This is a genomic window from uncultured Phyllobacterium sp. (assembly GCF_902479695.1).
In the GTDB taxonomy this organism is placed as follows: Bacteria; Pseudomonadota; Alphaproteobacteria; order Rhizobiales; family Rhizobiaceae; genus Phyllobacterium; species Phyllobacterium calauticae.
Genome location: NZ_CABSQF010000023.1, coordinates 1 through 56,042, shown reverse-complemented (window position 1 = coordinate 56,042; position 56,042 = coordinate 1). Strand labels below are relative to the sequence as shown.

Here is a 56,042-nt window from a genome sequence, read left to right as displayed (position 1 = left end):
ATCATGTTCTACGACACCAGCAAGAATCACACGCGCCGCTGGTGCAGCATGGAAACGTGCGGCAACCGGGCCAAAGCCGCCGGTCGCCGCGCGCGTGTTGTTCAATAGTCTCTACTGCTCGAGGCGCAGAAGCCTTGCGGCTTAATGCGCGATGGCGGGTTCGCCGACGCGGTCGTCCTTGCTGCTCTTGCGGATGGTCAGCGCCAGCAGCGCGGCGATCAGGCACAGGATACCGGCGGTGAAGAAGGCGGGGAGGTAGCTAGCATATTCCGTACGGGCAAAACCGCCGCCATAGGCCGCCGATGCGGCGCCGAGCTGATGACCGGCAAAGACCCAGCCGAACACCATGCCGGCCTTCTCCCGGCCGAAACGGTCCGTTGCCAGCTTGACCGTCGGCGGCACGGTGGCGATCCAGTCGAGACCGTAGAACATGGCGAACAGCGACAGGCCATAGATCGAAAAATTGCTGTAGGGCAGGAACAGCAGCGAGGCGCCGCGCAGGCCATAGTACCAGAACAGCAGCCAGCGGTTGTCGACCCGGTCGGACAACCAGCCGGAGCCGATCGTGCCGAAGAAATCGAAGAAACCCATCATGGCCAGCACGCTGGCGGCGGTGACTGCCGCAAGCCCGTAATCACCGCAGAGCGCGACGAAGTGGGTCTGGATGAGGCCGTTGGTGCTGGCGCCGCAGATGTAGAAGGTAGCAAACAGCACCCAGAACGTGCTGGTGCGCGATATTTCCTTGAGGGTGGCCAGCGGCAGGATGATGAGCGACAGCAGGCCGCCGGTAATCGGTGCGGTCTTGGCCACGTCCTTCTCGCCATAGGCGGGCAGGCCGACATCGGACGGGCGGTCCCGCATCAGCAGGAAGACGGCGGCCGCTGCGACGGCGAGCAGGGCGCAGACCATCATGGTCGCCGCGCGCCAGCCGTAGTTTTCACTGATGGAGGCCATGAGTGGCATGAAAGCCAGCTGCCCGGTGGCCGAACTTGCCGTGAGCATGCCCAGCACCAGCCCGCGCCGGTCGGTGAACCAGCGGGTGGCAACTGTCGCACCGAGCACCATGGCGGTCAGGCCGGTGCCGAAGCCGATCACCACGCCCCACAGCAGGATGAGCTGCCAGATCTGCGTCATGCCGAGGGACAGGAAGGAGCCGCCGGCGATCAGCGCAAGCGCCACGCACACGACCTTCCGCACGCCGAAATAGTTCATGAACGCCGCGGCGAACGGGCCCATCAGCCCGAACAGCAGCAGCCGGATGGAAAAGGCGGTGGCAATCTGTTCCGTCGTCCAGCCGAATTCCTTTTCCAGCGGCACGATGAGCACGCCGGGGGCGCCGACGGCCGCTGCCGTCACAAGCATGGTGAGGAAGGTGACGGATACGACGACCCAGCCATAGTGGATATTGCGCCGGGCAAGCGCGGCAGCGAGAGGCGATGAAATCATGTTCGTGTTCCCTGGAGGGTAATCGGCTTTTAGATGACGATCATCATATTGACTATTGATGACGGTCATCATATAAATTGTCAATGCAGTTTTTTTGAAGGGATGTTTCATGCGCGTCAGCAGGGACCAGGCAGCACAGAACCGCGCCCGCATCATCGAGATCGCCGGACAGCAGTTCCGCGAAAAGGGTTTTGACGGCATCGGCGTCGCCGATGTGATGAAAAGCGCGGGGCTCACCCATGGCGGTTTCTATGGTCATTTCAATTCGAAGGATGACCTGATCGCCGAGGCCTGCGCGGCGGCCATGGCTTTGTCGGTCCGGCGGTGGACCAGCCTGTCCGAGGCCTCGCCCGATGATGCGCTCGGCGCGATCACCCAATCCTATCTGGCGGGTGACGCCCATGGTGAAGGGCAGATGAGCGGCTGCATGATGGCAGCATTGGCGCCGGATATCGCGCGGCGTGGCGGTCCTGTCCGTTCGCGTTTCACCGAGGGCACCAAGGCACTTCTCGATATTCTCGTCAACGCCGTGACCGGCCGCAGCAAAGCCCGGCAGCGCGAAAAGGCCATCGCCATCATGGCGGGGCTGGTGGGCACCGTGGTGCTGGCGCGCGCCGTGGATGATCCTGATTTTGCCCGGGAGATCAAGCGGGTCGGCGCGGCTGTGTTCGGGAGGGACGCGGAGTAGGGATGGGATTTACACCCTCCCTCTGTCCTGCCGGACAGAGGGAGGGTGAGTATTCTGATCTACCGCCCCGGACGTCCCGTCTTGCCCGGGCGGCGCTTCTTGCGCGCATCGTTTGCGTCCTCATAGGAGCCGATGCCGCTGCGCTCGCGGCGAATGATGGTATCGTCGTTCCGGTTCGTACCGCCGGGACCGGCCGGTTTTTCCGGCACGGCGCCGCGCACGGGCTTTTCGGTCCGGCCGACAGTCATCTCATCCAGCGTGTTCTTGCGGAACAGCGGCGAGTTCGGATCGCTGTTCTCGTCGGTGACCACGCGGTGCATGGCGCGGCCGGCATTGTGCCGGCCCTTGGTGCGGCCGCTGACCGGGCTTTCCAGTTCCACTTCGCGCGCCATCGGGTCGTCCGATATGGCCAGCTCCGTCTCGCGCAGCCGTTTGATCTCGTCGCGCAGCCGTGCCGCCACTTCGAAGTCGAGATCGTCGGCGGCATCGCGCATCTGCTTTTCCAGATGTTCGAGGTGCGATTTGAGGTTGTTGCCCATCATCGCGCCAGACTCGGCAAAGCCGGAAATATCCGCCCGGACGTGGTCGCGCTCGTACACGCTGTTGAGGATATCGCCGATATTCTTCTTGATGCTGGCGGGCGTGATCCCGTTGGCCGGGTTGTAGGCTTCCTGCTTTTCGCGGCGGCGGCTGGTTTCCGCCATGGCCCGTTCCATCGAACCCGTCACGTGGTCGGCATAGAGGATGACCTTGCCGTCGACGTTGCGGGCGGCGCGGCCGATGGTCTGGATCAGCGATGTTTCCGAGCGCAGGAACCCTTCCTTGTCCGCATCGAGAATGGCGACGAACCCGCATTCGGGAATGTCCAGGCCCTCGCGCAGCAGGTTGATGCCGACGAGCACATCGAAGGCGCCGAGCCGCAGGTCACGCAGGATTTCGATGCGCTCGAGCGTATCGATGTCCGAGTGCATGTAGCGCACGCGGATACTCTGCTCGTGCAGATATTCCGTCAGGTCTTCGGCCATGCGCTTGGTCAGGACGGTGACCAGCGTGCGGTAGCCCTTTGCCGATGTCTCGCGGATTTCACCGAGAACGTCGTCGACCTGTGATTTGGCCGGACGCACCTCGACCGGCGGATCGATCAGGCCGGTCGGCCGGATGACCTGCTCGGCGAACACGCCGCCGGCTTCTTCCATTTCCCAATTGCTCGGGGTCGCCGAAACCGCAACGGTTTGCGGGCGCATGGCGTCCCATTCCTCGAAACGCAGCGGACGGTTGTCCATGCACGAGGGCAGGCGGAAGCCGTACTCGGCCAGCGTTGCCTTGCGCCTGAAGTCGCCCTTGTACATCGCGCCGATCTGCGGAACGGTCACATGGCTTTCGTCGATGAAAACCAGCGCATTGTCGGGGATATATTCGAACAGCGTGGGTGGCGGCTCGCCCGGCTTGCGGCCGGTGAGATAACGCGAATAGTTCTCGATGCCGGCGCAGGAACCGGTGGCTTCGAGCATTTCCAGGTCGAAGGTGCAGCGCTGCTCCAGCCGTTGCGCTTCGAGCAGGCGTCCCGCCTGGTTGAGTTCCACCAGCCGGTGCTTCAGCTCTTCCTTGATCGACTTGATCGCCTGGTTCAGTGTCGGGCGCGGCGTCACATAGTGCGAGTTGGCATAAATCTTCACCTGGCTGAGATCGCCGGTCTTCTGCCCCGTCAGCGGGTCGAATTCCGTGATCGTCTCGATCTCGTCACCGAACATGGAAATGCGCCAGGCCCGGTCCTCAAGGTGGGCCGGGAACAGTTCGATCGTGTCGCCGCGCACCCGGAACGAACCGCGGGTGAAATCCATCTCGCGCCGCTTGTACTGCTGCGCCACCAGATCGGCGAGCAGCGCCCGCTGGTCGAGCCGGTCGCCGATCTTCATCTCGAAGGTCATGGCCGTATAGGTCTCGACCGATCCGATACCGTAGATGCAGGAGACGGAGGCGACGATGATCACGTCATCGCGTTCCAACAGCGAACGGGTGGCCGAGTGGCGCATCCGGTCGATCTGCTCGTTGATCGACGATTCCTTCTCGATGAACGTATCCGAGCGCGGCACATAGGCTTCCGGCTGGTAGTAATCGTAATAGGAAACGAAATACTCGACCGCATTGTTGGGGAAGAAGGATTTGAACTCCCCGTAAAGCTGCGCCGCCAGCGTCTTGTTGGGCGCGAGGATCAGGGCCGGGCGCTGGGTCTCCTCGATGACCTTGGCCATGGTGAAGGTCTTGCCCGAACCGGTGACACCCAAAAGCACCTGCGTCTTGTCATCGTCGGCAATGCCGGAGACGAGATCGCGGATGGCCGTCGGCTGGTCGCCGGAGGGCTGGAAATCCGTTTCCATGCGGATGGCGATGCCGCCTTCGGATTTCGAAGGGCGGGCAGGGCGGTGCGGCTGCCAGGCCGTGCCGTTCTTGAACAGCGGATTGCCGCTTTCGATCAGGGCGGAGAGCGCGGCAACGGTGGCAGTAGCGCCGCCTGCGGGGAGGTTGGCGGTGTCTTCCAGCGCGATATCCAGGCCGGCGACCGGGTTCAGTCCGGCCGCGGCACGCGTCTTCGGATCGCTCGATCCGCCGATGGAGGTGCCGCGCGAGGTCCTGGAACTGCTGGTTGGCTTGGCCGCTGTCTTCTTCGGCTTCGTCACCTTGGGCTGCGGCTTGGCCGTTTCCTCGGAAATCTGCTTGGCCCAATCGCTGATCGAGCCGGAGAGCGGTGTGCCTTCCAGTTCCGATTGCGGCGCTTCGCCGAAACCATCCGCGTTATATTTGTCAGGAGATTTAACCATGGGTTGAATATGGTGGGAGTCCGGCAAAATGGAAAGAGCCAAGTCCGCAAAAGTCGCCGGAAGCGGCAGGCTCCTGACATAAGGTTGTCAGGAGGATTGTCAGGGTCCGTCCTGTTCCGGGGTATCAGCCGTAGCGCAGCTTGAGGCCGAGAATGGTCAGGATCAGCAGCAGCGTGGTGGCGTTTGCCGCGATGACCGGCCAGGAACTGATCATGATACCGTAGAACAGCCAGAGCAACACGCCAAGTGCCAGCGAAGCATTGCTGATGAGCGAAATGCTGCCGGTTTCCCGGTGCCGAACGATCTTGATGATCTGCGGAACCCAGCACAGGGTGGTGATCAAGGCAGCAAGACTGCCAACGAGCTCGATATGGAGAGGCACGGACCGATCTTTCAGAAAAGAGAGAATTGATATATGAGCGAATTCTTCAAAAAAATACAGCGGAATCATGACTTAACCAACAATCCGCGATAAAAATTTATGTCGCGGATTGTTGGTTTCGTGTCTCCCGCCGGCGGCCTACTGAACGGCGCCGAGAAGCCGGGCGGGTAGATAGATCACAAGCGACGCTGCGCCTGTTATGACGGAGGTGCCATCGGCGAGAACGGACTGCCCGGCGGGTGTTTCGTCACCGGACAGCACTTTCTGCGACAATTGCCCGCTGCGCACCATGTTCATCAGCGTCGGCGAGCTTGCGAATACCCCATGCGACCCGCCGTCGAGGTCGGACGCATCGAGGACGACGATGCCGAGTTTCTGCAGCACGGCGATGCTGGAGCCGTCGCCGACGCGCGGGTGGCCGCCGGTAATCCGTCCTGATACGCTCAGGGCACTGTCGGCGCGGGAAACCAGCACCGTAAAGGGTTTTGGCAGTTCGCCGATATCCCGGACCTGTCCCTGGAACACGTCGATATCGATGTCCGGCGCCGCCAGCATGACGCCCGACAGGCGGCGGAACACGTCGCGATGGCCGGTCTGCGCCAGTTGGCTCAGGGCTTCCATGACCACGAACGAGCCCATGGAATGGCCGACCAGCAGGATTTTCGTCGCCTTCGTCGCCGCGGCCAGTTGCAGAAGTTCGGCAAGACCGTCGCGGCCATAGGTGGCGCTGTCGCGGTCATAGACGTAAAGGCCGAGTGAACCCGCCGAGGGCCAGGAATAATGGACGGAAACGGCGGGGAGGCCGTAATCATAGGCGAACTGCGCCTGCCGGAAGACGCTGTCGGCAAAATTGTTGTTGTAGCCGTGGACGAAAACAAACAGCTCGCGCTGGTTGGCGGGACGTTTGGCCAGTTCCGCGTTGATCTTCTCGACGAAGACCTGCTTGCTGTCATAGGGCTGGAACGCCGTTGCGGCAAAATCCCGGGCCGGATTGGGTTTGCTGCTGCTCTTTTCCACTTCGCCGCGCTTGTGGTTCGGCGGGATGCCGACATCGACGCGGGCAAAATTGAGGGTTGGCGACCGCTTGGCCGAATAGGGCAGGGAGAGATTGTCCGACCGCTCGCGGCTGGTCGCGACGAAGATCGGAATGACGGCCTTGGGTCCGGTCTTGTCGTTCAGCACCGGCGCGGGCACCGCCGCATTGGCCTTGATGACATGTTGGGATGTGAGACCCAGCACAGCACGACCACCGCACCCTGTCAGCACAAGCATCACGAGCAGAAAGGCCGACAAGCGGGATACGGTCATGAACACACTCCGGACAGCACTCCGGAAGTTAGAACCAGTATTTCGGCCGCACTGCAACTTAAAAGCACCGCCCGGCCGGCGGCAGGCACGCCGAACCGCCGCCGGCGTGACAATTTTTCAACAACCGGGTGCTGCTGCGGTCAGACGATCAGCGGGTCGCGGCCCATGTTCAGATGCAGTTCGTGGCCGTCATAGGCATGGGCTTCGGCCACCGCTTCATCGAGTTCGACGCCGAGGCCCGGCGCCGTCGGCGGGATGACATAGCCGTTTTCCCATTGAAGCGGCGTCTTGAGCAGCTTGGCATGGAACCCGCCAAAGGCCTGGATGCATTCGAGAATGAGGAAATTCGGGCTGCAGGTGGAAAGCTGGATATTGGCCGCGCCGACGATCGGTCCGCAATAGAGATGCGGGGCGATCTGCGCATGAAACGTTTCAGCCATGCCGGCGATCTTCTTGGCCTCCAGGATGCCGCCGACACGCCCCAGATCCATCTGCAGGATATTGGCGGCACGGTTCACCAGCACCCGCTGAAACTCATATTTCGTGGTGAGGCGTTCGCCCGTCGCCACGGGGATCGTGGTGTGCTGCTGCACATAGGCCATGTTCTCCGGCATATCTGGCGGGACCGGCTCTTCGAACCACAAGGGATCGTAGGGCTCGAGCCGTCTGGCCAGCCGCACGGCGCTGGTCGGTGTCATCTGGCCATGGGTGCCGAACAGGATATCCGCCTTGGAGCCGACAGCCTCGCGCACCAGCCGGACAAATTTTTCGCCGAGATCGAGTTCTTCGAGCGAAAGCTGGCGCGGGTCGAAGGAGGTGTAGGGCGCGACCGGATCGAATTTCACGGCGGTGTAGCCCTGCGCCACATATTCCGCGGCGCGCTCCGCCGAGGCTTCGGCATTCCAGTAGATCGCCGAGGTCTCGCCCAGTTCGGGTTTGGGATAGAGATAGGTATAGCTGCGCAGCCGCTCGTGCACCCGCCCGCCCAGCAATTCGTAGACGGGCTTGTCGGCTTCCTTGCCGATGATATCCCAGCAGGCCATCTCCAGCGCCGATACGGCACCCATGATGGTCACGTCAGGACGCTGGGTGAAGCCGCCGGAATAGGCGCGGCGGAAAAACCGCTCGATATGGTGCGGGTCCTGGCCGATGAGCCAGCGCTCGGCGACGTCCTCGATCACGGTGCGCATGACCTGCGGGCTGACCGTCGAATTGTAGGCCTCGCCATAACCGACGACACCGGAATCGGTGGTGAGCTTGACGAAGATGAACCACGTGCCTCCAAACGATGGCGGCGGGTTGCCCACGACGAAGGTTTTTACATCGGTGATTTTCATGGCCTGCTCCGGTGGTTCACTGTCCGCCCGACCCTAAGGGAGAGGGCGCGCATGTCAAAAACCGTGCAACGACCCCGCATGTCGGCTTTCTGACAGTTCTTGCACAGAAGGTCTTTCCATTGCCTCTATTGCACTGCATCATAAGCCCATATGCACATGCCTATGGAGACCGGACGTGAGTGAAGAAACCAAGCCGATCGGCGAACTGACCCTGCGCACGCTTGCCATGCCTGCGGATGCCAATGCCGCCGGCGATATTTTTGGCGGCTGGGTCATGGCACAGATGGACTTGTCCTGCGGTATCCGCGCGGCGGAACGGGCACGCGGCCGGGTGGTGACGGCGGCGGTGAAGGAAATGGCCTTCGCCAAGCCGGTCAAGATCGGCGATACGCTGTGCGTCTACACGCATATCGAGCATGTCGGGCGCACCTCCATCACGCTGAAGGTGGAAGCATGGGCACAACGCTACCTCTCCGACCTGATGGAGCGGGTGACCCATGCGGATTTCGTCATGGTGGCACTCGACACATCAGGCAAGCCGACACCGGTGCCGCCGGAAACGAAAGGCTAACCGCCAATCATATATTTGTCCCAGAAACCGGCCTGCGGTTCGATCTGCTCGACAATGTCGATCCACAGGCCCGACGGATCGTGAAAACCGAAACGGCGCTGGCCGAAAGGCTCGTCGGTCAACGGATATTCCACCTGCAATCCGCTTGCGGTGACCTTTTCAAAAGCCGCCGCCGCGTCATCCACCTGCAGCTCGAAACACATGCCCCTGCCACCAAAGCTTTCCGGGCCGGGCGGCGCCGACGGATGGTCCGGCGTCATGAAGGCGATGGAGGCCGTATGGTCTTCGCCCGCGAGCCAGCAGAACCATGTGCTGTCAAAACCGCTGGTGAAGCCGAGATGCCGTATCCAGAAATCGCGGCAAGCCTCTTTTTTCTCGGTGACGATGATCGGATAGCGGTCCGTGAAGCGCATGGTAAGCCTTTCCCAAGGGTGGTGATTTGCGGCATTAGAGGCAGTCGGCATGGCGATGACAAGGGCGTTTTGTCAGTAGTCTTCACACGCCCGCTTGCGGGATACATGCACCATCCTGTGGTTAAAATCGCAAAAGGCTTGGATTGGCGGCATTAATCAGGCAGCGTTTTTTCAGGGTCTGATGTTGGAGGGCGATGCATGGCACTGTCTGGGGCAATCCGGAATTACGCGCGTATACGGGGCGGGAGCGACAGCGCGAAAGTCGATTTCGTCGAATTGTTCTTCGATCTCGTCTTCGTCTTTGCCATCACCCAGATTTCGCACTTCCTGCTGCATGACCTCAGCCTCAAGGGGCTTGGCGAAAGCGCGCTGCTGCTCGCGGCGGTCTGGTGGGTGTGGGTCTACACGGCGTGGGTGACCAACTGGCTCGATCCGACGACGCCGCCGGTCCGGGTGATGCTGTTCGTGCTGATGCTGGCGGGGCTGGTGCTGTCAACGTCCATACCCACGGCCTTCGCCGGCCGCGGGCTGGTTTTTGCCCTGGCTTTCGTCACCATGCAGCTGGGCCGCTCGCTCTTCGTCATGTGGGCGATGCGCCACCACAACCGCTCCAACTACCTGAACTTCGTGCGCATCTCGATCTGGCTTGGCGTCTCCGCCGTGTTCTGGATCAGCGGCGGGCTGGCCGATCCGGAAAACCGGGTGTTTTTCTGGCTGGCTGCGCTGCTGATCGAGCTGGCGGGTCCGGCGCTGGGCTTCCGCACCCCTGGCCTTGGCGCATCGACGACGGCGGACTGGGACGTGGACGGCGACCACATGGCCGAGCGCGCCGCGCTGTTCATCATCATTGCGCTCGGCGAATCCATCCTTGTATCCGGCGCGACATTCGCCGAGCAGGAATGGACCTTCATTGCGTTCTCGGCCTTCCTGACGACCTTCGTGGCTTCGGTGGCCATGTGGCTGATCTATTTCAATGTCGGGCAGCTGCGCGCGCACCACAAGATCGCGTCGACCGATGATCCCGGCCGCATCGCCCGCGTCGCCTATACCTATATCCATGTGCTGCTGGTGGCCGGCATCATCGTGGTGGCCGTTTCCGATGAACTGGTGCTGGCGCATCCGCTCGGCCATTCCGCGCCCTCGGTGCTCTGGACCTCGATCGGCGGAACGGCGCTCTATCTCATCGGCAACCTGCTGTTCAAGGGCTATGTGGAGGGCAGGCCACCGCTTTCGCATATGGCGGGACTGGTCCTGTGGGCCGGTCTGGCCTTTTCGGGCGGGGCGCTCTCGCCGCTCGTGCTCGGTGCTGCAACCAGCTTGATCCTGATCGTGGTGACGATCTGGGAATATGTCGGCCGGATCAAGGAACCCGGCCACCAATAGGGCGCGTTAGCGGCAGGCGCGATGGCCGTTGCGCCGCTGCATCAGGTCGAAGTGGAAATGGTCGCGGTGGAAAATATCGTAACCGGGGCCGAGCACCGTGGTGAAGTAGTCGCAGGCATCGGAGCGGACATTGTTGAGCAGGCCGCGCTGCCGGAAAGCGAAGAACCCCGGCTTCTGCACCTTGATATCGGTGCCGTTGTTCAGGGTGATCTTGGCGATATCCAGCGCATTGCCCTTGGAATGCTCTGACATGTTGGCGCCCGGCCGGTTGCTCATGGTGCGGCAGGAATAGCTCGAGGCCTGATGAATGGTGTTGACGCCGGAGAGATAGCGCAGCCGCGTCGACGGCTGCAGGTCGCCCTTGACCCAGCGGGCAAAGGCCAGGGTCATCTGGCAGTTCAGCGTGGCACTCGGCTTCAGCCGGATCTGGCCGCTGGCGAAGCCGCTGACCGTCAGCGGGTTGTCGATACGGCACACGCCGCCATCATTGATCGGCGCGTGCTCCTGGAAGACGACGCCAAGCTGCTTGAGCTGGGTCCGGCAGGCGATTTCGCCCGCCGGCACGGCATAGCGGCTCTCGTTGCGCGCCATGGGATCGCGCAGATTGCCACCGGCGTAGCCGTAATTCTGTTCGCGGCTGGTCAGCGCGTGGTTTTCTTCCGTCATCACGGGTTGCGCCGCCGCCAGGTTCTGTTCCTGCGCCACCGGCTGGTCCGCTTCATTGTTGGCAATGCGGTTTTCTTCGCCTGCCAGGGAATTGTCAGCCATTGAATTGTCGGGGGCAGCGGTGTCGGGCGTCATGTCCGCGGCGGGAGCCACCGCTATATAGTCGCCTGATTCCGCAGGGCTTGCGCCATGGCCGACATTGGCCTGCGGGCGACGCACATCGCCCATGCCGCAGGCGCTGAGCGCGGTTGCCGTGCACAGGACAAAGACGGTCGTAAGGCGCCGCAAGGGCACGGCGGACGACAACGCAAAACTCATGTCACCACATCCTTTTCGCCTGAAACCAAGCGCAGACGCGGATAAAATAAGACCAAAGTGTAAAGGAAAGGTCAGCGGCGGCGGTAATGCCTGTGTCGGCAACAAGGCAGGGATTGCACCCTAGGCGGCATCCGTCCGGTTGCGCAGGGCCGGGACGATTTCAACCGTGATCATGGCGATGAAGATCAGCGCACAGCCGATCATGCCGTGGACCGTCATGCGCTCGCCGAGGAGGATGGCGCCGAAGAGCGCCGCGAACAGCGCTTCGGAGGAAAGCATGATGGCCGCCTGCGGCGCGCTGGTATAGCGCTGGCCGACCGCCTGCAGGGTGAAGGCAATGCCGCAGGAGAACACGCCGCCGAAGAGGATCGCCGGCCAGGACAGCATGACCGATGGCCAGTTGAACGGTTCCATGAACGCCGCAAGGGTAAAGCCGAACACGGCGCAGGTCAGGAACTGCACGAAGGAAAGCATGAACGGCCGGCCGTTTTCATGCGCGAGACGGTTGATGAAGATGATCTGCAGCGCCCAGAAGACGGCGCACAGGATGGTCAGCCAGTCACCGGTCGTCAGATTGTTGAGCTGTCCGCCCGACAGGAGATAGATGCCGCCCAGCGCCGTCAGCGCACAGGGCCAGACAATCGGGCTCGGCCAGCTCCAGAACAGCATGACGCCGAGGATCGGCACCATCACCACATAGAGGCCGGTGAGAAAGCCGGAATTGGTGACCATTGTCGTGGCAAGGCCCATCTGCTGCAGAACCGAGCCGATGGACAGGAACAGGCCGATGAAGATGAAGCTGCCGTAATCCCGGCGGGTGAGGCGGTGTTTCGCCAGCCGGGCTTCGCGCCATGCCAGCGGCGCAACGGTCAGGCTTGCCAGGGCAAAGCGCAGTCCGATGAACAGAAAGGCGCCGACATTGCCGACGGCACTCGCCTGCGCAACAAAACCGAGGCCCCAGATGGCGCCTGCGACAAGCAGCAACAGATTGGCACGGCCTTGCGTCATGATGAATCCACAGAATATCCGCGGTCATCCCTTGCCCGCAGCCTGCTCTATCGATTGCCGTGATGGACTGCAAGAGCCCCGAAGGCAGCATTGCTCCCCGGCGGCACAGGGAAAACCGGCCGATCCGCGACATTTTCTACTTTCTTCGTGAAATCGCCGGAAAGAGTGCTATATTAAACGACGAATGACTGAACGGTTCCGAAGTCTTGAGCTTCGGTGACCGTTTTCTTTTTGTGTCGCGCGGCCCTGGCGGGGCGCATTTGACACTTGACTGCGAAAGGAGAGGGCATGGAAAAGGTCCCGATGACTCAAGGCGGATTTGACAAGCTCAAGGAAGAATTGCGCTGGCGCCAGCAGGAAGAGCGGCCCCGCATCATCCTGGCAATTTCGGAAGCGCGCGCCCATGGCGACCTCTCGGAAAATGCCGAGTATCATGCCGCCAAGGAAGCCCAGAGCCACAATGAAGGCCGCGTCAGCGAGCTCGAAGGCTATATCGGGCATGCCGAAATCATCGATATCTCGAAATTGTCCGGCGACAAGATCAAGTTTGGCGCCACCGTCCAGCTGATCGACGAAGATACGGAAGACAAGAAGATCTACCAGATCGTCGGCGATCAGGAAGCTGATCCGAAAGCCGGCCGCATTTCCATTTCCTCACCCATCGCCCGTGCCCTGATCGGCAAGAGCGAAGGCGACACGATCGAGGTCAATGCACCGGGCGGCGCCCGTTCGTATGAAATCGTCGGGTTCAAGTTCGCCTGATATCGTGCCGGAACCGGTAAGCAACGTCGAGGTGATCGCTCCGAATTTCAAGCGCAAGCTTTCCGGGGTCACCTCGACTATCGTGCAGCTCATTCCGCTGCAGCGGGCCAACGGCCTCAAAATCGTGGCCATGGGACCGGGTCTTCCCGACACCCTGCCGAAAATCGGGTGGCGTTCGCTGCCCGGTTTCTGGTTCAGGCCAAAGACCAGACCCTTCCGAATCTGGCATGCCCGCCGCAACAACGAGATGCTTGCGGGCGTTCTGATGCGCCATGTCCTGCGCATGAAGCTGTCGCTGCTCTTTACCTCGGCAGCGCAGCGCGACCACAAGCCCTTCACCAAATGGCTGATCCGGCGGATGAACGCTGTGATTGCCACCAGCGCCAAATCCGGCAGCTATCTGCAGGTGCCGCACACCGTGATCATGCACGGCGTGGATACGGACACCTTCCATCCGCCGGCAACGCCCGAGGATGCCTTTGCCGCCTCCGGCCTGCCGGGCACATATCTTGTCGGCTGTTCCGGGCGTATCCGCCATTCGAAGGGCACGGATCTTTTTGTCGATGCCATGATCAATCTCCTGCCGCGCTATCCCGCGTGGACGGCCGTCATGACGGGCCGGACAACCGCCGAGCACAAGGGGTTCGAGCAGGCACTGCGCGAGAAGATTGCCACGGCGGGATTGCAGGATCGCCTGCTCTTTCTGGGCGAAGTGCCTGACGTGAAACTCTGGTACCGCCGCATGACCCTTTATGTCGCGCCGTCGCGCAATGAAGGTTTCGGCCTGACGCCGCTGGAAGCCATGGCCTCGCAAACCGCCGTTGTGACCAGCGATGCCGGCGCCTATGCGGAGATGGTGGAGCGTGCCACGGGCACCGTTGTTCCGGCGGGTGACCGGCCGGCACTGGAAGAGGCCATCGAACGCTATCTCGCCGATCCGGCAAAATGCGAGGAAGCCGGAAAGGCCGGGCTCGAACATGTGCGGGAAAATTTCCCGCTGCAGAACGAAGCGGAGAAAATCCTCACCGTCTACGAGCGCCTCTTCGCGGGCAGCATCCGGGCTGGATCATGAAGGTTGCCGCGTTCATCATTCACCTCAAGCGTGCTGAAAAACGCGGCGCGCATGTCAGGGCATTGATGCAGCGGCTGCCGGTTGCAGCGGAGATTATCGACGCCGTCGACGCGCAGCAGCTCAGCGAGGGTGAAATCACAGCGGTCTACAGCCGGAAATCCCGGCATTTCCCGCCTTATCCCTTCCCGTTGCGCACCACCGAGATCGCCTGCTTTCTCTCGCATCGCAAGGCGTGGCAGGCGATTGTCGACGGCAATCTCGATGCGGGCCTGGTCATCGAGGACGATGTCGATATCGATCCGGGCTTTGCCGATCAGCTGACGCTGGCGATGGAGACGGTGCGGCCCGGCGATTACATCCGCTTTCCGCGCTGGACGCGGGGCGAAAAGGGCGGCGATATTGCCCGCCAGGGTGGTAACGCCGTCATGCAGCCCGCATTGCCCGGCCTCGGCATGCAGATGCAGCTGATCGGTCGCGATGCCGCGATTGCGCTGCTTGCAGCAACGAAGCGGTTCGACCGGCCGGTGGACACCACGCTGCAGATGCGCTGGCTGCACCCGGTGCGCATGCTGTCCGCCCGGCCCATCACCATTCGCGAGATCGATTTCAATCTGGGTGGCACGGTCGTCCAGGGCAAAAAGACTCTGTCGGACAAGCTGAAGCGCGAAGTGCTCCGGCCGTACTACCGTGTCTTGCTGTTCTTCTATTCGAAAATTCGCCGATAGAGTCAGAGCACCATCAATGGTTCGTTCTTGACCGCGCGGATCGTCAGCGAGGTGCGGACGGAATCGACATTCGGCGTCGATGTCAGGTCTTCGATGACGAAATTCTGGAAAATGCTGATGTCGCTCGCCACGCAATGCAGGAGGAAGTCGGATTCGCCCGACACCATCCATGCGCGGCGCACGATGGTCCAGCTGTTGGTCTTTTCGGCAAAGCTCTTCAGGTCGGCGTCCGATTGTCGATGCAGCCTGATCATGCAGAAGGCGACGATATCCTGGCCGAGGATCGAACCGTTCAGGATGGCCCGGTAGCCCTGGATGATGCCGCCTTCCTCCAGCTTGCGCACCCGGCGCAGGCAGGGCGGTGCCGATATGCCGACACGTTCGGCAAGCTCCACATTGGTGATGCGGCCATTGTCCTGAAGCTGTTTCAGGATTTTCCAGTCGATCTCGTCCAAGTCCGCCTTCAAAGGCATGGTCTGATTATATCCCTGTCAAAAAGGCGCTTACAGCGAGCACCATAGGCGATTCCTGCCGCTGTGTAATGCATTCGCATCCGGTTACAAACAGGTTCATAGCAGGAAAGCCTCTACCGGCTCCAGAAGCTGCGTGTAAACAGAATGACGACCGTGATGATTTCCAGCCGGCCCGCCAGCATGAGATAGCTCAGGAGCAGAAGCGAGGGGTCGCTGAGCGTCGAAAAGTTGCCGACCGGCCCGATCGTATCGCCGAAACCCGGCCCGACATTGGAAAGCGCCGTCAGTGCCCCGGTGATCGACGTGCCGAGATCGTTGCCGAGGATCGTCAGCGCCGTGGCTCCAACGATCAGTGAGGACATGTAGAGAAAGATGAAAAGCAGCGCGGATTGCGCCACCTGCGGGCTGATTTCCGCCCGGCCATAGCGCATTTTAATAACGGCGTTCGGCCTGATCAGCCGCGTCAGGCTGGCGGATGCCAGTTGCCAGAGAATGATCAGGCGATTGAGCTTGATGCCGCCCGAGGTGGAACCGGCGCAGCCGCCGATGAACGTCACGATGAAGAAAATGCCGAGGGCTTCCGGCCCCCAGCGCGTATAGTCTTCGGTTGCAAAACCTGTGGTTGAGATAATCGATACGAGATTGAACGCGGCGGCAATCAGGGCATCGCCAAACCCGATGCCGGTTTCCAGCGTGAGCCCCACCGCCAGGAAAAAGCTGAGGCCGACGACGATAACGAGGAACAATGTCACCTGCGGGTCGGCGAGCGAGGTCAGGCGCTGCGGCATGACGGCCTTGATGTAGAGCACGAAGGGCAGGGCGCCGAGCACCATGAAGATGGTGGCGATGACGAGAATGGCCCGGTTGTGGGCATAGAAGCCCAGGGATGAATCATGCGTGGAAAAGCCGGCGGTGGCGACGGTCGTCATGCCGTGATTGACCGCATCGAACATGCCCATGCCGGCGGCGAAGTAAGACAGGGTGCACAGCACCGTCAGGCTGACATAGGCGATGATGATGCCGGTGGCGATCTGGTGGATGCGCGGCAGGATTTTCTCCGACTTGTCCGAGGATTCCATGTGCAGGAGCTGGATGCCGCCCACGCGCAGCGACGGCAGCAGCAACAGGCCGAGGCCGACGAAACCGAAACCGCCGAACCAGCACAGGAGCGAGCGCCAGAGCAGGATGCCGCGCGGCATGGCATCGAGCCCTGTCAGCACGGTGGCGCCCGTCGATGTGATGCCGGACATGGATTCGAACAGCGCCTTGGCGAAACTGATCGGCAGCGTCGAGAAATAGAGGGGCAGGGACCCGAGCAGCGCCGCCGTGAGCCAGACGGAAACGATCAGGAGAAAGCCGAGGCGCGGGGTAAACCGGATATCGGGATTGTGGGTTGCAAGGGCGACAAGCCCGCAGAGCACACCGGTGAAAATCGCCGATTCCACGAAGGTGATCCAGTCCCGGTTGCCAATATGCAGATCAACAGCGGCGGGAATCAGCATGGCTGCCGCCATGACCAGGCCAAATCGCGCGCAAATATTGATGATGGTGCGAAAAATGAGCGGACCTCAGAACGGGAAGAGAGACATGGGAATGTTTCATAACCGGTTCCGTCAGGCGCCACAATGCGCGCCAAACGGCAAAACACCGCGTACAAGCTGTGGCTAACCGGCCTATATCACGCGCAGACCTTGCAACGGAGGGGGCTGACCCACTACCTTATGGCATTGGAAATGATCATAAGTCTGCTCCCAACCCGTTCTGGCTGAACATCTGTTTATAGGTCTTGATATGTCACAGCGCCACGTGCCCGTCCTCATTATCGGTTCCGGTCCTGCCGGCTATACCGCAGCCATCTATGCGGCCCGCGCCAACCTGAAACCTGTGATCGTTGCCGGTCTGCAGCAGGGCGGCCAGCTGATGATCACCACGGATGTCGAGAACTATCCGGGCTATGCCGATCCGGTGCAGGGGCCATGGATGATGGACCAGATGCGCATTCAGGCCGAACATGTCGGCGCCGAGATCATTCACGATATCATCACGGAAGTGGACATTTCCGTCCGGCCGTTCCGCCTCGTCGGTGATGGCGGCACGCAGTACACCTGCGATGCGCTGATCATCGCGACGGGTGCGCAGGCGAAATGGCTTGGAATCCCGACCGAACAGGCCTTCATGGGCTTCGGCGTTTCCGCCTGTGCCACATGCGACGGTTTCTTCTACCGCAACAAGGATGTCGTCGTTGTCGGCGGCGGCAATACGGCCGTCGAGGAAGCGCTTTATCTTGCCAATCTGGCAAAGTCCGTCACGGTCGTGCATCGCCGCGATCATTTCCGTGCGGAAAAAATTCTGCAGGACCGCCTGTTTGCCCGCGAAAATGTCAAAGTCGTCTGGGACAACGTTATCGACGAAATCACGGGTTCGGAGGCAAAGCCGCCTATGGCAGCATCGGTTTCCGGCGTGCGCCTGAAGAATATCAAGACAGGCGAGACGACGGACCTTGCAACGCATGGTGTTTTTGTCGCCATCGGGCATGCGCCGGCAGTTGAACTGTTCAAGGGGAAACTCAAGCATAAGCCGAATGGCTATCTGTGGACCGCTGCGGATTCGACGGCGACCGATGTTCCCGGTGTTTTCGCCGCCGGCGATGTCACCGACGATATCTATCGTCAGGCCGTGACAGCGGCCGGAATGGGCTGCATGGCGGCCCTTGAGGCCGAACGCTGGCTGGCGGCACAGGAACCGGTGCGCCAGGCTGCCGAATAACGGCGTTTGAGATAAGGCCGGTTGCGATATGCGGAACCGGAACGGGGGAGAGACTGCGCCATGTCGCTTGACTGGGACAAATTGCGAATATTCCATGCTGCGGCGGAGGCTGGGTCATTCACCCATGCCGCCGAGACGCTGCATCTGTCGCAATCGGCCATCTCCCGCCAGGTGAGCGCATTGGAGCAGGATGTCGGCGTTCCCCTGTTTCACCGGCATGCGCGCGGCCTTATCCTGACCGAGCAGGGCGAGGTGCTGTACCGCACGGCGCATGAAGTGCTGATGAAGCTGGAAAACGTCCGCTCGCGCCTCACCGAAAGCAAGGACCGCCCGTCGGGCAAGCTGCGCGTCACCACCACCGTCGGTCTCGGTTCCGGCTGGCTGATCGAGCGCGTGCAGGAATTCATCGAACTCTATCCGGAAGTGCAGCTGCAGCTGCTGCTCGACAACGAGGAGCTGGATCTGACGATGCGCCACGCGGATTGTGCGATCCGCCTGCGCCAGCCGCAGCAGCCAGATCTGATCCAGCGGCGGCTGTTCACGGTGCATATGCACGTCTACGCCTCGCCGGGCTACATCGCCAAATATGGCAAGATCGAAAACATCGATGAGATCGATTCCCATCGCATCGTCAGCTTTGGCGAGCCGGCACCGTCTTACCTCACCAACCTCAACTGGCTGGAAGGGATCGGCCGGTCCGACGGCAATCTGCGGCCAGCCGTTCTGCAGATCAATAACCTCCTGTCGATCAAGCGCGCCATCCAGAAGGGTGTCGGCCTCGGCGTGCTTCCCGATTACATGGTCGAGAAAGATTCGACCCTCGTGCGCCTGCTGCCGGAGATGGAGCTGCCATCCTTCGATACGTTCTTCTGTTATCCCGAGGGAATCAAGAACGCGGCGAAATTGCACGTGTTTCGGGATTTCCTTTTCTCGAAGGCGCGTACCTGGTCCTATTGATCGGTTGTTTTCGCATTTTTGCGAAAAAATTTTCTTTCGTAAGCGGGCCGGTTCGGAGCATGATCTTGCCGGATTGCACCGCAAACACGCGCTCTCATTTCAAAAATGCCGATAAATTGTCGGTATGCATTTGGTGCATGGGTGCATTGCACAATTGGGGGATTGCAAGAAACGGTTAAAGGGCCCATATCCACATCACTAGCCGATGCGTCTCCTCCTCCCATTGCGCATCCGCTAGTGTTCCCCTCTGGAGGTTTTGCCAGAAATGGCATCCTTCAAAACTTAAGGCCGGGCAATTGTCCGGCCTCTTTTCTTTTCTGGGGTATGTTTCCAAAAAATCAGCGATAGAGCGTTTCGTTTTCGAGCCCCGTGTAGAGGGACGCGACCTGATCGCCATAGCCATTGAACAACAGTGTCGGCACGGTTTCACCCGTGTGCAGCACGCGCTCCTGCGCCTGGCTCCAGCGCGGATGTGCCACCGCCGGATTGACGTTGGCCCAGAAACCGTACTCGTTCGACGCCAGTTCTTCCCAGAAGCTCACCGGCCGCTTGTCGGTGAAGGTGATCCTGCGGATCGACTTGATCGATTTGAACCCGTATTTCCACGGGAGGGCGAGGCGGATCGGCGCGCCGAACTGGTTGAGCAGCGGCTTGCCATAGGCGCCCGTCACCAGGAAGGCGAGCTCATTGGCCGCTTCCGCCATGGTGACGCCCTCCACATAGGGCCATGTATAGAGAAAGCCGTTCTGGCCGCTGGCCATGGACGGATCGTTGAAGGTTTCAAACCGGATATATTTGGCCGAGGCGAGCGGCTTTGCCATCTCAACCAGTTTGGCCAGCGAAAAGCCGGTCCATGGAATGGTCATCGACCATGCCTCGACGCAGCGGTGCCGGTAGAGACGCTCTTCAAGCGGGATTTTCGCTTCAAGATCGGCGAATTCGATGGTGAAAGGTTTTTCCACCATGCCATCGATGTCGATCGCCCAGGGATTGGTGATGAGGCTCTGCGCTTCCGCATAAATGCCCTTGTCCGATCCGAATTCGTAGAAATTGTTGTATGTCGCGTTGATCTCTTCCGGGGTCAGGCTGCGGTCGAGCGTATAGGCGTCATTGCGCTTGGCGGGATACAGCGCCGGATTGCCGGCGGGTTTATGCTCCGCCGCTGCGCGCGCTGCCTTTGGCAGTGCCGTGAGCGCAGCGGTTGCCAGCGCACCAAGGCCCCAGGCCTGCAGGATCGACCGCCGGTTGAGGAATGCCGCTTCCGGGGTTGCCAGGGCTTCGGCTATCGCCCAGGCGGGCTTGCGGTGAATGGCGGCCATAACTGTTCTTTCATCTCTGCGGCGTTGCGGTGGAAATATGCCATTTCCGTGCAAGAACGATCAACACAAAGCCGTGAAGCCTTTGCCGCAAAGAAAAAGGGGCCGATGGGCCCCTTTTTGTCTTCAATCCGGTTGTGCGGTCAGCGCAGGCTGGCGCAGAAGCGCTGGATGCGCTTGCCGGCTTCCTCGAGCTTGGCATCCGACGTCGCATAGGAAATGCGCAGGTTCGGTCCAAGGCCGAACGCCGAGCCATGCACGGCGGCAACGGCTTCGCTCGACAGCAGTTCGCTGACGAAATCCTCGTCGGTTTCGATCACCTTGCCCGACGGTGCTGTCTTGCCGATGGCGGCTGCGCAGGACGGGTAGACGTAGAAGGCGCCTTCCGGCTTGGGGCACTGCAGCAGCGGTGCCTGGTTCAGCATGGAAACGATGAGATCGCGGCGGCCTTCGAACGCCTTCTTGAACACCGGCAGGTGTTCCTGCGTTCCATCCAGTGCCTCGACGGCGGCCCACTGCGAAATGGCACTGGTGCCGGATGTCTGCTGGCCCTGCACCATGTCCATGGCGTTGATCAGCGCCTGCGGTCCGGCGGCGTAGCCGATGCGCCAGCCGGTCATGGCATAGGCTTTCGACACGCCGTTCATGGTCAGCGTACGGTCATAAAGGCTCGGCTCGACCTGTGCCGGGGTGACGAACTTGAAGTCGCCATAGGTCAGGTGCTCGTACATGTCGTCGGTGAGAACCCAGACATGCGGATGACGGACGAGAACGTCGGTGATCTTCTTCAGCTCATCCCAGCTGTAGGCGGCACCCGAAGGATTGGACGGCGAATTGAGAATGACCCACTTGGTCTTCGGTGTGATGGCGCGTTCCAGATCTTCCGGCTGCAGCTTGAATTCATGCTGCTGCGTGGCCGAGACGATAACCGGGGTGCCCCCGCACAGCGCCACCATTTCCGGGTAACTCACCCAGTACGGCGCAACGCAGATGACTTCGTCGCCGGGGTTCAGCGTGGCGAGCAGCGCGTTGTAGATGACGTGCTTGCCGCCCGTGGAAACGATGGTCTGGCTCGGCTTGTATTCGAGCTCATTCTCACGCTTGAACTTGCGGGTGATCGCCTCGCGCAGCGGCACGATGCCGGAAACCGGGGTATATTTGGTTTCGCCGCGGCGGATGGCGGCAATGGCGGCTTCCTTGATGTTATCGGGCGTATCAAAATCCGGTTCGCCAACGGAGAGCGAGATCACATCCCGGCCCTCGGCTTTCAGATCGCGTGCTTTCTGGGTAATCGCAATCGTTGCGGAAACCTTCACACGGGAAAGGGCGTCGGCGAGGAATGCCATGGTATCGTTCTCCTGAAGCGGGTGTTTGACAAGGGGTAGCCGGTGTGCGGGTCTGCTATGTCGCAACAGGCGCGGAATCGCAAGCAAAAGCGTGTGCAAAAGGCTTCACATCGCGCTGTTTCTATGCAGGGTGTGACATGAAACATTCAAAGCATCACCGCCGTTCATGCGATGTTTCACGCAAACCGATGAGACCGGACACCAGCGGCGATATTCGCCCGCCACAGGAGACCAGCCATGCCGATACTTTACTCACAGCTCAGCTCCGGAAATTGCTACAAGCCGCGCCTGCTGATGGCGAAGCTCGGCCTGCCGTTCGAGCATGTGGCCATTTCATCGACGGACGGATCGACGCGAAAACCGGAATTCACCGCCAAGAACCCCAATGGCAAGGTGCCGCTGCTGGAGCTGGACGATGGCCGGTTCCTGGCGGAGTCCAATGCCATCCTGCTCTATCTGGCCGAGGGAACCCGGTTCATCCCCGATGATGCCTATGCGCGCGGCCTGATGTATCAATGGCTGTTCTTCGAGCAATATACGCACGAGCCCAATATCGCGGTGCGCCGCGCCCTGCTTGTCTATCCCGAGCGGGCGAAGGATGCGACGCCGGAACGGCTGGCGGCAACGCTGGAAGGCGGCAACAAGGCGCTGCTCGTCATGGAACAGCAACTGCAGAAGACACCCTATTTCGCCGGTGACGCCATCAGCATCGCCGATATCGCGCTCTATGCCTATACCCACGAGGCCAACCAGGGCGGCTATGATCTCTCGGCCTATCCGTCCGTGGCGAAATGGCTGAGCCGGGTTGCCGGTGACGAGGGCCATGTGCCGATCACCTGGCTGCCGGAGGCGTCAGGCGGCTGATTTGATTTCGCCGCCTGTGCCGGTCATGCCGGGCAGGCGGGAGGCGAGGGCGTCGATGAGCACGCGCATGCGCGCCGGCATGAAGGGCGCCCGCGGCCAGACGGCATGGGTATCGAAAACCAGCGGGTCGACGTCGGGCAGAACCCGGACAAGACTGCCGCTGTGCACCCGTTCGCGAATGAGCCAGCAGGGCAGCCAGGCGAGCCCCATGCCAGCGACCGCCATATCGGCGGCGGTATCCAGATCATCGAGGATCAGCCGGGTGCGGGCCGGGGCCGCATAGGTACCGCCCTTGCCATCGGGGAAAAGCCAGGGCCGGGTGTTGCCGTCGCGGCCATAGACGACGGAGTCGTGCTCGGCGATATCCTCGATGGTGCGCGGGGTTCCGCGCGCGGCGAGATAGGACGGCGCTGCACAGATGGTCATGCGCTGGCGTGCGATGCGGCGGGCGGTGAGGACGGCGCTGTCGGGCAGGACCGCGTTGCGGACAACGAGGTCATAGCTCTCCTCGATCAGGTCCACCGGCCGGTCGGTGAAAGACACGTCGAAGCGCAACGCCGCGTATTGGCGGGAGAGGGCGGCGATGACGGGCGCCACGCAATAACGGCCGAATATCACGGGAACGCTGATGCGCAGGCGGCCAGCCGGTTGTTCCCTGTCGGAGGCCAAGGCACCTTCCGCCATGTCGAGTTCCGCCAGAATGCGCACGCAATGCGCGTAGAAGGCGTTGCCGTCGCTCGTCAGCGTGAACGCCCGCGTGGTGCGATGGCAGAGACGCACGCCAAGCCGTTCCTCCAGCCGGGCGACCGCCTTGCCGACGGCCGAGCGCGACAGGTGCAGTTTTTGCGCAGCGGCGGAAAATCCGCCGGCATCCACCACCGTGACAAACTCCTGAATACCTGCAAGCCGGTCCATTCTTCGCTCCATTGTAGAATAGAACGATACAATAATGGGTAGAATGGGCGCAACTGCATCGTGTCACGATCATATAAAACGCTGTTCTCACCCCGGCTGGCGGGGCCTGCAAGGACAGAGATGATGACGAAGACGATGAAACGCTGGACGCTGAATGGGGCCGGACGCGACAATCTCAAACTGGTCGAGGCCGAGGTGCCAATGCCGGGGCCCGGTGAAATCCTGGTCAAGGCCGCGGCGGCTTCCCTCAATTACCGCGACAAGCTGCTGGTCGATCTCGGTTTTGGATTGCCGGCGCCCCAGACGGAACCGCTCACGCCGCTGTCGGATCTGTCCGGCACGGTTGCGGCGGTCGGCGCCGGTGTGACGCGCTTTGCCGCGGGCGACCGCGTCATCTCGACTTTCCTGCCCGACTGGATCGATGGCAATGGTCCCGGCACGGCGCGCGATCCCAATGGCCGCACCCTTGGCGGGCCGATGCAGGGGGTTCTGGCCGAATATGTCGTGCTGCACGAGGACTGGGCGGTTCGGGCGCCGGATACGCTGACCGGTCTCCAGTCCAGCACGCTGCCCTGCGCCGGCCTCACCGCCTGGACCGCCCTGGTCGAACGCGGCAGGCTCAGGGCCGGGCAGACCGTCGTCGTCATCGGAACCGGCGGCGTGTCGATCTTCGGCATGCAGATTGCGCTGATGCATGGGGCAGAGGTTATCGTTGTCTCCGGCGACGACAAGAAACTCGCCTGGGCCAGGGAACTCGGTGCCCATCATGGGATCAACCGCCAGAAGGAGGATTGGGTCGAAGCCGTCTACCGGCTGACCGGCGATCACGGTGCCGACCACATCCTTGAGACGATCGGCGGCGCCCATCTCGACAAATCCCTGCGCGCGGCGGCGGTCGGCGGACGCATTTCGCTGATCGGGGTGATCGACGGTTTTGAGATATCCGGCGGCTTTGGCCCGTTTGCCCGCAAGCGCGTGGTCGTCGAGGGTATTCAGGTCGGGCACCGGCGGGCATTGGAGGATCTGGTTGCCGCGTTCGAACTGTCGGGTGCCACCCCCGTCATCGATGCCGTTTACACCATGGCGGATTTTACCGACGCGCTCGATCATCTGGACCGCGGACCGTTCGGCAAGGTGGTTGTCGAGATCGGCTGAGGACGCCGAGATTCACAATCGGCAGGCTCGATCCGAGCTTGCCGATTGTGTGCGGTGAATATCCTGAACGAACGGTTGCAGGGGCACGGTTTCATTCTGCCAATGACCAGGCTCCGTTCTTGACAGCGCCGCAGGTTGGGGTACCATCCTGTTTTATTGCATTTGAAACGAATTTTTATTGCCTCTCATTTTCAGCACGAAGGTTGATTGCCATGAAATTGTTCATGCCCGCAAAGTCTTCTTCACCCCAGCGATTTGTAGCCGAAGCCATTGATGACGTGCTTGAGCGCCGTCAGTTCCTCAAGACCCTCTGTGCCTGTTGCGGATTGTTCGCGCTGGGCGTCTCGCCACTTCACGCCGCATTGAACATTGAGCCCGCCCCGGCTCGAAAGATACATGGCGTCTTCGATATGCAGGCGCACGACATCGAAGAGCGGATGATTGCGTGGCGGCGCGATATCCATGAAAATCCGGAACTGGGCAACCAGGAGGTCCGCACCTCGGCGCTTGTGGCACAGCACCTCAAGGCGCTTGGCTATGACGTCCGGGAGAAGGTCGCCACCACCGGTATTGTTGCGGTTTTGAAAGGTGAGGCGGGGGCAGGTCCGGTCATTGCCCTGCGTGCCGATATGGACGCCCTGCCTGTCGAAGAAAAGACCGATGTGTCGTTTGCATCCAAGGCGCGGGCAATCTGGGATGGTGATGACGTGCCAGTCATGCATGCCTGCGGTCATGATTGCCACGTGGCCATCCTGATGGCCGCCGCTGAAATCCTCGTGCAGAACAAGGCGCATCTCAAGGGAACGGTAAAGCTTCTGTTCCAGCCTGCCGAGGAGAAACTGCCCAGGGGTGAGGTCGGCGGCGCTCGAAAGATGCTGGAAGAGGGCGCTTTCGCTGATCCGAAACCCGATGTCGTGTTTGGCCTGCATGTCGGCAGCAATCTTGCTACCGGAATGGTTGGTTATTGTTCCGGTCCTGTCACTGCAGGGTCCGATGCTTTTCGGCTGACGGTAAAAGGCAAGCAGACGCATGCCGGGGCTCCCTGGAATGGTGTTGATCCCATCGTCATCGCATCGGAAATCGTGTCGTCCATGCAGACGCTGGTCAGCCGTGAAACCGACGTCGTGCGCGAGCCGGCGGTTCTCAGCGTCGGCGTGTTCAAAGGCGGGACACGCTACAACATCATCCCTGCCAAGGTGGAACTGGCAGGCACGCTGCGCACCTCGGCCGAGCGGCAACGCCAACGTATGATGGAGCGCTTCACCGAACTGGCGACGCTGGTCGCCAAGGGAATGGGTGGTGAGGCAGAGGTTATCTGGGAGGCGAACGGCTATCCGCCTGTCATCAACAACCCGGAACTGACAACCAAAATGGCGCCGACGCTTGCCCGTGTTGCCGGGATAGACAACACGAAGCTGATCGAGCGCAGCATGGGCGGCGAAGACTTCTCCTATTTCGCGCAGGCCGTTCCCGGCTTTTTCTTCAGGGTCGGGATCACGGGCAAGGGGCGGGACCCGCGGGAAGCGCCGGCCAACCACTCCGATCTATTCCTGGTCGATGAAAGCGGCCTCATCGTCGGTTTGCGCGCCATGCTGCAACTGGTGGCTGATTACTCCGAAAGCGATATCGTCTGAGCCAGCCCGGAAATGCAAAAAGGCGGGATCAAAATCCCGCCTTTCCAAATTTGTATATTCGAAAACCTGTCGATTTTCGCGTGCGGCGATTAGCCGGCAACGCTGAGGTTGTCAGCGGACGACTTGCCCGAACGACGATCCTGTACGATTTCGTAGTTGACCTTCTGGCCGTCATTGAGGCCGCGCAGTCCTGCGCGCTCAACAGCGGAGATGTGTACGAATACGTCTGCACCGCCGGTGTCAGGCTGGATGAAACCATAGCCCTTAGTGCTGTTGAACCATTTCACTGTTCCCGTAGCCATGGGAAATTCCTTTCAGAGATATAAGACAGGCAACATACAGCTATGCTGCCCAGGGAATCGAACCTATGCAATGGAGTTCATCAGGAAGCGCAACGGGTTACGCAGGTCGCAAAGTCACTCGACCGATAAATCGATGCGGGATACATAAGACAGAATCGGAGCCGAAACAAGCGGGATTCAAATCGGCCGCATGGGCCCGTCACGCGCCCGCCCTTGACCGGGCGGAATTCAGCCTTACTTCCCTTGGGTAAATCCGGCGCTTTATCCGGTGCAATCCAACCAACAATGATAAAGTGGAGAGGCCGAATCACGGTCGTCCACGGGGGCTAGCTCATGGCGGAAGACAAACAGAGCAAGACGTCCGCCATCGCCGTTGCCGGCGAAGTACAGGCGGGCCTGCTTTCTCAGCTCCGCGTTATCTTGCATGTCTACTGGATATCACCCGTCCGCAACCGGCTTGTCCTGCTGCTGCTCAGCATGTTTGCCATCATCATCATCACCTCCGCCGGCCAGGTTCGTCTCGTGCAATGGAACGGGCGCTTTCTCGACGCGCTTTCCCATCGCGATTTCCCCGCGTTTCTCAACGAACTGCTGGTTTTTCTGGGCATTGCGATCTGCCTGTTGATTCTGGCCGTCGGGCAGACCTGGTTCAATCAGATGACCCGCATGAAACTGCGCGAAGGTCTGACCCGCGACCTCATCGGCGAGTGGCTGGTTCCCCGGCGGGCCTTCAAACTGTCGAATTCCGGGCCGATCGGCGTCAATCCCGATCAGCGTCTGCACGAGGATGCGCGCCATCTCGCCGAAATGTCGACCGACCTCGGTTTCGGCCTGTTGCAGGCCTCCATTTTGATGATGAGCTTCATCGGCGTGCTCTGGGGCCTGTCCAGCGGCTTCATCTTCAACGTCTACGGCCACAGTTTTTCCATTCCGGGCTACATGGTGTGGGCGGCCATCCTCTATGCGGGTTCCGCTTCGTCCATCAGCTGGTTTGTCGGGCGCAAGCTGATCAAGCTCAATGCGGATCGCTACCAGCGTGAATCCGACCTGCGCTTTTCGCTGATGCGCGTCAACGAGCATATCGATGCGATTGCCCTCTACCGGGGCGAACAGGATGAAAAGGTCCGGCTTGGCCTGGATGTCGATTCGCTGCTCGCCGCGATCCGCCAGCTGGTAACGGCCTGGACGCAGCTCGTATGGGTGACCTCCGGCTATGGCTGGTTCACGCAGGTCGCCCCCTATCTGGTGGCCGCGCCCGTGTATTTTGCCGGTAACCTGTCATTCGGCGGTCTGATCATCGCCGTCGGCGCTTTTAATCAGGTCCAGGCATCGCTCAAATGGTTCGTCGACAATTTCAGCGCCATTGCCGACTGGCGCGCCACGCTCTTGCGCGTGACGTCATTCCGGCAGGCGGTCCAGTCGATGGACACGCTGAACAGCGTCGAGCAGCGCATCAAGTTCTCCCAGTCGGAAAGCAACCAGCTTGTTTTCGATACGCTCAAGATCACGGCGCCGCTGGCAACCGTGCGCCTGAAGGAGAAAAAGGCGGTCGTCAATGCGGGCGAACGGGTGCTGATCACCAGCGAACCCGGCATCGACAGGACGTTGCTTTTCCGTGCGATTGCCGGTCTGTGGCCATGGGGTGCCGGCAATATTGCCCTGCCGAAAGACACGGCGATCCTCTATATGCCGCGCTCGCCCTATTTTCCGCCGGGCAGCCTGCGGGAGGTCATGTCCTATCCGCTTGGGAAGGGGGCCTTCCCCGACAGCGAGCTCATTTCAGCGCTGCATGAGCTGGGCCTTGACCGCCTCAAGACCATGCTCGACTTCCGCTCGCGCTGGGACCGCGAACTGAGCGACGACGAGCAGCAATCCCTGGCCTTTGCCCGCCTGATGCTGCACAAGCCGGACTGGGTGGTCATCGACGAGGCGCTGGATGCCATGGAAGCGGGCGCACATGACCGGGTGATGGCCGTGCTGCGCGACAAGCTGGCCAAGTCCACCGTGGTGCATATCGGGCGCGAGGACATGAGCAACCACGTCTTTTCCAAGGTGCTGCACTTTGTCAGCGATCCCAGTGGCCACGGCATGGAAGCGGAAGGGCTGAGCGGCGTCTAGGCGCCTTGCCGCTGCGCCATTTGTGGTGCGTGGTTCGACAAGCTCACCATGAGGGACTTGGGCAGATTGCAGGGAACCAGTTCTGCGACGTATCAGATTGGCCTTGCACCAAACCACCTCCCTCATGGTGAGCTTGTCGAACCACGCACCACACACGCGCCAAATAACATGCAGCCTTGCCATTGCCTCACATGAACAGCGGGGCATGCTCCTTGACCCAGTGGATGAAGCGGCGGGGCGGGCGGCCGATGACCTGCTGGACGCTTCCGGTGACGGCACGCCCTTCCGGCGGCGGATTGCTGTTCCACGCCACCACATAGTCGATGACGTCTTCGCCGATGCCGAGTTCACGCATGGATTGCCGCGTGTGCTCCTCGCTCACCTCGACATAGCGGATCGGCTTGCCCGTCACCGCGCTGATCGCCTTGATCTTGTCCGGTATGGTCAGGACTTCGCAGCCCGTCAGCTTGAGGGTCTTGCGGGCGTGGCCGCCATGGCTGAGAATCCGGGCGGCGACCGCTGCCACATCCGCCTCGTGGATGAGGGTTCTTGCCGTGCTGCCATAGGGCTCGCGCACGATATTGGCCGACTTGATGCTCTTGATCCAGCCAAGCGTGTTGGACATGAGATCGACGGGCTGCAGGATGGTCCATTCCAGATCGCTCGTCCTGACGGCCTCCTCGACGCTTCCGGCCCGCCCGTCGCTGAGCACGCTGATGCGCTGCACGCCCTCCCAGCGCGCCAGCTGGACAATCTCGGCGCCGTTGTCGAGAGGCGTGTAATCGTCGCCGCCGATGGTGATGAGATGCATGCCGGCCACGCCGGCAAGCGCCCGTTCGAATGTTTCCGGCCGCGTCAGGTCGCCCTCGACCACCTCGACGCTGGCAGGCAGATTGGCGCGCTGCGCATCGCGGGTGAGCGCCCGCACGAGATAGCCGTTTTCCAGCAGTTCATTGACGACGTGCCGGCCGACATTGCCCGTCGCGCCTGTCACAAGAAACCGTTTTGCCTGAAACAGCCGGAGAAACTGTGCGTCTGTAAGTCGTTCGATATCGGTCAACATGCGTGCTCCTGAGTGGATGGATTCCGGGCGGAGTGAAGCTTATAAAACCTCAACTTAAGTTGAGGTCAATCGCGGATGCAGGTCATTTTGTCCAAGCTCCGGCGGGTCTGGTTTCCGCTCTTTGCTGCCGTTACCATCGGCGTGCCGAATCTTGACAAGGCCCGGGCTTTGCAATATTAAACTATTTAGTTATTTAACCCAATGGTAATGTAAAAAATATGACGCCTGACCGTCTCAGTGGCATTCTGGCCGCGCTCGCCGATCCGACGCGGCGCGCCATTCTGGCGCGGCTTGCCGAAGGTGAAACCTCCGTCACCGAACTGGCGGCGCCGTTCGATATGAGCATGCCTGCGGTTTCAAAGCATCTGAAGGTTCTGGAGCGGGCCGGGCTGATTGCCCGCGGCCGCGCGGCGCAGTGGCGCCCCTGCCGCCTGGAAGCCGGGCCGTTGCGCGAAGTGTCGGACTGGCTCGACCATTACCGGCGTTTCTGGGACGAGAGCCTCGACCGGCTCGAGGATTATCTGCAGGCACTGCAGAAGGGCGATCCTGAGGGAACGCCCAACTGAGCGAGGGAAAATCCGGTCAGGGCATGGGCCGCGACCGGAGCAATTGTCAGAAATAATCCTGCAGCGGGCGCACTTCGAGCGAGCCTGCCTTGAGCGCCGCAATGGCTTCGGCCACCGCATCGGCACCCGACAGGGTGGTGTAGTAAGGCACCTTCTGCATCAGCGTGGCGCGGCGCAGCGATTTTGAGTCCGAGATCGCCTTGGCGCTGTCGGTGGTGTTGAACACCAGCTGCACCTGCCGGTTGCGGATGGCGTCCTCGACATGCGGACGGCCTTCCTGGACCTTGTTGATCTTCTGCGCGGCAACGCCGTTTTCCGCGAGGAAACGCGCCGTGCCGCCGGTCGCCAGGACCTTGAAGCCGAGATCCGCCAGCCGCTTGACCGGCGCAAGAATGCGCTGCTTGTCCTCGTCGCGCACCGAGACGAACAGGGTGCCGTCACGCGGCAGGTCGACGCCGGCGCCGAGCTGCGCCTTGGCAAAGGCCAGCGCATAGTCGTAGTCGAGGCCCATCACTTCGCCGGTCGAGCGCATTTCCGGTCCGAGCAGGATGTCGACGCCGGGGAAACGGGCGAAGGGGAAGACGGCTTCCTTGACGGCGATGTGCTTGCGCGCGGTGCCGGATGGCTTGCCGCCATAATTGGCCAGCGCCTCGTCCAGCGTTTCGCCCGCCATGATGCGCGCGGCGATCTTGGCGATCGGCTTGCCGATGGTCTTGGCAACGAAGGGTACCGTGCGCGAGGCGCGCGGGTTGACTTCAAGCACATAGATCGTGCCGTCCTTGATGGCGTACTGCACGTTCATCAGGCCGACAACGTTGAGGGATTTTGCCAGCGCGGCGGTTTCTGCCTCGAGCTGGGCGACGATGTCAGCCGAAAGCGAATGCACCGGCAGCGAGCAGGCGCTGTCGCCCGAGTGAATGCCGGCTTCCTCGATATGTTCCATGATGCCGCAAACCCAGGTGTTCTTGCCGTCGCACAGGCAATCCACATCGACTTCGATGGCTTCGCTGAGATAACGGTCGAACAGGAGCGGGTTCTTGCCGAGCAGGGTGTTGATCTGGCCGGTCTTGTCGTTCGGATATTTCTGCTTGATGTCTTCCGGTACGAGCTCGGGAACCGTGTCGAGCAGATAGCTCTGCAGGGCGCGCTCGTCATGGATGATCTGCATGGCGCGGCCGCCCAGGACATAGGACGGACGCACAACCAGCGGGAAGCCGAGTTCACCGGCAATGGTGCGGGCCTGTTCGACGGAATAGGCGATACCGTTCTTCGGCTGCGTCAGGTCGAGCTTGATCAAGAGCTTCTGGAAGCGGTCGCGATCCTCAGCCAGATCGATGGCATCCGGCGAGGTGCCGAGGATCGGGATTCCGGCTTTCTCCAGCGCATCGGCGAGCTTGAGCGGTGTCTGGCCGCCGAACTGGACGATGACGCCGTGCAGTGTCCCGGCGGTCTGTTCGGCGCGCAGGATTTCCAGCACGTCTTCGGCGGTCAGCGGCTCGAAGTACAACCGGTCCGAGGTGTCATAGTCCGTCGATACCGTCTCGGGGTTGCAGTTGATCATGATGGCTTCGTAGCCGGCATCGCGCAGGGCGAAGGCGGCATGGCAGCAGCAATAATCGAACTCGATGCCCTGGCCGATACGGTTGGGGCCGCCGCCGAGGATGACGACCTTCTTACGGTCCGAAACCTGGGCTTCCGAGGCGAGGGCGCCGGCGAAGGGCACTTCATAGGTCGAGTACATATAGGCGGTCGGCGAGGCGAACTCGGCCGCGCAGGTATCGATGCGCTTGAAAACGGGATGCACGTCGAGCTTCTTGCGCAGCTTGACCACCTCGTTGGGGTCGACCTTGGCCAGGCTGGCGAGACGGGCATCGGAGAAGCCCATGCCCTTCAGCATGCGCAGGTTCTGCGCGTCCTGCGGCAGGCCGTGCTCGCGCACGCGCTCTTCCGTGGCGATGATTTCCGCCATCTGCTGCAGGAACCACGGGTCGATCTTACAGCCCTCGTGCACTTCCTCGACGGAAAGGCCGAGGCGCAGCGCCTGGGCCACCATGCGCAGGCGGTCCGGCGTCGGCGTGCCGATGGCGGCGCGGATGGCATTGTTGTCGCTGCCTTCGCCAAGGCCGGGAATGGCGATTTCATCGAGACCGGTGAGGCCGGTTTCAAGACCGCGCAGCGCCTTCTGCAGCGATTCCTTGAAGGTGCGGCCAATGGCCATGACTTCGCCGACGGACTTCATCGCCGTGGTCAGCGTCGGCTCGGCGCCGGGGAATTTCTCGAAGGCAAAGCGCGGGATCTTGGTCACGACATAGTCGATGGACGGTTCGAACGAGGCTGGGGTCGCGCCGCCGGTGATATCGTTTTCCAACTCGTCCAGCGTGTAGCCGACGGCGAGCTTGGCCGCGATCTTGGCGATGGGAAAGCCGGTTGCCTTGGAGGCCAGCGCCGAGGAGCGCGAGACGCGCGGGTTCATTTCAATGACGATCAGGCGGCCGTTTTCCGGATTGACGGCGAACTGCACGTTCGATCCGCCGGTCTCGACGCCGATCTCGCGCAGCACCGCAATCGAGGCGTTGCGCATGATCTGGTATTCCTTGTCCGTCAGGGTCAAGGCCGGGGCAACGGTGATCGAATCGCCGGTATGGACGCCCATCGGATCGATGTTCTCGATGGAGCAGATGATGATGCAGTTGTCCGCCTTGTCGCGGACGACCTCCATTTCATATTCCTTCCAGCCGAGAACCGATTCCTCGATCAGCACTTCGGTGGTCGGCGAGGCATCGAGACCGCTGCCGATGATCTCGTAGAATTCGGTGCGGTTATAGGCAATGCCGCCGCCGGTGCCGCCCATGGTGAAGGAGGGGCGGATGATGGCGGGCAGGCCGACATGGTCGAGCGCCGCACCGGCCATGCCGAGCGCGTGCGAGACGTAGCGCTGCTTGCGGTCGCCTTCGCCCAGCTGCCATTCGGTTTCCAGCTTGTCGAGCGCCGCATCAAGTTCGGCGCCGGAATATTTGGCCTTGACGACTTCGCGCTGCTCCTTGTGCAGGCGGCGGTCGAGGTTTTTCACGTCTGTCGCATTGGCCAGCATGGATTTGGGTGTTTCCAGGCCGATCTTGGCCATCGCCTCGCGGAACAGCGCGCGGTCCTCCGCCTTGTCGATGGCTTCGGCATTGGCGCCGATCATTTCGACATTGTAGCGTTCGAGCACGCCCATGCGGCGCAGCGACAGGGCGGTGTTCAGCGCAGTCTGGCCGCCCATGGTCGGCAGCAGGGCGTCCGGACGTTCCTTGGCGATGATCTTGGCGACGACTTCCGGGGTGATCGGCTCGATGTAGGTGGCATCGGCCAGTTCCGGATCGGTCATGATGGTGGCCGGGTTGGAATTGACGAGGATGACGCGGTAGCCTTCCTCCTTCAGGGCCTTGCAGGCCTGCGTGCCGGAATAATCGAACTCACATGCCTGACCGATGATGATCGGTCCTGCGCCGATGATCAGAATAGATTTGATGTCGGTGCGTTTTGGCATGGCTTCTTCCTATCAACAGCGTGCTGCACAAAAAACCGCACGGACTTGACCGTACGGGCAGACACAAAATTCCTAATGCGAGGCTAAGGCTGCCTTATAGGCAAAGCGATCGGATTACGTAACCCCAAAAACGCGCAAATCCATGCTTTTTCGCCGCAGTTTCGTGGAGATCGGGCATGAGGCGGTGCTTTATGTCTATCCGGGTCTGAAACAGGCGGATCACCCTGCATTATTCAGTCATGAAAATTGATTGGGAATCCATTGCACTAGTGGAACGAATTTGACATTCGCATCCCATTTGACATCACGCGGAACATGCGAATGTCAAATTCAAAGTTCCACTAGAGTTATATACTTTCTAGTGGTCCTTTGATTCTGACATTTGCCTGAATGGCTTGTATCGAGGGATAGCAAATGTCAGAATCGGACCACTAGCAGTTGAAAATAGCATCGTGCATGGAACAAATAAGGAGCTATACTGTTGATGTGCAACATATCAGCGGCATGGCCGAGGGTTCATCTGGAGGTGGGTAATGCGCTGGCAAGGCGGTAGGCAAAGTGACAATGTTGAGGACCGCCGCACCGATGGTGACAATGGCGGCATTCCCGGCGGCATGGGCAATGGCGGCGGCTTCCGCTTTCCCAGCGGCGGCGGCATACAGTCCGTGCGCGGCGGCGGCATATCCGGTATCCTTGTCCTTGCGGCCATTTTCCTGTTCCTGAAATTCTGCACCAATATCGATCCGATGCAGATTCTGGTGGATGGCGGCATGATGGATCAATCGTCGCCGGGACAAAGCCAGAGCCAGTCGCCCGCCTCGCGCCCGACGGCGCAGGCCAATGACCAGATGACCCAGTTCGTCAAGACGGTTCTGGCCGAGACCGAGGATGTCTGGAGCGGCATTTTCCAGGCGGAGGGCAAGCAGTATCCGCCGCCCACCCTGGTGCTGTTTAATGGACAGACCCGTTCGGCCTGCGGTTCCGCCAGCGCGGCCACCGGACCGTTCTATTGCCCGGGCGACCGCAAGGTCTATATCGATCTGAATTTTTACAACGAGCTGGACAAGAAGTTCGGCGCGTCGGGCGACTTTGCCCAGGCCTATGTGCTTGCCCATGAAGTGGGCCACCACGTGCAGAACCTGATCGGCGTCCTGCCGAAGTTCAACCAGATGCGCCAGAACATGAGCGAGGCCGACGCCAATGCCATGTCCGTTCGGGTCGAACTGCAGGCGGATTGCTTTGCCGGTATCTGGGGGCATTTCACCCAGCAGAAGGGTATTCTGGAAGCGGGCGACCTGGAGGAAGCGCTGAATGCCGCCAAGCAGATCGGCGACGACACCCTGCAGCGCAAGATGCAGGGCTATGTGGTGCCGGAAAGCTTCAACCACGGCACCTCTGCCCAGCGCAGCTCATGGTTCAAGCGCGGCTTCGACAGCGGCAAGCTCGACAGCTGCGACACGTTCAGCGGCGCGATCTGATAAGACGCGCGCTGCTCGACAAATTGTGCGTGGTTCGACAAGCTCACCATGAGGGAGGTTGAGAGTTGCAGGGAGCCTCATTCCGCGACGTTCGCGATTGGCATGCAGCCAACCCATCTCCCTCATGGTGAGCTTGTCGAACCACGCACCTGCAAGCCTGAAATCACAAGAGGCTAAACGGCGGTCTGCTGATCCGTGAAATCCCGTCCCAGCGCCAGCGATACGGCGGCCTCGGAATGGATCGTGGTCGAATCGAACACCGGCAGGGCGACATTGTCGTCGGTGAGGGAGAGGCAGATTTCGGTGCAGCCGAGAATGACGCAGTCGGCTCCGGCTTCCTTGCCGCGCACGATGATCTTTTCTAGCGCCTGGCGGGACTCTTCCTTCACGATGCCGCAGCAGAGTTCGTCAAAGATCACCGCGTGGACTTTTGCCCGGTCGATTTCATTGGGAACCATAACCTCGATGCCGAATGCATCGCGCATATAGTCGGCATAAAACCCGTGTTCCATGGTGTAGCGCGTCGCCAGCAGCAGCGGGCGTTGCATGCCGGCGGCGGCAAGCACCCGGCCGGTTTCCTGCCGGATGTCGATCAGCGGAATGCTGACGGAACCTGCAACCTCGTTGGCAACGAGATGCATGGTGTTGGTGCAGATGAGAACGCAGTCGGCGCCGGCCGCTTCAAGCCGCTTGGCCGCATCCGACAAAAGCGCCGCGGCATCGTCCCAGCGATTGCTTTTCTGCAGGGCGACGACTTCGGAGAAATCCAGCGACTGCAAGGCCACCTTGGCGGAGGCAAGGCCGCCCAGCCGGGCGCGGACGGCTTCGTTGATCTGCCGGTAATAGACGGCCGTGCTTTCCCAGCTCATACCGCCAATCAGCCCAATCGTGCGCATTTTCGTTCTCCCATTGAAGTCATTGCGGGAATAATAATTCAGATGCCGCGCGAACGGTTCGCAAAGTTTGCGGAATAAACCTGTCTCCCTGCAAAAGATTGGCGTATATTCCGGCTGCAACGCCGAAATATTGCGCGGGAATGGATATGCTCGACCATCGTGACCGGAAAATCCTGGATTTGCTGCAAGCAGATTCGTCCATCGCCGTATCGGATCTGGCCGACCGGGTCAGCCTGTCCGTCTCCGCCTGTTCCCGCCGCATCCAGCGTCTGGAGGAAGAGGGCTATATCGCCCGCCGCGTCGTTCTGCTCGACCGGCCGGTGATGGGGCTGCCGACGACGATGTTCGTCATTGTCCGCACCGCGCGCCATTCCGCCGACTGGCTGGAGCAGTTCCGCGCCGCGATCATCGATATCCCTGAAATCGTCGAAGTGCACCGGATGACCGGCACCTTCGACTATATTCTCAAGCTCGTTCTCCCGCGCGTCGAAGCCTATGACGGCATCTACAAGGCGCTGGTGGAAAAGGTCGAGTTTTTCGACATATCCGCTTCGGTTTCCATGGAGACGCTGAAGGCAACCACCGCCCTGCCGACCCGTTATGCCAGGTAGGGATGTGGCAGCATATGTCAGGAGATATTGTTTCCAGAGCATAATCGGCAAGCATTTTCCCCGATTTTCTGATCATGTTCACGTATTGTTTCGCTCGTGAAAATCGATTATGAGCATTTTCCGGATCAATTTCGTTCCGGAACGCCAAAAGTGAGTTTCGATGATTGATCCTGTCCTTGCCAAGCGCGGGCTGACTCTTGTCTTTGTCATGCTCCTTATGGATGTCATCGGCATCGCGATCATCGTGCCGGTCATGCCGGCTTATCTCGAACAGCTGACGGGATCGGATGTCAGTCACGCGGCCATAGATGGTGGCTGGCTGCTGTTCGTCTATGCCGCCATGCAGTTCGTTTTTGCCCCGCTGATCGGCAATCTGAGCGACCGTTTCGGCCGCCGTCCGGTGCTCCTTGCCTCGGTGTTCACCTTTGCCATCGACAATCTGATCTGCGCGCTCGCAACGAGTTTCGGCATGCTGTTCATCGGCCGCGTGCTGGCGGGCATCAGCGGCGCGAGCTTTTCCACCGCCTCCGCCTATATCGCCGATGTCAGCACGGACGAGAACCGCGCCAAGAATTTCGGCCTTCTCGGCATTGCCTTCGGCGTCGGCTTTATCCTCGGTCCGATCATCGGCGGCCTGCTCGGCGAGTTCGGTCCGCGCGTGCCGTTCTTCGGTGCGGCGCTGATCGCCTTCCTGAATTTTCTCGTGGCCTATTTCTTCCTGCCGGAAACGCTTGAAACGAAGAACCGCCGGACGTTCGACTGGAAGCGCGCCAATCCGCTCGGCGCTCTCAAACAGATGCGCGGCCACCGTGGGATTCTGTGGATCGGTCTCGTCTTCTTCATGCTCACCCTTGGCCACATGGCCTATCCCTCGGTGTGGTCGTTCGTCAGCGCCTATCGCTATGACTGGAACCAGCGGGATATCGGCCTGTCGCTCGGCGTGTTCGGCATGGGCGGCGCGCTGGTCATGGGTTTCATCCTGCCGCGCGTCGTCGCCCGCTTCGGCGAGTGGCGCACGGCAGTGATCGGGCTGGTTTTCACGGCGCTCGGTTTCTTCGGCTATGCCGCGGCGTGGCAGGGCTGGATGGTCTATGCGGTCATCGTCGCGACCTGCCTGGAAAGCCTGGCGGATCCAGCCATGCGCAGCATCGCCGCCGCCAAGGTTCCGCCGTCGGAGCAGGGCGAATTGCAGGGCGCGATGACCAGTCTGTTCAGCATCACCAATGTGATCGGTCCGCTGATTTTTACCCAGATCTTTGCGATGTTCACCGCGCCGGCGGCATCGGTCGCCTTCGGCGGCGCCCCCTATGTGCTCGGCGGGCTCTTCGTGGTGATCGCCGTCGCCGTCTTTGTCCAGCGGGTGGAAAAACCTGGCATTGCCGCGCATGAGCCGCTGGAACAGGCGGCAGCTATTTGATTGGCTTTCCCTTTGCGCTATGCAACGTGTCCCACCTGCCGAAATGAGGTTTCCCATGTCCGCCCAAAACCGTATCCCGCTCAATTCCGAAGGTCTGTCGCTGTCCCGGCTGGTGCTGGGTGTGTGGCGGCTGCTCGACCAGGGCGCAAAGCCGGCGCCGGCCGAGGTGGCGCGCCTGATCGACGAGGCGATTGCGCTTGGCCTGACCAGTTTCGACCACGCCGATATCTACGGCAATTATGGTGTCGAGGCGGCGTTCGGCGCCGGTCTTGCCGGCTGGAGCGGCAAGCGCCAGTCGATCGAGCTGATCACCAAATGCGATATCATGCTGACATCGGACCAGCGCCCGGAAAACCGGGTGAAGCACTACGATACCAGCGCGACGCATATCAAGGCGTCCGTCGACCGTTCGCTGCAGAACCTCAGGACCGATTATATCGATGTGCTGCTGCTGCACCGCCCCGATCCGCTGATGGATGCGGATGACACGGCGGCGGGATTGCAGGCGGTTGTGAAGGCCGGAAAGGTGCGCGCCATCGGCGTGTCGAATTTCACGCCGCCGCAGATCGATCTGCTGGCATCGCGCCTGCCGTTTCCCGTGGTGACCAACCAGATCGAGATGTCGGTGACCGCCACCGGGCCGCTCACCGACGGCAGCCTCGATCACGCCCAGCGCCTGCGCTATGCGCCGATGATCTGGTCACCGCTCGGCGGCGGCAGCCTGTTTACCGGCACGGGCGAGCAGGAGCAGCGCGTGCGTGCCGCGTTGCAGGCAGTGGGGGGAGAGCTTGGTGTTGACGATATCTCGGCGATTGCCATTGCCTGGCTGCTGCGCCATCCGGCGCGGCTGGTTCCCGTGCTCGGCAGCCTGAAGCGGGAGCGCCTGGCGAAAATGGTGGCGGCGCTCGATATCACGCTCGAGCGCCAGCAGTGGTTTGCCATCCTGAAAGCCAGTGCCGGCCGGGATGTGGCCTGATCAGGCGGCCTGATCGCGCTCGGGCAGCGGCGCAAGGCCCTGACGGGCGCGGATCAGATTGGCGAACCGGCGGAACAGGTAGTGCGAGTCCTGCGGGCCGGGCGAGGCTTCCGGATGGTGCTGCACCGAGAAGATGGCCTTGCCGGTGACGCGCAGACCGCAATTGCTGCCGTCGAACAGCGACACGTGGGTTTCTTCCACGCCATCGGGCAGTGAATCCGCATCGACGGCAAAGCCGTGGTTCATCGAAACGATCTCGACCTTGCCGGTGGTGTCGTCGCGCACCGGATGATTGGCGCCGTGATGGCCCTGATGCATCTTCTTGGTGCCGCCGCCGAGCGCCAGCGCCAGCATCTGGTGACCGAGGCAGATGCCGAAGACGGGAATGTCGGTCTTGATCAGGTCCTGGATGGCCGGAACCGCATATTTGCCTGTGGCAGCGGGATCGCCGGGGCCGTTCGACAGGAAAATGCCGTCGGGCTTGTGGGCAAGCACGTCGTCGGCCGTCGCCGTGGCCGGAACGATGGTGACCTTGGCGCCGAGCCCGGCGATGAGGCGCAGGATGTTGCGCTTGATGCCGTAATCGATGGCAACCACGTGGAATTCCGGCGCGGTCTGCTCGTCAAAACCCTCGTTCCACACCCATGGCTTCTCGGTCCAGACCGAGCTTTGGCCCGATGTGACGTCCTTGGCCAGATCGAGGTCGAGCAGGCCGTGCCAGGCCGCAGCGCGTTTGGTCAGGGCAGGGATGTCGAAATTCCCGTCAGGGTCGTGGGCGATGACGCCATTGGGCATGCCCTTTTCGCGGATGAGGGCGGTGAGCGCACGGGTATCGACGCCGGCAAGCGCGATCACGCCGCGCGCCTTCAGCCAATCGTCGAGATGTTCGGCGGCGCGGTAGCTCGAGGGCGCCGTGATGTCGGCCTTGAAGATGGCGCCGACGGCACCGGCGCGGTTGGCCGGGGTCAGGTCTTCGATGTCTTCCCGGTTGGTGCCGACATTGCCGATATGGGGGAAGGTGAAGGTGACGATCTGGCCGGCATAGGAGGGGTCGGTGAGGATTTCCTCGTAGCCGGTCAGCGCGGTGTTGAAGCAGACTTCCGCCTCGCAGGCGCCGGTCGCGCCCAGTCCCTTGCCCTCGATCACCGTTCCATCGGCCAGAACCAGCACCGCTGTCGGCTTGAATTCTGTCCAGGCTGCGGTCTTTGCACCTGCGTCTGTCGTTATCGGGGCGGTCATGCGGCACTCCTGCGTGGGCTTGCGTCGTCGTTCTTCATTGGGCATTGAAAAATGCCGTTCGATATTCCATATGACATGGCTGAACGCGGTGGTCGATTGACCTTACCACCGCTGCAACAACCCAAAATGTCTGGCTAGGTCACGGACCTTAGAGAAAACCGCGCTTCCGGTCAATTGCGACACGACAACTCTTCGTGGAAATCGGTGTCGAACCGGTCCGCCGCGATGATTGATTTCGTTCGGACCCGCCGGTAGGCTGCGCGGACAACAGGAGAGTAAAGCCATGCGCGATACCATCGCCGGGGCACTGACAACCGCCATCAAGGCACAGGACAAGCGCCGCGTCTCCACGCTGCGCCTGATCATGGCCGCCATTCAGGATCGGGATATTCTCAATCGCGGATCGGGCAAGGACCCGGTCACGGGCGACGAGATCAGCGCGATTCTGGCCAAGATGATCAAGCAGCGCGAGGAATCCGCCAAGCTTTACGAGGACGGCAACCGGCTTGAACTTGCCGAGCAGGAGCGCAGCGAGATCGAGATCATCCGGGGTTTCCTGCCCAAGCAGCTGGGCGACGAGGATATCCGCCAGGCCTGCTCGCAGGTTATTGAGGAAATCGGCGCGGGCGGACTGCGCGACATGGGCAAGTGCATGAATGCCCTGAAGGAAAAATACGCCGGCCAGATGGACTTCACCAAGGCCAGCGGCATCGTCAAGGAAATCCTGCAGTAAGCTGCCGGTTACACAAACTGGTGCCGGATGTGCAGCCGCCGTTTCAGCACTGCGCTGAAACGGCCGTTTCCATTGGTGCGGGGTCCGACATCCGGGCGTTGCGGTACACCATCACGGCGACCATGAGGGCGGCCAGTCCGGCACCGATGGAGACGCAGAACCCGGACCGGGCGCCGTAGGCGTCGATCACCAGTCCGGACAGGGATGAGCCCAACGCCATTCCGATGCCGATACCCGTCATTGCCCATGTGATGCCCTCGGTGAGTTTGGACGGCGGCACGAGGCGCTCGATCAGCCCCATGGAGATGATGATGGTGGGTGACACGGCAGCACCGGCCAGGAACAGGATCACCGCAAGAATCGGGATACTGGTCACGAAAAGCAGGGGCAGAGTCGTCAGCATGGCCAGCGCGATGGCATAAAGGAACTGTGTTGCCAGCGGCCGCCTGAACTTGAGCGTGCCAAAGACAAGGCCGATGATCAGCGATCCGGCGGCATAGCTGGCCAGAACGACGCTGGCCGCCGCCTTCTGGCCCTGTTCCCCCGCAAAGGCGATGGCCGTCACCTCGGCGGTGCCGAAAATGGCGCCTATGGCTACCAACGTCAGCACGATCCACTGCAGCGGGCGCAGGCGAATGACCGATGTTCCCCTGCTTCTGTCCTGCGCATGAACAGGTGGTTCCGTCGATCTCTGGGCAACGAACAGCAGCGTGCCGACGGTTAGGAACAGCGTCGCCGCCAGCGGACCGGCTTCCGGAAAGAGCGCAACGCTCAGTCCGATCGAGACGATCGGCCCGACCATGTAGACAATTTCATCAACAACTGATTCCAGCGCAAAGGCGGTGTGAAGTTTTGGCGTGTCGCGATAGATCGCGGTCCAGCGTGCCCGCACCATGGCGGATATGCTGGGCATGAAGCCGGCCGATATGGCGAACAGAAACAGCATCCAGCTCGATGCGCCGTAGCGCGCCGACAGCATCAGCGCCGTCAGTGCAAACACCGTGATGACCGTAACGGGCGGAAGAACGCGGCGCTGTCCGTAGCGGTCGATCAGGCGCGAGATTTGCGGGGCGATCAAGGCATTGGACAGGGCAAAGGCGGCCGAAACGGCTCCGGCCAGCCAATAGGTGCCGTGGGTCTGCGAAAGCATGGTGACGATGCCGAGCGTGATCATCGAAACGGGCAGGCGTGCGATCAGGCCGGAGGCGGAGAAGGCGAAACTGCCAGGCGCCTTGAAGATGTCCCGATATGGATTGGTCATGATGAACATTCCCTTGTGCAGCAGGCATATAATGACATACGAGACGTATGTCGATGTAATAGTTGCATACGCGGCGTATGTCAATTAATATACGCAGCGTATGCGAAGGGAATTCACGGGATGCACAGACCCCGGTCTGAAATGATTGCGCAAACGCGGGCCAAGCTGGTTGCCGCCGCGCGAAAGGCTTTTGGCACGGTGGGCTATGCCGATGCGTCCATGGATGACTTCACATCGGCTGTCGGCCTGACGCGCGGCGCCCTGTATCATCATTTTGGCGACAAGAAGGGCCTGCTTGAAGCGGTTGTTGCCGAGATCGATGCGGAAATGGATGCGCGCTTGCTTGCCGTCTCCAGCCGGTCGCAGAGTCAGTGGAAGGGGTTTGTCGACGAATGCACCGCCTATCTGGAGATGGCGCTGGAGCCGGAAATCCAGCGCATCGTGCTGCGCGACGGCCCATCTGTGCTCGGCGACCCCGCCACATGGCCCAACCAGAACAAGTGCATTCTTTCCATGTCGGCCAACCTGAAGCGCTTGAGCGAGGACGGCATCATACGGCCGGGCGATCCCGAGGCGCTGGCACGCTTGCTCAACGGCGCCCTGCTGCATGCGGCGTCGTGGATCGCCAATTCACCCGAACCGGAAGCGACATCGCGGCGGGCGGTGGAAGGCATCAAGGACCTGCTGAACGGCTTGCTGTGCTTTCCCGTCGCCACGCCCGCTTTCGCGTCTGGCCGTTGAAAGGTAGGAATGACGGGCGGTCCCTGGGAACGCGGGTCTTGGGGTATTCTGGTATGCGATGCTTGCGATCCTGGGACCACCCGCCCCGGCGATTTCAGGTCTTGCCTGTTCTGCCTTGTTTCCTCATCGGAAACGCGCACAGCCTCAGCGCAACCTCCTCATCCCGCAGGTTTTTCCTGCGGAACGAAGTGCCGGTCCTTTCCCGACTTGCGAAGGTTTCCGGAAGCATTCCCGCCGGAAAGGACAGGGATGAGAATATCTCGGGTTGGGATGTGGTGGATAAGTTTCAGCCCAATTACTTTTCATCCCCCTCTGTCCGGCAGCCCAGAGGGGGATGAAGAACAATAAATCAGTTGTTCAGCGCGCGCAGGCGGGTGGTGTTGAGCAGGCCCTGCTCCTCCAGCACCGGATAGGCCATGGCGGCCAGCAGCGAGTTGATCTGCTTCAGATCGCGGATGGTATCGAGGTGGATCGAGCTGGTCTCCAGGCTGCGCAGCGTCCCCTCGCGCAGGCGGCTGAAGTGGCGCTGGCTGCTCTGCTTTTCCAGATCGCGCAGAAGATCCTTTTCCAGCACCAGCTGGTGCGCCATTTCGCTGTCGCGCGACACCAGAACGTTGAACGCCATGCGCGCATTGGTCAGGACCTTTGCGTGGAAGTTGCTGAGTTCCAGCCAGCCCTCATCGGTGAATTTCAGCTTGCGGTCCATCTTCTTCTGCACGAGCGCGAGCATGTTGCGCACGATGATGTCGCCGACCTGTTCGAGCTTGACGCAGGCGCCGAGCAGTTCCTGGGCGCGGCTGACTTCCTGCGGCGACAGGGCGCGCGTGGTCAGCTTGGCCAGGTAAAGCTTGATCGCGGCATGCTTGCGGTCGACCTTGTCATCGAGGCCCGACAATTCGTCGATGCGCGCCTGCTCGGGATTCTCGTAGAGACCGATGATCCGCTGCAGCATGATTTCCACGGTTTCGCAGACGCGTACGGTCTCGCGGGTGGCATTGGCAAGGGCAAGGCTCGGTGCATCCAGCACGCTTTCATCCAGCGCGCTGAGCTCGGCCTGTTCCAGCGACGGGGCCTGCGGTGCCGGGGCATTGAGCGCGACGATGGCCTTGGTGGCCTTCAGGACAAGGCCCGACAGCGGCACGCCGGCGAGCAGGATGATGATGTTGAAAAGGATATGCGCATGAATGATCTGGTCGGCCGGCGCCGCACCGAGGAAGGCCACCGACGGCTTGAAGGTGAGGTAGGCGATGAGGATGACAAGGGAACCGGCGCCGCGCATCAGCAGGTTGCCCATCGGCACGATCCGGGCCTGCGGCGCGGCATTGCGGGTCAGCAGCGGTGCGATGAAGGACGAGCCGAGATTGACGCCGAACACCATGACGACGCCGAGTTCCGGATCGATCAGCCCGCGCGAGGCAAAGGTGACCAGCAGCAGGATGGCCGCGATGCTGGAATGGAACAGCCAGGTCATCAGCGCCGCCAGCATGAAGGCGGTGACCGGGTCGGTGCTCAGATAGCTGACGATGACAGGCAGGAGGTCGCTGTTGCGCAGCGGCTCGGTGGCCTGGCCGGTCATCTCGAGCGACAGCACGAGAAGGCCGATGCCGACAAGGATGCGGCCGATCTGGCGCCAGTCGCCGCGCTCGGTCGACATGAAGATGACGGTGCCGGCGAGCAGGCACAGAGGCACCAGCAGGGTCAGATCGAAGCTCAGGATCAGGACGACGAGCGCCGAGCCGACCTCCGCTCCACGCACTGCCATCAGCCCGGAAATGCCGCTGACAATGCCGGAGCCGACGAAGGAGCCGACGAGCAGGCTGACGGCCGTCGAACTCTGCAGGGCGATGGAAAGCATCGTGCCCCAGAGGACGGCAAGGACGGGATTGTGCAGCACGCCGCGCAGGCTCTGGCGCATGCGTTCGCCATAGGCGCGCTCGACACCGGTGCGAACCATGCGCGTGGCCCACAGCAGAAGGGCCACCGCACCTGCGAGATGCAATAAAACTGTCGAACCGTTCACTTGAGCCAATCCTAACGAGGTGGAAAAATGCGGTATACAACCAGACCAATTCTAGTTGCCAATTATTAAGATAACATATCAATCCAAAAGGGGAAAAAATATGTTCCGGCTAAGAAAAATTATGTCGTTTTTGACAAAGTGTAACAGTTTTATGACAGTCTTTGGCTGTGCCGGTAATGATGAGCCGGCTTTTCAATATGCGATCTGATAATTAAATCAAAAAGATAGGATGAGCGGGGGATGACTGGCTTGCAGACCTTTCACCGCCCGCCGATATGATGCAATATGGAGCCGGTTCTGCAGATAGCTGTTGAAACCGTGGAAAATGGAGGCATTCAGGGCGTGAACCCCCGAATCGCCGGATGAAGTGAACGAAGAGCAGCATGCGATTTCCGCCATCCTTTCTCGATGAGATCAGGGAGCGTGTACCGATTTCCAGTGTGATCGGCACGCGGGTGTCGTTCGACCGGAAAAAAACCAACGCGCCGAAGGGTGATTTCTGGGCGTGCTGCCCGTTCCATGGCGAGAAATCGCCGAGTTTCCATTGCGAGGACCGCAAGGGCCGCTACCACTGCTTCGGCTGCGGGGTGACGGGCGATCATTTCAAGTTTCTCACCGAACTCGAGGGCCTGAGCTTTCCCGAGGCGGTGCAGCGCGTGGCAGATATGGCCGGTATCCCCATGCCGGCGCGCGATGCCGAGATGGAAATGCGCGAGGCCAAGCGCGCCACGCTTTATGACGTCATGGACATGGCGACGAAATTCTTCGAAGAGCAGCTGCAGTCGGCGGCAGGCGCCAAGGCGCGGGCCTACCTGCGCGATCGCGGCCTGTCGGCAACCACCCAGCATGCCTACCGGCTGGGTTATTCGCCGGAGAGCCGCAATGCGCTGAAGGAGCATCTGGCGCTGAAAGGCGCGACACGCGAACAGATCGAGGCCTGCGGCCTCGTGGTCTATGGCGATGACAAGCCGGTGTCCTATGACCGCTTCCGCGACCGCATCATGTTCCCGATCGAGGATCTGCGCGGGCGGGTCATCGCTTTCGGCGGCCGGGCGCTGACGCCCAATGCCCCGGCCAAATATCTCAATTCCAACGAGACCGAGCTGTTTCACAAGGGCAAGGTGCTGTTCAACGCCCTGCGCGCCCGGCGGGCCGCGCAGCCGCAGGCGGGGCAGGCCGCCAAGGCCGTTATCGCGGTCGAAGGCTATATGGATGTGATTGCGCTGGCGCAGGCGGGCTTTGGCCAGGCGGTCGCGCCGCTCGGCACGGCGCTGACGGAAGACCAGCTCGATTTGCTCTGGCGCATGTCGCCGGAGCCGGTCCTGTGTTTCGACGGCGATCAGGCCGGGATCAAGGCGGCCTACCGCGCCATCGATCTGGCCATGCCGGCGCTAAAGCCGGGGCGATCACTGCGCTTTGCCGTGCTGCCGGAAGGCAAGGACCCGGACGACCTGGTCAAGGCCTCCGGCCCGCAGGCGTTTCAGGCGGTGTTGGACGATGCCCGCCCATTGGCCGACATGCTGTGGACGCGCGAGACCAGCGGCGGGGTTTTCGACACGCCGGAACGGCGCGCCGAACTGGAATCCCGGCTCAAGCAGATGACGGCGCTGATTGCCGACGAGAATGTGCGCCGCCACTATGCGCAGGATGTGCGCGACCGCATCCAGCAGTTCTTCGGCTCGAACCAGCGCAGCAACAACAATCGGCGCGACGGCGACCAGCGTGGCAATGGCCAGAATGGCTATGGCAACCAGAACGGCTACGGCCAGCGGGGCAGGGGTGCGGCCTCGGGGCGGCTCGCCGTTTCCGACAGTCTTGCCCGCTCGGTGCTGGTCAAGACCACGTCGGCGGCGCCGCCCCTGCGCGAGACTGCCATCCTGATGACCCTGTTCAACCATCCCCGGCTGATCGAAGAGGATTTCGAAACGGTGGTGCGGCTGGAATTCAGCCACCCGGACCTGAAGCGGTTTCATTCCGCCATGCTCAATGCCATGGCCGAGCACCACGTGGTCGATGGGCTGGAAATGCGCAAGGCCATGGCCGAGGCCGGACACGGCACGCTGATCGAAGCGCTCGAGGCCCTCGTGCGGCGCGCCCGCATGTGGACGGCGACGGCGGAAGCGGCGGAAGAGGATGCGCTGGAAGCATTGCGGCAGGCCGTTCACTTGCATCAGCGCGCAAGCACACTACATAAAGAGCTGAAAGTAGCTGAAACCGCGTTGGCGACGGAAACGACCGACGAAAACCTCAACCGGCTGCTCGATATTCAGAACGACATCCGCAACGCCCAGGCGACGGAAGCACTGATCGAGGGCTTTGGAATCCCCTCCGGACGGTCCGGAAAGGGTTTTTGACGAAATTGATTCGCTTTTTTGCCGCGAATCAGTTGAGTCGGGGTTGACGTGGGTCAATAATGACGGAATCAGATTGCGCGGAATTGAAAATATTGGGTTGATGTTTGTAGGTTTGGCTGAAAAACCGGCAAATACGGCAAATATACAATGTGCTCGCCATCGGAATAACAAGGTTAATCCGGCATTAACGGGATTTCGGCTAGTCGATCATTTATTACCTTGACGCTGCAGGGGAACCGGTGCGCCACCGCACTCGTTAGTTCCCATGCATGAACAAAGCGAAACGTCGCTTGGAGACATAGAATATGGCAACGAAAGCAAAGGAAAACGAAGAAGTAGAAGTCGAGCGCGAAGGCGCGCCGGACGGACCGCTTCTCGACCTTTCCGATGACGCTGTCAAGAAGATGATCAAGCTCGCCAAAAAGCGCGGCTATGTGACGATGGACGAGCTCAATGCCGTTCTGCCGTCCGAAGAGGTCACTTCCGAACAGATCGAAGACACGATGGCCATGCTCAGTGACATGGGTATCAACGTTGTCGAAGATGACGAGCAGGATGCGGACGCCGAAGAAGCTGACAACAGCGACGACGAGAGCGATGCCCGCGAGCTTGCCGACGCAACCGGCACCGCCGTTGCACCGACCACGACCAAGAAAGAGCCGACCGACCGCACCGACGACCCCGTGCGCATGTATTTGCGCGAGATGGGCACCGTCGAGCTTCTGTCGCGCGAAGGCGAAATTGCCATCGCCAAGCGCATCGAGGCCGGGCGCGAGACGATGATTTCAGGGCTGTGCGAAAGCCCGCTGACCTTCCAGGCCATCATCATCTGGCGCGATGCCTTGAACGACTCGCAGATTCTGCTGCGCGAAATCATCGACCTTGAAACCACCTATGCCGGCCCCGAGGCCAAGCAGGCTCCGGTGATCGAGCGGGTCGAGGAAGAAAAGCCGGCCGCCGGCAATGACCGTTCGCGCAGCCGCCGCGACGACGACGACATCACCAATGTCGGCGGCGATACGCCCGTTGAAGACGATGATGACGAGGATGATGAAGCCAATCTGTCGCTCGCCGCGATGGAAGCCGAGCTGCGTCCGCAGGTCATGGAAACGCTCGACGTCATCGCCGACACCTACAAGAAGCTGCGCAAGCTGCAGGACCAGCAGGTGGAAAACCGCCTCGCTGCCTCCGGTTCCCTGTCACCAAGCCAGGAACGCCGCTACAAGGAACTGAAGGATCAGCTGATCAAGGCGGTGAAGTCGCTGTCGCTGAACCAGAACCGCATCGAAGCACTGGTTGCCCAGCTTTACGACATCAACAAGCGTCTGGTGCAGAATGAAGGCCGTCTGTTGCGTCTTGCCGAATCCTATGGCGTGCGCCGCGAGGACTTCCTCAAGGAATATCAGGGCAACGAGCTTGACCCGAACTGGCTGAAGGCCGTTTCCAACCTCACCACGCGCGGCTGGAAAGAGTTCACCAAGAACGAAAAAGACACGATCAAGAACCTGCGTACGGAAATCCAGAACATGGCGCAGGAAACTGCGATCTCGATTTCGGAATTCCGCCGCATCGTCAATCAGGTGCAGAAGGGCGAGCGCGAAGCGGCTCTTGCCAAGAAGGAAATGGTCGAGGCAAACCTGCGTCTCGTGATTTCCATCGCCAAGAAGTACACGAACCGCGGCCTGCAGTTCCTCGATCTCATTCAGGAAGGCAATATCGGCCTGATGAAGGCGGTCGACAAGTTCGAGTACCGCCGCGGCTACAAGTTCTCGACCTACGCGACATGGTGGATCCGTCAGGCGATCACCCGTTCGATCGCCGATCAGGCGCGCACCATCCGTATTCCGGTGCACATGATCGAAACGATCAACAAGATCGTCCGGACATCGCGCCAGATGCTGCATGAAATCGGCCGTGAACCGACGCCGGAAGAACTGGCGGAAAAGCTGGCCATGCCGCTGGAAAAAGTGCGCAAGGTGCTGAAGATCGCCAAGGAACCGATTTCGCTGGAAACCCCGGTCGGTGACGAAGAGGATTCACATCTCGGCGATTTCATCGAGGACAAGAATGCGCTCCTGCCGATCGATGCGGCCATTCAGGCCAATCTGCGCGACACGACGACCCGGGTTCTCGCTTCGCTGACCCCGCGCGAGGAACGCGTGCTGCGCATGCGCTTCGGCATCGGCATGAACACCGACCACACGCTGGAAGAAGTCGGCCAGCAGTTCTCGGTGACGCGTGAGCGTATCCGGCAGATCGAAGCCAAGGCGCTGCGCAAGCTCAAGCATCCGAGCCGCTCGCGCAAGCTGCGCAGCTTCCTCGACAGCTAAACCGCAGACAATGCGTTGGAAATGCAAACGGGATGGGTGAAAACCCATCCCGTTTTGCTTTATGGGACCAGCCATCGGCGGAACGGCGCGGGCCGGAAACGAAAAAAGCCCGGAAAAATCCGGGCTCTTTGTTGCATTCGGTTCAGATGGATGGCTCGTTCGATTTCTTCCCGCCTTTGTCCTTGGCCATGATCTTGTCGATATAGGCAAGGAACAGCGCGGAGAAGACGAAGGCGAGGTGGATCACCGTGAACCACGTCAGCTGTTCCGTCGTGTATTTCGTCAGGTTGAGGAACACCTGCAGAAGATGGATCGACGAGATGGCGACGATGGTCGATGCCACCTTGATCTTGAGCGAACCGGCATCGATCGTGCCGAGCCAGTGCACGTCGTCGGCCTGGTCAAAGCGGCTGACGAAGTTTTCATAGCCGGAGATGATGACCATCACCACGAGGCTGGCGACCAGCGCCGCATCGATCAATCCCAGCATTTTCAGGATCGTTTCGGTTTCGTCGAGGCTCGTCACCTTCATGACGAAATCCAGCAGCTTTCCGGCAAAGGAAAAGGCATAGATGGCAAGCGCAACGGCAAGCCCAAGGTAGAAAACAACAAGCAGCCAGCGCGACGCCAGGATGATGTTTTCGATGAATATTTCGATACGTTTCATAAACAGCAGGGTCCGATTGATCTCATGCATCAGATAGCGATGCGGACGGCGAACTCAAGACAAAACCACCGGCCGTCACAAAAAACCCGGACCGAAGTCCGGGTTTTCGCATGACGGCCTGCGGATCAGGCTATTTGCTGGCCAGCGGCTGCACCAGCGGGGTGATGCGGCGGATGGCGACGCGGCGGTTCTGCTGTTCGGGACCGTCGGTCTTGATCTTCAGGTAGCGTTCGCCGTAGCCCTGTGTCGCCATGTTTTCCGGCGGGATGCCGAAGACATTGGTCAGCGCCTGGGCAACCGATTCCGCCCGCTTGTCCGACAGCACGAGGTTGGCCTGATCGGAACCGACGGCGTCCGTATGGCCTTCGATGAGGAAGGTTTCCGCCGGGTTCTTCTTCAGGATCTCGGCCATCGCCTTGGCAACGCTGTCGAGATGCGGGATCTGGTCTTCGGTGATATCAGCCGAACCGAACTTGAAGGTGATGGTGTCCAGATCGATGCGGCGGACCTTGTCGCGGATACGGGCCGAGCGCTTGACCTCATCAACCGAATAGATGCGTTCGACGCGTTCCACCGGCGGGCGGGAGAAGAAGTCATAGACGTCGGCTTCCGGCACCTGATCGGCATCGAGGATGTAGTCGGCAATCGGGATATCGAGCACCAGCGGCGGCAGGTCAAGGCCGGGATCGCGCCACTGATAGCGTTCCTCGCGGTCGTAATCCGGCGTGTAGCTCAGGAGAACCTCACGCCCGTCGGGCATGACGCGCGACCGCTGGATCACATCGCCATAGCGGTTACGGATCGTGACGACCTGGACGCCATTGTCGCGCACGATGGTTTCGCGGGTGCGGTTGCGCGGCAGGTTCTCGTAATAGACATCCTGCGCATCGCGCGACATGCGCGGACGGTCGGAGCTTTCCACGAAGATGTTGTTGTTGACTTCGACAATCGTGCGGTTGTCGATCTGCTTGATCACCTGCACGTCGGCCGGGCGCTCCTCGCGCGGCGCCTGCTTGATGCGGGTGCCTTCCTCGGTGCGGATGGGCTCGATCCTGACAGGGACAAGCGCCTTCTGCACGTCCGCATCGTTCTTCGGCGGCGGTGCTGGCGGCGTGGCCGGGGCCTGAACGGCGGGCTGCTGGACAACCGGCGTTGCACCGGCCGGCTTGCCGGCGGCCTGGCCGCCCGTGCCCTTGGCTGGCGGCGCGGGTTTCTGGCTGTCGAGCACCGGCGCGGCATTTTCCGGCAGCGGCGATGGTTCCTTCGGTGCGGGCTTTCCAGCCTCGACAGGGGTTGCGGGCTTTTCGCCTGCTGCGGGTTCGGTGACGGGCGCGGGTTTTTCTGCAGCGGGTTTTGCCGCGGCAGGCTGTTCGGCAGCCGGCTTCTGGGCTTCGACGGGTTTGGCCGGCTTTTCGCCTGCTGCCGGTTCGGTGACGGGCGCGGGTTTTTCTGCAGCGGGTTTTGCCGTGGCAGGCTGTTCGGCAGCCGGCTTCTGGGCTTCAACGGGTTTGGCTGGCTTTTCGGCCGCTGCCGGTTCGGTGACGGGCGCAGGCTTTTCTGCAGCGGGTTGCTCCGGTGCGGGCTTCTGCGGCTTGGGCTGTGCCGGCTTTTCGGCGGGCTGTTCAGCGGCCGGGGCTTCCTTGGCGGCCTTGTCGGCTGCCTTCTGCGTGGCGTCGGCCTTCTTGCGCGTCTCGTCTTCTGCAGCCTTCTTGGCCTGTTCAGCCTCTTGCGCAGCAGCAGCCTTGGCAGCCTGCGCATCTGCGGCGGCCTTTTGCTTGGCCTCTGCTTCCACGGCTTTCTGCTGTTCGGCGGCTTTCTGTGCCTCGGCCTGGGTGGCGCGCTTGGCCTGTTCGGCTTCCTGGGCGGCGGCCTTTTCGGCGGCCTTGGCAGCCTGCGCCTCTTCAGCCGCTTTCTGCTTGGCCTGGGCTTCTACGGCCTTCTGCTGCTCGGCCGCCTTCTGCGCTTCTTCCTGGGCGGCACGCTTGGCCTCCTGGGCGCGTTCGGCTGCCTGTGCTTCGGCGGCGTGCGCAGCCTCGTCGGCGCGCTTCTTGGCCTGTTCCTCCGCCTGTTGCTGGGCGTGGGCGGCGGCAGCAGCCTCCTTTTCGGCGCGTTGCTTTGCCTCTTCGGCGCGGGCGGCGGCTTCGTGCTCCGCTGCCTTTTGCGCTTCTTCCTGCTGCTTCTTCGCCAGCTCTGCAGCCGGATCCGCTGCGGCCTGGGCCATCAGCAGCGGTGCTTCATTGGTGTTGGAGGAGATGTAGGGGCGAGGGAGAGGCGACTGCTCCGCCATCGCCGAGGGCGAGGAGAACAGGATTGCTGTCGAAGCAAAAAAGAGCGCTGTACGTTTCATTGTCATCCCTGTCTTGCGTTTCCTTCCTTGGAAACACGTCAAATGTTTGTGACCGGAGGTTGTGCCAGCTTTGTGGCAGCCGATTGTCCGTCGCGGTCTTCTCACCAGATTCCTTGAGCCTCACACCGGTACATGTGTGATCCTGCCTGAATCCGATTACAGCAAGATTGCACGGGCGCGCCTGTATCCGATGTGAAGGCACCGTTCATCTTGCGTTCATGCAAAACTCTGGACGCGGCGTTGCGGTCGATGTATTGCAACGCATGCCCAAAGAACCATTCTGGAAAACCAAGACGCTCGACGAGCTGAACCGCTCGGAGTGGGAGAGCCTGTGTGACGGCTGCGGCCGCTGCTGCCTGCACAAGCTCGAGGACGAAGACACGGAAGAAATCTATTTCACCACGGTGGCCTGCACCCTGCTCGATGCGGGGACCTGCCAGTGTTCGGACTATGTGCACCGCAAGAAGAAAGTTCCCGATTGCGTCTTCCTGACCCCGGAGATCGTGCGCGAGGTGGACTGGCTGCCCGATACCTGCGGCTATCGTCTGATCGACGAGGGAAAAGACCTGTACTGGTGGCATCCGCTGGTTTCGGGCAGCGTGGACACCGTGCACGAGGCGGGCATTTCAGTGCGCGGCAAGATCACCGCCTATGATCATGACCTGAAAACGGACGAAGATTATTTCGACCATATGATGATGGCGGAATCGTCTTCTTCGGAAAATTAGTCCTACTGAACGGGAGATGAACGGCGCGTTGAAGCTTTGTTCAGGTGAATAGTGGAACAAACGATCACCTTCCGGACTTTCCCGTCCGGAGCAACAACCAACAAAGGAGAAACGCCCATGTCCCGCATGTCCATCAAGATGCTCGCTGTGACCGCTGCTCTCGGGCTCGGTTCGGTGTTCGGCGTGAGTGCCGCCTCGGCAGCGCCGCTGGCATCGTCCATGGCTGATGCCGCCGGTCCGGTGTCCAATGTCGTCAAGGTCGATCATCGCTACGGTCACCGCTATCATGGCGGCTATCGTCCCGTCCGCGCCTGCAGCGTCAACCAGGCCCTGAACAAGGCAAGCCGCATGGGTATCCGCAACCCGCGCGCGGTTGTGAACCGCAATGCGGTCCGCGTCACCGGCTGGCGCCATGGCCATCGCTCGGCGGTTGTCTTTGCCCGCGCACCGGGCTGCCCGATCATCCGCTGATTTCATCCGCACACGTAATGCACGCGTAGGGCGAAAGTTGTATCTTTCGCCCTATTGCGCCCATAATCGGCTGCGACGCAGCTGTGTCACTTCATCTTGGGGAGATCATCCATGACACCAAAATTTCTAGCCGTGGCTTTTGCCGCAACCGCAATGATGGCCGTTCCTTTCGCTGCCATGGCAGAGGAAGCTCCGCGCCCGCGCATTACGGTGACCGGGGAAGGCGAAGCCACTGCCGCGCCTGACATGGCTATCGTTTCACTCGTCGTGCTGCAGGAAAAGCCGACCGCACGGGAAGCTTTGACCGCCAACAACGAGACCATGGCCAAGGTTCTCGACGCGATGAAGAAGGCCGGAATCGCCGAGCGCGACCTGCAGACATCGGGTTTCAATATCGATCCGCGCTATGTCTATCCGGACAACAAGCAGGGCCAGCCGCCGCAGGCACCGAAGATCGTCGGCTATGCCGTCTCCAATTCGCTGTCCGTGCGGGTGCGTGACCTGAAGAAGGTCGGCGAGATTCTCGATCAGTCCGTCACATTGGGCGTCAACCAGGGCGGCAACCTGACATTCACCAATGACAAGCCGGAGGCAATTGTCGAGGAAGCGCGCAAGAAGGCCGTGGCCAATGCCATTGCCAAGGCGAAAACCCTGACGGCGGCGGCTGGCGTTGAAATGGGCAAGGTCATCGAGATCAGCGAACAGACGTTCCAGCCGCGCCCCTATGGCGGTGCACCGCGCGCCAAGATGATGGCGGCCGAAGCATCCGATTCGGTCCCGGTGGCTGCCGGCGAGAACAGCTACAATGTCACGGTCAACGTGACGTTCGAGCTGAAGAACTAGGATTGGCTTGAGATCAGGTGAAAAGGGTGCCGAAAGGCACCCTTTTTGTTTGTATGTGCACGCTGCCGGTCAATCGTTGGCGGCGCGCATCCAGTAGGAAATGTCCTTCCAGTCGGCGAAGACGGCGCTTGCACCCTTGTCGAGCAGGGTCTGGGCGTGGGCCGTGTAGGTGTGGCCGCCGCCGGTATAGCCGATGGCCGTCATGCCCGCCGCCACGGCGCCTTCGACACCATAGGGCGAATCCTCGATGACAACGCAGGCCGATGGTTCGTGGCCCATCTCGCTCGCGGCATGCAGGAACAGGTCCGGGGCGGGCTTGCCGCGCTTGACCATGGACGAGCTGTAGATCGCTTCGCCGAAATATCCGGCAAGGTCCGTGGTTTTCAGGCTGAAGTGAATGCGTTCCAGCGACGATGACGAGGCAACGCAGCGGGGCGTTTGCAAGTCCGCGAGCAGGGCGGCAATTCCGGCGGTCGGCTGCAGGAACTGGCTGAAGACCTGTTTTGTCTCGGGCCACAGCCCGGCCTCACCCGCGTCGGACAGGTGAAAGCCGGTCAGCTCGCCGATTCGCCGGATGATATCGGCCTGCTTCATGCCGACGCACTGGGCAATGGTGCCTGCGGGCAGGTCCATTCCATGGCTGGCATAGACGTTGTGATAGGCCAGTTCCGCCAGCGGTTCGCTGTCCACAAGCACGCCATCGCAATCAAAAACTATCAGATCGAACCTGTTTTGCGGCATTTCCATCTCTCTTCAAAGCCTGCGTTCCATGGGTCGACGCAGTAGTTACGGGATCATCGTTATCATCCTTATAATGCACATAGGTCTTGACTAAAATACAAATGTTCAATATTCGAGTGGCAGGATAAGAATGGTTTCCGGCATCGCATCGGAAGTCTTTTGAGGAGCGTTTTGGTATGGCGAGCAATGTAGCATTGACGGGATTGGCGCGGGACATGCAGGCGCGGGCGGATGCGGGCCGTCCGATCCGCATCGGGCTGATCGGCTCGGGCGAGATGGGCACGGAC

At 61.1% G+C, this 56,042-nt stretch carries 49 protein-coding genes (1 of these 49 running past the window's edge); 25 read left to right on the top strand and 24 right to left on the bottom strand.

Going from position 1 to position 56,042, the window contains the following annotated elements; translation table 11 throughout:
* Positions 1-108 carry the 3' end of a CGNR zinc finger domain-containing protein gene (locus RDL77_RS15085; RefSeq protein ID WP_288193586.1) on the top strand. Its footprint begins 450 nt before the window's first position, so 108 of the gene's 558 nt are visible here — the last part of the coding sequence; its start codon lies beyond the left edge, outside the window; the stop codon is at positions 106-108.
* 33 nt (positions 109-141) lie between these two features.
* Here RDL77_RS15085 and RDL77_RS15080 read toward each other — a convergent pair whose 3' ends face one another.
* A complete protein-coding gene (locus RDL77_RS15080; RefSeq protein ID WP_288193585.1) occupies positions 142-1,446 on the bottom strand; it encodes an MFS transporter in 1,305 nt (434 codons plus the stop codon).
* A 109-nt stretch (positions 1,447-1,555) separates the two neighbouring features.
* On the opposite strand from RDL77_RS15080, the gene RDL77_RS15075 reads away from it, so the two are divergent.
* On the top strand, positions 1,556-2,134 hold the full coding sequence (locus tag RDL77_RS15075; protein WP_288193584.1) for a TetR/AcrR family transcriptional regulator: 579 nt from the start codon (positions 1,556-1,558) through the stop codon (positions 2,132-2,134).
* 59 nt (positions 2,135-2,193) lie between these two features.
* Here RDL77_RS15075 and uvrB read toward each other — a convergent pair whose 3' ends face one another.
* From uvrB to RDL77_RS15055, 4 genes are all read right to left on the bottom strand, one after another.
* On the bottom strand, positions 2,194-4,953 hold the full coding sequence (gene uvrB, locus RDL77_RS15070) for an excinuclease ABC subunit UvrB (protein ID WP_288193583.1): 2,760 nt from the start codon (positions 4,951-4,953) through the stop codon (positions 2,194-2,196).
* Between the two features lie 124 nt (positions 4,954-5,077).
* A complete protein-coding gene (locus RDL77_RS15065; protein ID WP_223612606.1) occupies positions 5,078-5,335 on the bottom strand; it encodes a SemiSWEET family sugar transporter in 258 nt (85 codons plus the stop codon).
* Between the two features lie 138 nt (positions 5,336-5,473).
* Complete coding sequence (locus RDL77_RS15060) at positions 5,474-6,643, bottom strand: alpha/beta hydrolase (RefSeq protein ID WP_288193581.1); 1,170 nt, start codon at positions 6,641-6,643, stop codon at positions 5,474-5,476.
* 140 nt (positions 6,644-6,783) lie between these two features.
* On the bottom strand, positions 6,784-7,980 hold the full coding sequence (locus RDL77_RS15055) for a mandelate racemase/muconate lactonizing enzyme family protein (protein WP_223612608.1): 1,197 nt from the start codon (positions 7,978-7,980) through the stop codon (positions 6,784-6,786).
* A gap of 226 nt (positions 7,981-8,206) precedes the next feature.
* Here RDL77_RS15055 and RDL77_RS15050 point away from each other — a divergent pair, with 226 nt between their 5' ends.
* Positions 8,207-8,551: an acyl-CoA thioesterase gene (locus tag RDL77_RS15050; RefSeq protein WP_288193603.1), complete on the top strand. Its 345-nt coding sequence runs from the start codon at positions 8,207-8,209 to the stop codon at positions 8,549-8,551.
* Here RDL77_RS15050 and RDL77_RS15045 read toward each other — a convergent pair.
* Positions 8,548-8,964: a VOC family protein gene (locus RDL77_RS15045; protein WP_288193580.1), complete on the bottom strand. Its 417-nt coding sequence runs from the start codon at positions 8,962-8,964 to the stop codon at positions 8,548-8,550. The two genes, RDL77_RS15050 and RDL77_RS15045, sit on opposite strands and share 4 nt — an antisense overlap.
* 198 nt (positions 8,965-9,162) lie before the next feature.
* On the opposite strand from RDL77_RS15045, the gene RDL77_RS15040 reads away from it, so the two are divergent.
* On the top strand, positions 9,163-10,347 hold the full coding sequence (locus RDL77_RS15040) for a low temperature requirement protein A (protein ID WP_288193578.1): 1,185 nt from the start codon (positions 9,163-9,165) through the stop codon (positions 10,345-10,347).
* 6 nt (positions 10,348-10,353) lie between these two features.
* On the opposite strand, the gene RDL77_RS15035 is transcribed toward RDL77_RS15040, so the two are convergent.
* Both RDL77_RS15035 and RDL77_RS15030 read right to left on the bottom strand, forming a co-directional pair.
* Positions 10,354-11,331: an extensin family protein gene (locus RDL77_RS15035; protein ID WP_223612611.1), complete on the bottom strand. Its 978-nt coding sequence runs from the start codon at positions 11,329-11,331 to the stop codon at positions 10,354-10,356.
* Between the two features lie 120 nt (positions 11,332-11,451).
* The gene (locus tag RDL77_RS15030) at positions 11,452-12,339 is read right to left on the bottom strand and encodes a DMT family transporter (RefSeq protein WP_288193576.1); all 888 of its coding nucleotides are present in this window, start codon (positions 12,337-12,339) and stop codon (positions 11,452-11,454) included.
* A gap of 288 nt (positions 12,340-12,627) precedes the next feature.
* On the opposite strand from RDL77_RS15030, the gene greA reads away from it, so the two are divergent.
* Genes greA through RDL77_RS15015 form a run of 3 tightly spaced genes read left to right on the top strand, consistent with a single transcriptional unit; the run spans position 12,628 to position 14,898 of the window.
* A complete protein-coding gene (gene greA, locus RDL77_RS15025) occupies positions 12,628-13,101 on the top strand; it encodes a transcription elongation factor GreA (RefSeq protein ID WP_112526015.1) in 474 nt (157 codons plus the stop codon).
* Positions 13,073-14,173 carry a glycosyltransferase family 4 protein gene (locus RDL77_RS15020; RefSeq protein WP_288193575.1) on the top strand — a complete coding sequence of 367 codons (1,101 nt, stop codon included), beginning with the start codon at positions 13,073-13,075 and terminating at the stop codon, positions 14,171-14,173. Before greA ends, RDL77_RS15020 begins: the two co-directional genes overlap by 29 nt.
* Positions 14,170-14,898, top strand: coding sequence for a glycosyltransferase family 25 protein (locus RDL77_RS15015; protein WP_288193573.1), 729 nt, complete (start codon positions 14,170-14,172; stop codon positions 14,896-14,898). Before RDL77_RS15020 ends, RDL77_RS15015 begins: the two co-directional genes overlap by 4 nt.
* Positions 14,899-14,900: 2 nt before the next feature.
* Here the strand turns inward: RDL77_RS15015 and RDL77_RS15010 are convergent, their stop codons facing one another.
* Together RDL77_RS15010 and RDL77_RS15005 are read right to left on the bottom strand one after the other, a co-directional pair.
* Entirely contained in the window at positions 14,901-15,371 is a 471-nt protein-coding gene (locus RDL77_RS15010; protein WP_223612615.1) for an Lrp/AsnC family transcriptional regulator, read from the bottom strand.
* A gap of 113 nt (positions 15,372-15,484) precedes the next feature.
* Positions 15,485-16,885: a TrkH family potassium uptake protein gene (locus tag RDL77_RS15005; protein ID WP_223612616.1), complete on the bottom strand. Its 1,401-nt coding sequence runs from the start codon at positions 16,883-16,885 to the stop codon at positions 15,485-15,487.
* Positions 16,886-17,162: 277 nt separating this feature from the next.
* On the opposite strand from RDL77_RS15005, the gene trxB reads away from it, so the two are divergent.
* The gene (gene trxB / locus RDL77_RS15000; RefSeq protein ID WP_288193571.1) at positions 17,163-18,137 is read left to right on the top strand and encodes a thioredoxin-disulfide reductase; all 975 of its coding nucleotides are present in this window, start codon (positions 17,163-17,165) and stop codon (positions 18,135-18,137) included.
* Between the two features lie 60 nt (positions 18,138-18,197).
* Positions 18,198-19,094 carry a LysR family transcriptional regulator gene (locus tag RDL77_RS14995; protein ID WP_105732078.1) on the top strand — a complete coding sequence of 299 codons (897 nt, stop codon included), beginning with the start codon at positions 18,198-18,200 and terminating at the stop codon, positions 19,092-19,094.
* A 338-nt stretch (positions 19,095-19,432) separates the two neighbouring features.
* Here RDL77_RS14995 and msrP read toward each other — a convergent pair whose 3' ends face one another.
* Positions 19,433-20,413: a protein-methionine-sulfoxide reductase catalytic subunit MsrP gene (gene msrP / locus RDL77_RS14990; protein WP_288193568.1), complete on the bottom strand. Its 981-nt coding sequence runs from the start codon at positions 20,411-20,413 to the stop codon at positions 19,433-19,435.
* Positions 20,414-20,553: 140 nt separating this feature from the next.
* Entirely contained in the window at positions 20,554-21,756 is a 1,203-nt protein-coding gene (locus RDL77_RS14985; protein WP_288193566.1) for a pyridoxal phosphate-dependent aminotransferase, read from the bottom strand.
* 237 nt (positions 21,757-21,993) lie between these two features.
* Between RDL77_RS14985 and RDL77_RS14980 the strand changes: the two genes are divergently transcribed.
* Positions 21,994-22,620, top strand: a complete 627-nt coding sequence (locus tag RDL77_RS14980) for a glutathione S-transferase family protein (RefSeq protein ID WP_288193565.1) — start codon at positions 21,994-21,996, stop codon at positions 22,618-22,620.
* Here RDL77_RS14980 and RDL77_RS14975 read toward each other — a convergent pair.
* A complete protein-coding gene (locus RDL77_RS14975) occupies positions 22,609-23,535 on the bottom strand; it encodes a LysR family transcriptional regulator (protein ID WP_288193564.1) in 927 nt (308 codons plus the stop codon). The two genes, RDL77_RS14980 and RDL77_RS14975, sit on opposite strands and share 12 nt — an antisense overlap.
* A gap of 123 nt (positions 23,536-23,658) precedes the next feature.
* On the opposite strand from RDL77_RS14975, the gene RDL77_RS14970 reads away from it, so the two are divergent.
* Complete coding sequence (locus tag RDL77_RS14970; RefSeq protein WP_288193563.1) at positions 23,659-24,690, top strand: NAD(P)-dependent alcohol dehydrogenase; 1,032 nt, start codon at positions 23,659-23,661, stop codon at positions 24,688-24,690.
* Between the two features lie 242 nt (positions 24,691-24,932).
* On the opposite strand, the gene RDL77_RS14965 is transcribed toward RDL77_RS14970, so the two are convergent.
* Positions 24,933-25,088 carry a hypothetical protein gene (locus tag RDL77_RS14965; RefSeq protein WP_288193562.1) on the bottom strand — a complete coding sequence of 52 codons (156 nt, stop codon included), beginning with the start codon at positions 25,086-25,088 and terminating at the stop codon, positions 24,933-24,935.
* 12 nt (positions 25,089-25,100) lie between these two features.
* Here RDL77_RS14965 and RDL77_RS14960 point away from each other — a divergent pair, with 12 nt between their 5' ends.
* A complete protein-coding gene (locus tag RDL77_RS14960; protein ID WP_288193560.1) occupies positions 25,101-26,324 on the top strand; it encodes an amidohydrolase in 1,224 nt (407 codons plus the stop codon).
* A gap of 89 nt (positions 26,325-26,413) precedes the next feature.
* Here RDL77_RS14960 and RDL77_RS14955 read toward each other — a convergent pair whose 3' ends face one another.
* Positions 26,414-26,626 (bottom strand): cold-shock protein, encoded by a 213-nt coding sequence (locus RDL77_RS14955; RefSeq protein WP_027233379.1) that lies wholly within the window; start codon positions 26,624-26,626, stop codon positions 26,414-26,416.
* Between the two features lie 333 nt (positions 26,627-26,959).
* Here RDL77_RS14955 and RDL77_RS14950 point away from each other — a divergent pair, with 333 nt between their 5' ends.
* Entirely contained in the window at positions 26,960-28,744 is a 1,785-nt protein-coding gene (locus RDL77_RS14950; RefSeq protein ID WP_288193556.1) for an ABC transporter ATP-binding protein/permease, read from the top strand.
* Between the two features lie 187 nt (positions 28,745-28,931).
* Here the strand turns inward: RDL77_RS14950 and RDL77_RS14945 are convergent, their stop codons facing one another.
* Positions 28,932-29,807 carry an NAD(P)H-binding protein gene (locus tag RDL77_RS14945; protein WP_288193555.1) on the bottom strand — a complete coding sequence of 292 codons (876 nt, stop codon included), beginning with the start codon at positions 29,805-29,807 and terminating at the stop codon, positions 28,932-28,934.
* Between the two features lie 218 nt (positions 29,808-30,025).
* Here RDL77_RS14945 and RDL77_RS14940 point away from each other — a divergent pair, with 218 nt between their 5' ends.
* A complete protein-coding gene (locus RDL77_RS14940; protein WP_223612626.1) occupies positions 30,026-30,373 on the top strand; it encodes a helix-turn-helix transcriptional regulator in 348 nt (115 codons plus the stop codon).
* Positions 30,374-30,419: 46 nt separating this feature from the next.
* Here RDL77_RS14940 and carB read toward each other — a convergent pair whose 3' ends face one another.
* Positions 30,420-33,902 (bottom strand): carbamoyl-phosphate synthase large subunit, encoded by a 3,483-nt coding sequence (gene carB / locus RDL77_RS14935; protein ID WP_223612627.1) that lies wholly within the window; start codon positions 33,900-33,902, stop codon positions 30,420-30,422.
* Positions 33,903-34,435: 533 nt separating this feature from the next.
* Between carB and RDL77_RS14930 the strand changes: the two genes are divergently transcribed.
* Complete coding sequence (locus RDL77_RS14930) at positions 34,436-35,380, top strand: neutral zinc metallopeptidase (RefSeq protein WP_288193553.1); 945 nt, start codon at positions 34,436-34,438, stop codon at positions 35,378-35,380.
* Between the two features lie 173 nt (positions 35,381-35,553).
* On the opposite strand, the gene RDL77_RS14925 is transcribed toward RDL77_RS14930, so the two are convergent.
* Positions 35,554-36,276, bottom strand: coding sequence for an aspartate/glutamate racemase family protein (locus RDL77_RS14925; protein ID WP_288193552.1), 723 nt, complete (start codon positions 36,274-36,276; stop codon positions 35,554-35,556).
* 146 nt (positions 36,277-36,422) lie between these two features.
* Between RDL77_RS14925 and RDL77_RS14920 the strand changes: the two genes are divergently transcribed.
* The 3 genes from RDL77_RS14920 (at position 36,423) to RDL77_RS14910 (ending at position 39,280) form a co-directional block, all read left to right on the top strand.
* Entirely contained in the window at positions 36,423-36,887 is a 465-nt protein-coding gene (locus RDL77_RS14920; protein WP_223612630.1) for an Lrp/AsnC family transcriptional regulator, read from the top strand.
* Positions 36,888-37,047: 160 nt separating this feature from the next.
* Entirely contained in the window at positions 37,048-38,304 is a 1,257-nt protein-coding gene (locus tag RDL77_RS14915) for a TCR/Tet family MFS transporter (RefSeq protein WP_288193550.1), read from the top strand.
* A 55-nt stretch (positions 38,305-38,359) separates the two neighbouring features.
* Positions 38,360-39,280, top strand: a complete 921-nt coding sequence (locus tag RDL77_RS14910) for an aldo/keto reductase family oxidoreductase (RefSeq protein ID WP_288193549.1) — start codon at positions 38,360-38,362, stop codon at positions 39,278-39,280.
* Here RDL77_RS14910 and carA read toward each other — a convergent pair whose 3' ends face one another.
* Positions 39,281-40,519 carry a glutamine-hydrolyzing carbamoyl-phosphate synthase small subunit gene (gene carA, locus RDL77_RS14905; protein WP_288193548.1) on the bottom strand — a complete coding sequence of 413 codons (1,239 nt, stop codon included), beginning with the start codon at positions 40,517-40,519 and terminating at the stop codon, positions 39,281-39,283.
* Positions 40,520-40,802: 283 nt separating this feature from the next.
* Between carA and RDL77_RS14900 the strand changes: the two genes are divergently transcribed.
* A complete protein-coding gene (locus tag RDL77_RS14900) occupies positions 40,803-41,252 on the top strand; it encodes a GatB/YqeY domain-containing protein (RefSeq protein ID WP_223612634.1) in 450 nt (149 codons plus the stop codon).
* 43 nt (positions 41,253-41,295) lie between these two features.
* On the opposite strand, the gene RDL77_RS14895 is transcribed toward RDL77_RS14900, so the two are convergent.
* Positions 41,296-42,513, bottom strand: a complete 1,218-nt coding sequence (locus RDL77_RS14895; protein WP_288193547.1) for an MFS transporter — start codon at positions 42,511-42,513, stop codon at positions 41,296-41,298.
* Positions 42,514-42,633: 120 nt separating this feature from the next.
* Here RDL77_RS14895 and RDL77_RS14890 point away from each other — a divergent pair, with 120 nt between their 5' ends.
* Entirely contained in the window at positions 42,634-43,254 is a 621-nt protein-coding gene (locus RDL77_RS14890) for a TetR/AcrR family transcriptional regulator (protein ID WP_223612636.1), read from the top strand.
* Positions 43,255-43,603: 349 nt separating this feature from the next.
* Here the strand turns inward: RDL77_RS14890 and RDL77_RS14885 are convergent, their stop codons facing one another.
* On the bottom strand, positions 43,604-45,274 hold the full coding sequence (locus tag RDL77_RS14885) for a Na/Pi cotransporter family protein (protein WP_288193545.1): 1,671 nt from the start codon (positions 45,272-45,274) through the stop codon (positions 43,604-43,606).
* A gap of 383 nt (positions 45,275-45,657) precedes the next feature.
* Here RDL77_RS14885 and dnaG point away from each other — a divergent pair, with 383 nt between their 5' ends.
* Together dnaG and rpoD are read left to right on the top strand one after the other, a co-directional pair.
* Positions 45,658-47,628, top strand: a complete 1,971-nt coding sequence (gene dnaG, locus RDL77_RS14880; RefSeq protein ID WP_288193543.1) for a DNA primase — start codon at positions 45,658-45,660, stop codon at positions 47,626-47,628.
* A 305-nt stretch (positions 47,629-47,933) separates the two neighbouring features.
* Complete coding sequence (rpoD, locus tag RDL77_RS14875) at positions 47,934-49,958, top strand: RNA polymerase sigma factor RpoD (RefSeq protein ID WP_105732097.1); 2,025 nt, start codon at positions 47,934-47,936, stop codon at positions 49,956-49,958.
* A 142-nt stretch (positions 49,959-50,100) separates the two neighbouring features.
* Here rpoD and RDL77_RS14870 read toward each other — a convergent pair whose 3' ends face one another.
* Entirely contained in the window at positions 50,101-50,625 is a 525-nt protein-coding gene (locus RDL77_RS14870; protein ID WP_223612639.1) for a TIGR00645 family protein, read from the bottom strand.
* A 130-nt stretch (positions 50,626-50,755) separates the two neighbouring features.
* Positions 50,756-52,972, bottom strand: coding sequence for an OmpA family protein (locus RDL77_RS14865; protein ID WP_288193542.1), 2,217 nt, complete (start codon positions 52,970-52,972; stop codon positions 50,756-50,758).
* A 263-nt stretch (positions 52,973-53,235) separates the two neighbouring features.
* Between RDL77_RS14865 and RDL77_RS14860 the strand changes: the two genes are divergently transcribed.
* From RDL77_RS14860 to RDL77_RS14850, 3 genes are all read left to right on the top strand, one after another.
* Entirely contained in the window at positions 53,236-53,700 is a 465-nt protein-coding gene (locus tag RDL77_RS14860) for a YcgN family cysteine cluster protein (protein WP_223612641.1), read from the top strand.
* 117 nt (positions 53,701-53,817) lie between these two features.
* The gene (locus RDL77_RS14855; RefSeq protein WP_288193541.1) at positions 53,818-54,171 is read left to right on the top strand and encodes an antifreeze protein; all 354 of its coding nucleotides are present in this window, start codon (positions 53,818-53,820) and stop codon (positions 54,169-54,171) included.
* A gap of 111 nt (positions 54,172-54,282) precedes the next feature.
* The gene (locus RDL77_RS14850) at positions 54,283-55,014 is read left to right on the top strand and encodes an SIMPL domain-containing protein (RefSeq protein WP_374042723.1); all 732 of its coding nucleotides are present in this window, start codon (positions 54,283-54,285) and stop codon (positions 55,012-55,014) included.
* 69 nt (positions 55,015-55,083) lie between these two features.
* On the opposite strand, the gene RDL77_RS14845 is transcribed toward RDL77_RS14850, so the two are convergent.
* Positions 55,084-55,755, bottom strand: coding sequence for an HAD family phosphatase (locus tag RDL77_RS14845; RefSeq protein ID WP_223612643.1), 672 nt, complete (start codon positions 55,753-55,755; stop codon positions 55,084-55,086).
* Positions 55,756-56,042: the final 287 nt, after the last annotated feature.

What these genes read in the sequence shown, in the direction of transcription:
- RDL77_RS15080 (WP_288193585.1), bottom strand. Translation starts at nt 1,446, where the DNA reads ATGATTTCATCGCCTCTCGCTGCCGCGCTTGCCCGGCGCAATATCCAC.
- RDL77_RS15075 (WP_288193584.1), top strand. Translation starts at nt 1,556, where the DNA reads ATGCGCGTCAGCAGGGACCAGGCAGCACAGAACCGCGCCCGCATCATC.
- uvrB (WP_288193583.1), bottom strand. Translation starts at nt 4,953, where the DNA reads ATGGTTAAATCTCCTGACAAATATAACGCGGATGGTTTCGGCGAAGCG.
- RDL77_RS15060 (WP_288193581.1), bottom strand. Translation starts at nt 6,643, where the DNA reads ATGACCGTATCCCGCTTGTCGGCCTTTCTGCTCGTGATGCTTGTGCTG.
- RDL77_RS15055 (WP_223612608.1), bottom strand. Translation starts at nt 7,980, where the DNA reads ATGAAAATCACCGATGTAAAAACCTTCGTCGTGGGCAACCCGCCGCCA.
- RDL77_RS15050 (WP_288193603.1), top strand. Translation starts at nt 8,207, where the DNA reads ATGCCTGCGGATGCCAATGCCGCCGGCGATATTTTTGGCGGCTGGGTC.
- RDL77_RS15045 (WP_288193580.1), bottom strand. Translation starts at nt 8,964, where the DNA reads ATGCGCTTCACGGACCGCTATCCGATCATCGTCACCGAGAAAAAAGAG.
- RDL77_RS15040 (WP_288193578.1), top strand. Translation starts at nt 9,163, where the DNA reads ATGGCACTGTCTGGGGCAATCCGGAATTACGCGCGTATACGGGGCGGG.
- RDL77_RS15035 (WP_223612611.1), bottom strand. Translation starts at nt 11,331, where the DNA reads ATGAGTTTTGCGTTGTCGTCCGCCGTGCCCTTGCGGCGCCTTACGACC.
- RDL77_RS15030 (WP_288193576.1), bottom strand. Translation starts at nt 12,339, where the DNA reads ATGACGCAAGGCCGTGCCAATCTGTTGCTGCTTGTCGCAGGCGCCATC.
- greA (WP_112526015.1), top strand. Translation starts at nt 12,628, where the DNA reads ATGGAAAAGGTCCCGATGACTCAAGGCGGATTTGACAAGCTCAAGGAA.
- RDL77_RS15020 (WP_288193575.1), top strand. Translation starts at nt 13,073, where the DNA reads ATGAAATCGTCGGGTTCAAGTTCGCCTGATATCGTGCCGGAACCGGTA.
- RDL77_RS15015 (WP_288193573.1), top strand. Translation starts at nt 14,170, where the DNA reads ATGAAGGTTGCCGCGTTCATCATTCACCTCAAGCGTGCTGAAAAACGC.
- RDL77_RS15010 (WP_223612615.1), bottom strand. Translation starts at nt 15,371, where the DNA reads ATGCCTTTGAAGGCGGACTTGGACGAGATCGACTGGAAAATCCTGAAA.
- RDL77_RS15005 (WP_223612616.1), bottom strand. Translation starts at nt 16,885, where the DNA reads ATGGCGGCAGCCATGCTGATTCCCGCCGCTGTTGATCTGCATATTGGC.
- trxB (WP_288193571.1), top strand. Translation starts at nt 17,163, where the DNA reads ATGTCACAGCGCCACGTGCCCGTCCTCATTATCGGTTCCGGTCCTGCC.
- RDL77_RS14995 (WP_105732078.1), top strand. Translation starts at nt 18,198, where the DNA reads ATGTCGCTTGACTGGGACAAATTGCGAATATTCCATGCTGCGGCGGAG.
- msrP (WP_288193568.1), bottom strand. Translation starts at nt 20,413, where the DNA reads ATGGCCGCCATTCACCGCAAGCCCGCCTGGGCGATAGCCGAAGCCCTG.
- RDL77_RS14985 (WP_288193566.1), bottom strand. Translation starts at nt 21,756, where the DNA reads ATGGCATTCCTCGCCGACGCCCTTTCCCGTGTGAAGGTTTCCGCAACG.
- RDL77_RS14980 (WP_288193565.1), top strand. Translation starts at nt 21,994, where the DNA reads ATGCCGATACTTTACTCACAGCTCAGCTCCGGAAATTGCTACAAGCCG.
- RDL77_RS14975 (WP_288193564.1), bottom strand. Translation starts at nt 23,535, where the DNA reads ATGGACCGGCTTGCAGGTATTCAGGAGTTTGTCACGGTGGTGGATGCC.
- RDL77_RS14970 (WP_288193563.1), top strand. Translation starts at nt 23,659, where the DNA reads ATGACGAAGACGATGAAACGCTGGACGCTGAATGGGGCCGGACGCGAC.
- RDL77_RS14965 (WP_288193562.1), bottom strand. Translation starts at nt 25,088, where the DNA reads ATGTATCTTTCGAGCCGGGGCGGGCTCAATGTTCAATGCGGCGTGAAG.
- RDL77_RS14960 (WP_288193560.1), top strand. Translation starts at nt 25,101, where the DNA reads ATGCAGGCGCACGACATCGAAGAGCGGATGATTGCGTGGCGGCGCGAT.
- RDL77_RS14955 (WP_027233379.1), bottom strand. Translation starts at nt 26,626, where the DNA reads ATGGCTACGGGAACAGTGAAATGGTTCAACAGCACTAAGGGCTATGGT.
- RDL77_RS14950 (WP_288193556.1), top strand. Translation starts at nt 26,960, where the DNA reads ATGGCGGAAGACAAACAGAGCAAGACGTCCGCCATCGCCGTTGCCGGC.
- RDL77_RS14945 (WP_288193555.1), bottom strand. Translation starts at nt 29,807, where the DNA reads ATGTTGACCGATATCGAACGACTTACAGACGCACAGTTTCTCCGGCTG.
- RDL77_RS14940 (WP_223612626.1), top strand. Translation starts at nt 30,026, where the DNA reads ATGACGCCTGACCGTCTCAGTGGCATTCTGGCCGCGCTCGCCGATCCG.
- carB (WP_223612627.1), bottom strand. Translation starts at nt 33,902, where the DNA reads ATGCCAAAACGCACCGACATCAAATCTATTCTGATCATCGGCGCAGGA.
- RDL77_RS14930 (WP_288193553.1), top strand. Translation starts at nt 34,436, where the DNA reads ATGCGCTGGCAAGGCGGTAGGCAAAGTGACAATGTTGAGGACCGCCGC.
- RDL77_RS14925 (WP_288193552.1), bottom strand. Translation starts at nt 36,276, where the DNA reads ATGCGCACGATTGGGCTGATTGGCGGTATGAGCTGGGAAAGCACGGCC.
- RDL77_RS14920 (WP_223612630.1), top strand. Translation starts at nt 36,423, where the DNA reads ATGCTCGACCATCGTGACCGGAAAATCCTGGATTTGCTGCAAGCAGAT.
- RDL77_RS14915 (WP_288193550.1), top strand. Translation starts at nt 37,048, where the DNA reads ATGATTGATCCTGTCCTTGCCAAGCGCGGGCTGACTCTTGTCTTTGTC.
- RDL77_RS14910 (WP_288193549.1), top strand. Translation starts at nt 38,360, where the DNA reads ATGTCCGCCCAAAACCGTATCCCGCTCAATTCCGAAGGTCTGTCGCTG.
- carA (WP_288193548.1), bottom strand. Translation starts at nt 40,519, where the DNA reads ATGACCGCCCCGATAACGACAGACGCAGGTGCAAAGACCGCAGCCTGG.
- RDL77_RS14900 (WP_223612634.1), top strand. Translation starts at nt 40,803, where the DNA reads ATGCGCGATACCATCGCCGGGGCACTGACAACCGCCATCAAGGCACAG.
- RDL77_RS14895 (WP_288193547.1), bottom strand. Translation starts at nt 42,513, where the DNA reads ATGACCAATCCATATCGGGACATCTTCAAGGCGCCTGGCAGTTTCGCC.
- RDL77_RS14890 (WP_223612636.1), top strand. Translation starts at nt 42,634, where the DNA reads ATGCACAGACCCCGGTCTGAAATGATTGCGCAAACGCGGGCCAAGCTG.
- dnaG (WP_288193543.1), top strand. Translation starts at nt 45,658, where the DNA reads ATGCGATTTCCGCCATCCTTTCTCGATGAGATCAGGGAGCGTGTACCG.
- rpoD (WP_105732097.1), top strand. Translation starts at nt 47,934, where the DNA reads ATGGCAACGAAAGCAAAGGAAAACGAAGAAGTAGAAGTCGAGCGCGAA.
- RDL77_RS14870 (WP_223612639.1), bottom strand. Translation starts at nt 50,625, where the DNA reads ATGAAACGTATCGAAATATTCATCGAAAACATCATCCTGGCGTCGCGC.
- RDL77_RS14865 (WP_288193542.1), bottom strand. Translation starts at nt 52,972, where the DNA reads ATGAAACGTACAGCGCTCTTTTTTGCTTCGACAGCAATCCTGTTCTCC.
- RDL77_RS14860 (WP_223612641.1), top strand. Translation starts at nt 53,236, where the DNA reads ATGCCCAAAGAACCATTCTGGAAAACCAAGACGCTCGACGAGCTGAAC.
- RDL77_RS14855 (WP_288193541.1), top strand. Translation starts at nt 53,818, where the DNA reads ATGTCCCGCATGTCCATCAAGATGCTCGCTGTGACCGCTGCTCTCGGG.
- RDL77_RS14850 (WP_374042723.1), top strand. Translation starts at nt 54,283, where the DNA reads ATGACACCAAAATTTCTAGCCGTGGCTTTTGCCGCAACCGCAATGATG.
- RDL77_RS14845 (WP_223612643.1), bottom strand. Translation starts at nt 55,755, where the DNA reads ATGCCGCAAAACAGGTTCGATCTGATAGTTTTTGATTGCGATGGCGTG.